A 57671-nucleotide genomic window follows, 5' to 3' on the forward strand; every position below is an offset into this window, starting at 1 on the left:
ATCCTGATCTATGGCCTGGTCAAGCCCGCAGCCGCACCGGTGCCGGTGGATGCCAAGCCGGTGACCTGGGGCATCGTCTTCAACGTGCTGCGGGCGGTGCTGCCGACCCTGCTGCTGATCTTCGTTGTGCTGGGCTCGATCTTTGGCGGCATTGCCACCCCGACCGAAGCCTCAGGCGTCGGCGCCCTGGGGGCCACGCTGCTGGCGATCTACAACCGCAAATTCAGCCTCGGCGTGCTCAAGGATGTGGTCAAGGGCACCACCAATACCACGGCCTACATCTTTGCCATCTTTATTGGCGCCACCTGCTTTGCGCTGGTGCTGCGCGAACTCGGCGGCGACGAGCTGATCGAATCCTTCCTGACCGGCTTGCCCTTTGGCCCCTACGGCATCATCTTCTTTATTCTCGGCGTGATCTTCCTGCTGGGGTTCTTCCTCGACTGGATCGAAATCACCCTCATCGTGCTGCCGCTGCTGGCGCCGGTGATCTCGGCACTGGGGATCGAGATCGACGGCTACGGCGTGGTGGATAACCCGGAACTGGTGTGGTTCGTGATGCTGGTCGCCATGACGCTGCAGACCTCCTTCCTGACCCCGCCGGTGGGCTTCGCGCTGTTTTACCTCAAGGGTGTCTGTCCGCCGGAAGTCCGCCTCAGTGATATCTACCGCGGCGTGATTCCGTTCATCATCCTGCAGCTTATTGCCCTGCTGATCCTGGTGTTCTGGCCCCAGCTGGTGCTCTGGCTGCCGGCTAATGCCTATGGCTGACAGCCCGGGCTGCTCACGCAGCCCTGTTAATCCTTTTGACCGATGAGCGGTGCGTCACTGCCGCTCAGATGAGGCTATCGACAGATGAAACCGGCTTACTCCCTGTTCCTGCGGGAACTGGCGGCCTTTATCCCCCAGGCCCGCCTGATCACCGATCCGCTGCGCACGCTGGCCTACGGCACGGACGCAAGCTTCTATCGTCTCGTGCCCCAGATTGTGGTGCGGGTTGAGTCCGAGCAGGAAATCACCCAGCTAATACGCCTGGCCGGCGAGCAGCATATCCCCCTCACATTCAGGGCGGCCGGCACCAGCCTGTCCGGACAGGCGGTAACGGACTCGGTGCTGGTGCAGCTCGGCGATGGCTGGAAGGGACACCGCCTGCACGACGGCGCCCAGGCGATCAGCCTGCAACCCGGCGTCATTGGCGGCCATGCCAACCGCTACCTGGCGCCCTTTCACAAGAAAATAGGCCCCGACCCGGCCTCTATCAACAGCGCCATGATTGGCGGCATTGCCGCCAACAACGCCAGCGGCATGTGTTGCGGCACGGCGCAGAACAGTTTTAACACCCTGGCCAGCATGCGTCTGATACTGGCCGATGGCACCCTGCTGGATACGGCCAACCCGGATTCCGTTACGGCGTTTCGCAACAGCCATCAAGTGCTGCTGGAGTCGCTCGACAGCCTGGCCCGCCAGACCCGGGAAAACGAAGACCTTAGCCGGCGCATCGCGCACAAATACCGCCTCAAGAACACCACCGGCTACGCACTCAATGCCCTCACCGAGCACGAAGACCCGATCGAGATCCTGCAACATCTGATGATCGGCTCCGAAGGCACGCTGGGCTTCATGGCCGAAATCACCTACAACACGGTTGATGATCATCCGCACAAGGCGTCTGCGCTGATTTTCTTCGAACAGCTACAGACCTGCTGCGAGGCGGTCGCGCTGCTCAAGCCGACGCCGGTTGCTGCCGTGGAGCTGATTGATCGGGCCGGACTGAGCTCCGTTGAAAACAAGCCCGGCATGCCGGACTTTATACGGCACCTGCCTGGCGGCGCCACCGCCCTGCTGGTCGAAACCCGTGCCGCCAGCACCGACGCCCTGGCGCAACAGGTTAATGCCATCAGCGCAGCCATCGCCCATCTGCCGATGCTGCAACCCGCCCGCTTTAGCACCGACGCAGCCGAATGCGCCCAGTACTGGGCCATCCGCAAAGGCCTCTTTCCGGCCGTAGGTGCCGTGCGCGAAACCGGCACGACCGTCATTATCGAGGATGTTGCCTTCCCGGTAGAGCGCCTGGCGAATGCCGTCGCCGACCTGCACCGTATTTTCCAGAAGTGGGACTACCCGGACGCACTGATTTTCGGCCATGCGCTGGAGGGAAACCTGCACTTTGTCTTTACCCAGGCATTCGATACCGCCGATGCCCTCAGGCGCTATGAAGGCCTGATGAATGATGTGGCCGAGATGGTGGTTGGTCGCTACGATGGATCGCTCAAGGCCGAACACGGTACCGGACGCAACATGGCACCTTTCGTCGAACTCGAATGGGGCCAGGATGCCTATCAGCTGATGTGGCAGCTCAAAGAGCTACTCGACCCGCTGAATATCCTCAACCCCGGCGTGTTGCTCAATCGCGATCCCCGTGTGCACCTGGCAAACCTGAAGCCCATGCCCGCGGCCGACACGATTATCGACAAATGCATCGAGTGTGGATTTTGCGAGGCGAGCTGCCCGTCCAGGGACCTGACCCTTACCCCGCGCCAGCGTATTGTCATCTGGCGTGAAATTGCCCGCCTCGAGGCCAGCAATGAAGACCCGGAACGCCTGGCGCTGATGCGCCAGGAATATCGCTATCAGGGCACAGACACCTGTGCCGCCTGCGGCATGTGCTCCACCAGCTGCCCCGTAGGTATCAATACCGGTGACCTGACACGCGCCATTCGCAGCCGTGACAATGAAAACCAGACCCGGCTCGCGCAATGGCTCGCCGGCCATTACGGCGCCCTGAACCGTACCAGCAGGATCGCCTTTCGCCTGGCTGACAGTGCCCACGGCCTGCTTGGCAGCGCCGCCATGCAACGCGTAACCAGCACCATGCGCAAGCTCAGCGGTGGGCGTATCCCGCTCTGGACCGATGCCATGCCAAAGCCCGCAGCCAGAATTCGCACGGTGGAAGCAAGACCTGACAGCGACCGGCCAAAAATCGTCTATCTGCCAAGCTGCGCAAGCCGGACCATGGGACCCGCCAGGGGCAGCGCTGACAGCCGCTCCCTGGCCCAGGTGACCGAAGCCCTGCTGCAAAAAGCCGGATATGATGTGATTTATCCACAGGGACTCGACGACCAGTGCTGCGGCATGCCGTTTCAGTCCAAGGGCATGTTCGAGGCGGCTGACTTCAAGCGCCGCGAAACAGCCGATTTACTGCTCGATGCCACCGACAATGGTGCCTTGCCGGTGTACTCGGACACCAGCCCCTGCAGCCTGCGCCTGAAGGAATCACTGGATGCCCGCATTCGCCTGTACGACAGCGTGGACTTTATTGACCAGTTCCTGCTGCCCCGCCTTGAGATCCAGCCCCTCGATGAACCCGTGGCCCTGCATGTCACCTGCAGTGCCACGCGCATGGGCCAGACCGCAGCCCTCAAGCGCATTGTCAGCCTGTGCACGGAAAAGCTGGTCGTTCCGGAACAGATAGGCTGCTGCGGCTTTGCCGGCGACAAGGGCTTTACAACACCCGAGCTCAATGCATCAGCACTGCGTACCCTGCGCGACGCCGTGCAGGACTGCCAAGAGGGCGTGTCCACCAGCCGTACCTGCGAAATAGGCCTGACCCATCACAGCGGTATTGATTACCACTCGATCGTCTATTTGCTGGATCGGTGTTCGCGGGCCAGGGCGCAATAGCAGCTCATTAGGCGCGAACAAGGGCATGCAGCACGCTTGCTTCATGTAAAACAGGGACAGTAAGATGTCGCACTCAGACTACAGAAAGTAGCCTGGGCGCGGCCGACCCAATGGACGACTCAAGCAAGCACCTGCACACCCCAAGCTGCGACAGCCGCTAACGCAGCCAGTCGAGCACGGCCTTTTACCAAACACGAATATTGCAAAGGGAAGACTTTCAATGGACGACGCAACGCTCCTGCTACTGGAACGCATTTTTCAGGTCGTCTTCCCGTTGCTCGCCATCGTAGTCGTCGGATACCTTTATGCGCGGCGCATCCACACCGACATGTCGGTGGCCAACCGCGTGAATATGGATGTCTTCACGCCGGCCCTGATTCTGTCGGTTATGGCGGACAAGTCGTTTGACCTGGCCCTCTACCAGCACCTGGCCATCGGGGCTCTGTGTATCGTTATCGGCTCTGGCCTTCTGCTGGCACCGCTGTGCAGGGTAATCGGCATTCATCCCAAGACCTTTCTGCCGCCGATGATGTTCAACAACAGCGGCAACCTGGGTATTCCCCTGGCTGTGCTGGCGTTTGGCGAGCATGCACTGCCAGCCGCCGTGGTACTGTTTCTGGTGGAAAACACGCTGCATTTCACCCTTGGCATGTATATGCTCAACCCCCGCATTCATCCGCTGTCACTGCTGCGCATTCCCATGATACTGGCCGCCATTGCAGGCCTGGTGATCAGCGGTGCAGGCTGGGTACTGCCCGTCTATGTGAAGACCTTTGTAGACATGCTGGGCCAAATCGCAATCCCGCTGATGCTGTTTTCCCTTGGCGTACGCATGCTGAGCATCGACCTGTCGAACTGGCGCAGCGGCGTTATCGGCGCCGTACTGTGCCCGCTCAGCGGCGTACTGATGGCACTGGCAGTACAACAGGTTCTGCAACTGGAGGAGACCCAGTTCCACTATCTGCTTCTATTCGGCGCCCTGCCGCCGGCATTGCTGAACTACCTGGTTGCCGAGCGCTACAACCAGGAACCACAGCAAGTTGCATCGATCGTGCTGTTGGGCAATATCGCCAGCCTGGTCATCATCCCGCTGACCCTGGCCTTTATTCTGTAACAGCCTTGGCTGCGCTACTGCGAACTCCATAAAAAAACGGCGCCTTGTAAGGCGCCGTTTTTTTACAGCTTCCGGCTACTCCTTCGCGGGTGCCGGACTCACTCCGATAAAGTCACGGTTTTTATCCACCGTTGCTGCACCAATGCCTTTTACTGCACTGAGCTCATCAACACTGCCAAAAGGCCCATTGCTTTTACGGTAGTCTACGATGGCTTTTGCCTTGGCAGGACCGATGCCGACCATCACGCTGGACAGCTGATCGGCGCTCGCGGTATTGATATCCAGAGTCTCGGCCTGAACGGCGAAAACGGGCAAAAATGCAAGACAGAACGTCAGCAACAGTGCCCGCAACATGCGAGTGCTCATATGCACCTCCTTGTTGATTAGCAGCCAAACTTCCTGTTCGACTGTTAAGTAGGGATAGCATAGCACTCACAGTTGTGCCACTTATCGGGCTTGATCAAGCTCCCGCTGAATACGCTCAAGCACGGCCAGCGGATCTGCCGCCTGTGTAATCGGCCGTCCAATGACGAGATAGTCACTGCCCGCCCGTACCGCCTCACCCGGCGTCATGATACGACGCTGATCACCCGCGTCGCTATCGGCAGGGCGAATGCCCGGCGTCACCAGCTTGAAATCGGCACCAATCAGCGCGCGCAGTGGCTTCACTTCCTGAGCCGAACAGACCACACCGTCCAGACCGCTGCGCTCGGTCAACAGCGCCAGGCGCTTAACATGCTCCAGTGGCTCGATATCGATACCTATTTCACTCAGATCCTGCCGCTCCATGCTGGTCAGCACAGTCACTGCAATCAGCAGGGTGTTGCTGCCAGCAACGCTGTCGATTTCATTACGTGCCGCTTCCATCATTCGGCGCCCGCCCGAGGCATGGACGTTCACCATCCAGACGCCCAGCTCGGCCGCTGCCCGCACCGCCTTGGCTGTTGTATTGGGAATATCGTGAAACTTGAGGTCGAGGAAAACATCAAAACCGCGGTTTTGCAGCGTTTCCACAATGGCAGGCCCGCTGCGGGTAAACAGCTCCTTGCCCACCTTGAGCCGACACCGCGCAGGATCGAGCCGTTGCGCCATTGCGATAGCCTGCGCCTGATCAGGATAATCCAGCGCCACCAATACCTGTTTTGAATCCGTTGCCATGAAACCCTCACGTGTTAGCGTTCACTTTGCCATCAGGCCGGTGTGCAGCAGCGTGCGCCGCGCGGCGCCCATTATACAGTCAAAAAAGCAGGCTGCAGGCGTCAATGTACACAAACCAAGTCGGATTCTCAGTCGAAGTACATATTCGGTGGCTAAGTTGAAAATGGATCAGGGGAGCGTATTGAAGGGCGCCAGGACAGGAGACTACCGGGCGCTCCAATGGTGAGCAGGTACGATTTGAACGGCTATCTCAATGTCTGGAACGCCGGAACAGCGCACCGACTGCCCGGCAGTCGGTGCGACCCCCAAAGGTTCTGGACCTAAACGCTGTCCTTGGTCACCAGCGCGCGCTGCTGCTCCAGGTCATGCTGCGCAATGCTCAGGCGCTTGCGGGCCGAACGCAAACGGGTCTTGAGACCCAGGATCGCAACACTGCTCAGCAGCAGCCCGAGCACACCACCGCATACGAAAGCGGCGATCAGCCAGAGCGACAAACTCGCCTGGGGCAGTGTTACCAGGATCAGGTCGATCGAGACCTTGTCGGTATTATGAATTGTGAAAAGTATCCCAACGAACAGGAAGACGAGGCACAAAATGATAAGTAAAAGTGTTCTCAACCAGCGCACCGGATCAAGCCTCCAACAGGCAGAGTAAATTAACTCTAGAATTCAGACAGACTGTCATTGACCTGCTCCCGCAGCTCCTTGCCAGGTTTAAAATGCGGTACATGTTTAGCTGTCAATGGCACCGATTCGCCGGTCTTGGGATTACGTCCCACCCGAGGTGCTCGGTAGTGTAACGAAAAACTGCCAAAGCCACGAATCTCGATCCTGTCGCCATGCGCCAATGCCTCGGTCATGTGATCCAGCATGGCTTTGACTGCAAGTTCGACATCCTTTACAGACAGCTGATTATGACGATCTATCAGTCGTTCAATCAACTCTGACTTGGTCATGACAACTCTCCCTAAAGATTCAGGCTATTTGGCAAACCTTCATACCACTGACACTGTGCAGCCAACGCAATCTGATACAAACAGGGAGAGTCTAGCTCTCCCTGTTGATCAATCGTTCGACTTGTTCATCTGTGCCTTGATCAGGTCACCGATGGTTGTCGGGCCGGCGGATACCACCGGCTGCTCCTGTATCGATTTGAGCGCCTGCTGGTCGACCTTCGCATCCCGCTGTTTCTGCGACAGCTGAATCGTGCGGTTGCGACGATCAACATTGATGACAGACGCTTCTACCTCATCACCCGGTTTGAAGTGTGTCGCCAATTGAGCACCGCGATCGCCCGACACATCAGCCGCGCGCAGCACGCCGGTAATGCCCTCGGCAAGCTGTAGCGTCACCTGCCGAGCGTCAACCTCGCTAACCGTACCAGTCACCAGGGCGCCCTTGCCAAACTCCGCTGCAAACTCACCAAAGTGATCACCTGCCAGCTGCTTGACGCCCAGCGCAATACGCTCACGCTCGGTATCGACAGACAGCAGGACAGCAGTCAGATCGTCACCCTTGTTAAGGGTTTTGGCGACCTGTTCGCCTGGCAGATCCCAGGACAGGTCTGACAGGTGCACCAGGCCATCAATACCGCCATCAAGGCCGATAAAGACGCCAAAATCGGTAATGGAGCGAATCTTGCCGGTCAGCGTGTCGCCCTTGCTGTAGCGGCTGGCGAAGGCCTGCCACGGATTGTCACGGCATTGCTTCATGCCCAGGGAAATCCGGCGCCGCTGGGTGTCGATATCGAGCACCATAACCTCGATTTCATCACCAACCTGCACAACCTTGGAAGGGTGCACGTTCTTGTTGGTCCAGTCCATTTCGGACACATGAACCAACCCTTCAACACCAGGTTCAATCTCGGCAAAGCAGCCATAATCGGCCACATTGGTTACCCGCGCCGTCGACTTTGTGCCCACCGCATGACCATCCATCAGTGTCAGCCAGGGATCCTGACTGAGCTGCTTCAAACCGAGGGAAACACGGTTACGCTCAGTGTCGAACCTCAACACCTTAACGTCGATCTCATCACCAACCTGCAGAACTTCACTTGGGTGTTTGACCCTTTTCCAGGCAATGTCGGTGATATGCAGCAGGCCATCCAGGCCACCCAGGTCGATAAAGGCACCATAATCGGTCAGGTTCTTGACGACCCCCTTGACCACGATGCCTTCCTTGAGCTGTGCCAGCAGTTTGTCACGCTCCTCATTGTAGGAGGCCTGCAATACGGCACGGCGGGAAACAACAATGTTGTTGCGCTTGGCATCGAGCTTCACCAGCTTGAACTCGAGCTCAACACCCTCGAGATGCGCGGTATCGCGGATGGGTCGAATATCCACCAGCGACCCCGGAAGAAAGGCTTGTACAGCATCCAGATCGACAGTAAAACCACCACGCACCTTGCCAACGATCATGCCTTTGACAACTTCGTCCTTCTCGAACGCCTGTTCCAGCAGATTCCAGCTTTCGGCACGCTTGGCTTTTTCCCGTGACAGCATGGTGGCACCAAAGCCGTCTTCAACCGCTTCGAGCGCCACCTGTACGGTATCGCCAACACTGATACCAAGTTCGCCATGCTCGTTCAGAAACTGCTCGCGGGGAATAAAGCCTTCTGACTTCAGGCCCGTATGAACCATGACAAAGTCATTTTCGATGGCTACGACTGTTCCGGTGACGATGGAGCCCGGCGCCATCTTCAGGTCTTTGAGGCTTTCCTCAAAGAGTTCGGCAAAACTTTCGCTCATTACCGCCCCATCCTCACAAAACAGAAGCAACTCAGGTCAGACCTTTGTGTCTGGCCTGATCCAGAACCACGCTCAGAACCTCATCAATGCTCATCTGGGTCGAGTCCAGAATCACCGCATCGGCCGCGGGTTTCAGCGGCGCTACTGCGCGGTTCATATCACGGTCGTCACGTGCTTGAATATCAACCAATATCGTTTCAAGGCTAGCACCGAGCCCCTTATTTATCAACTGGTTATAACGACGCCGCGCACGTTCTTGTGCGCTCGCATCCAGATAAATTTTCAACTCGGCAGCGGGAAACACCACAGTACCCATATCACGTCCGTCTGCGATCAGGCCGGGTGCATCGCGAAATGCCCGCTGGCGCTCCAGCAACGCCTCACGCACGGGCCCGATCGCGGCTACCCGCGACGCATCTTCACCTGCCTCTTCGGTACGAATGAGTTGCGTTACCTCTTCGCCTTCAAGCAGGACCTGCACCTCATTATCTTCGCCATGCGGCACAAACTTCACATCCAGATGCGCCGCCAGTACCACCAGCGCTTCCTCGTCATCCAGCGCAACACCATGGTGCCGTGCAGCCAGCGCCGTCAGCCGGTACAGTGCACCACTATCCAGCAAATGCCAGCCCAGCTGGCGCGCCAGCAAGCGACAGATAGTCCCCTTGCCTGAACCGCTTGGACCGTCGATGCTGATTACCGGCACACTCATTTGCTTCGAGACCATCAGTCCCTCTCCTTACCTATTCTGAACCCCGCTCGACAAGCGAGGGCAACAAATTCGGGAAACGCAGCCTCAAGACAGGCACATTCCGCTATATAAATATCACCATCTGCACGCAACGATGCGACCGCAAAGGCCATGGCAACACGGTAGTCACCGCCGGCATTCAGCGCCCCCCCACCCATGGAGCCACCTCGAATACAGACACTGCCGGGCCCCATCAGGGCTTCTACACCCAGCTCACTAAGCCCCGTCACCACCGCCTGCAGCAATGTATCCAGCCCGTGGCGCAACTCACCCACACCTCGAATCCAGGTGGTGCCCTCAGCACAGGCCGCGGCAACCATCAACAGCGGCAACTCGTCGCTGGCGCGTGCCAGCAGTGCGTTCGGTACTTCTATCGCCTGCAAAGGCCGATAGCGCACACGTATATCCGCCACCGGCTCCCCCCCCACCTGAGTGGCATTTTCGAACTCGATATCCGCGCCCATCAGTCGCAATATGTCGATCAGCCCGGTACGGGTCGGGTTAATGCCAACATACTCAAGCAGCAACTCGGAACCCGGTGCAATTGCCGCCCCGACAATAAAGCAGGCCGCCAGGGAGATATCCCCCGGTATATCTATGCGCGCCGCCTGCAACTGGCCGCCGGCCTGCACTGCAACCCGTCCATCGGAATGATCCAGTGCCCAGCCAAGCCCCTGCAGCATTCGTTCGGTATGGTCTCGTGACGGTGTTGGCTCGCTCACCGTTGTGGTGCCGCTGGCGTAAAGGCCTGCCAGCAACAGCGCCGACTTTACCTGGGCGCTCGGAACCGGCAGCCGATGCCCAACACCGTGCAGCGGGTTACCGCCGCGGATGCGCAGCGGCGGCAAACCGCCTTCTGCCGTTTCTATTCGGGCCCCCATCTGCCGCAATGGCCGTACAACCTGCTCCATCGACCAGCTGGACAGTGAAACATCCCCCATCAAACAGGTGTCGAATGCCTGTGCCGCCAGCAAACCGGACAACAGCCGCATCGACATGGCCGAGCGCCCCAGATAGAGCGGCCCAGGCGGCGACTGCAGGCCGTGCAGGCCCACACCGTAGATCTTCACGGCCCCCTGATGCGGCCCTTCTATCACCACCCCCATATCGCGAAACGCCTGCAGCGTCGCTAGGCTGTCTTCGCTTTCAAGAAAGCCCTCTATCCGCGTAATACCCTCGGCCAAGGACCCCAGCATGATGGCACGGTGCGAAATAGACTTGTCACCCGGCAAGCGCACTGACCCGGTCAACGCTGCGCCCTGATACGCGAGGTAATTTACCGGTTGGCTGTGTTGATTCTGTGAATATGCAGAACTCGACAGTATGCGACTGAAGTGATCCCGCGATGCCTTGGCACGGGTGAAGATGCCCAGCATGGCCTGGCTGTCAGCCGTGCTGATAGCATGGCGCAGCTTCTCGACGCCTGCACTGAAACGGTCAAGCTGCGCAAGTATCGCATCGCTATTGCTGAGGCAAATGTCGTGCCACATGGTTGGATCGGAAGCTGCAATACGGGTGAAGTCGCGAAAGCCGCCCGCGGCGTAACGGAAAATATCGGTATTGGCGGCTTCCGCAGCCAGGGTATCCACCAGTGAAAATGCCAGCAGATGCGGCAAATGACTCGTCGCCGCCAGCACCTCATCGTGACGTGCCACATCCATTTGCAGCACCTGCGCCCCTACGGCCTGCCACATTCTGGCAATCACCAGCGTGGCCTGGCGGGATGAGGCGGGCGTGGGGGTCAGTATGACCTTGTGACGCTCAAACAGGTGCTCATCGGCCGCCGCCACGCCACTCTTTTCGGAGCCGGCGATCGGGTGGCCCGGAACGAAGGTGGCAGGCAAGGTGCCAAACACGGCCTGAGCGGCCTCGACAACATTGCCCTTGGTGCTGCCCACATCGGTCAGCAGCGTCTGCGGGCGCAGTGCCGTGCAGATGTCGGCCAGCACGGCGTCGGTGGCCTTGACCGGCACGGCCAGCACCACCAGGTCGGCGCTCGCGACGGCCTGGCGCAGATCCCGGGCAGCCTCGTCGATGACACCGAGCGCAAGGCCCGCCTCCAGCTCCGCCGGGTTGCGGTCATACCCGACCACTCGCTGGCAATAGCGCCGGTGTTTCAGGGCCTTGGCCAGGGAACCGCCGATCAGGCCGAGGCCAACCACCAGCACGTTATTGATGGAGAACTTCACGCAGACAAAACCTCTTCCAGCGCCTGCAGGCAGCGCCGATTCTGTGCCTCCAGGCCAATGCTGATACGCACATGATCAGGCATCTGATAGTTGGCCACCGGGCGTACGATCACGCCACGGCGCAACAGCTGCTGATAGACTGGCCCCGCCGGGCGCCCCAGCCCGACACAGACAAAGTTGCCCGCCGACGGAATCACCGAGAGCCCAAGCTGCTCAAGCCCGGCGACCAGCTGACGCATGCCCGCCCGGTTAGTCTCCAGCGTCCGCGCCAGGTACGCCCGATCCTGCAGCACAGCCTCAGCCGCGGCCAAAGCCGGCCCCGAGACATTAAAGGGCTGGCGCACCCGGTTCAGCAGATCCGTAATGACCGTATTGGCGGCGGCAAAACCCACGCGCAAGCCCGCAAGCCCCCAGGCCTTGGAGAAGGTGCGGGTGACGATCAGGTTCTCATAGCGCGACAGTAAATCCAGGCCATCGGGAAACTCGGGGTCGTCGCTGTACTCGGTATAGGCCTCATCGAGTACCAGGATCACGGACGGCGGCAGCGCATCCATGAAGGCGCACAGCTGCGCACGATTCAGCCAGGTACCGGTGGGGTTATTGGGGTTGGCGATAAAGATCAGTCGAGTGCGCTCGGTCACAGCGCGCAGCATGGCATCCAGATCATGGCCCCAGTCCAGCGCCTTGGTAACAACCGCCGTGGCGCAGCTGGCCTGGGTAATAATCGGGTACACCAGAAACGCGTACTGGGAATAGATAACTTCATCGCCGGGACGCAGGAAAGCACGGGCGACCAGTTCGAGCACATCGTTGGAACCGTTACCCAGGGTGATGCAATCGGGCGCCAGGCCATAGTGGCGCTGCAGCGCCTGTTTCAGATGATAGCCACTGGCATCGGGGTAAAGCTGTAATTCGCCCAGCGCCTGCTGCGCGGCTGCCAGCGCCACCGGACTTGGACCCAGCGGGTTTTCATTGCTGGCCAGCTTGACGATATCGGTCAGACCCAGCTCGCGCTCGAGCTCTTGCGCCGGCTTGCCGGGGACATACGGCTGCAGCCCCTGCACACCCGGGGTGGCCAAGGCGATAAAATCACAACCCATTTTTACGACTCCTGCGATAACGGATACTTACAGCACCGCCTGCGGATAAGATCCAAGGAGCTTGAGTTCAAGCGACTCTGATTCCAGCTCCTTGAACAGCGCCTGGACGGACGCGTCGGATACATGGCCTTCAAAATCAATATAGAACACTGTATTCCAGGGGCCCGACAGCGTACGGGTCTCGATGCGCGTCAAACTGATGCCGCGCTGGCGAAACGGTGCCAGCAAATCATAGAGCGCACCGGGCTTGTCGTGCGCGCAAACCAGAATGGAGGTCTTGTCATGGCCACTGGGCCCGACATCCTGGCGCCCCAGAATCAGGAAGCGACTGCTGCTTTCGGCCTGGTCCTCGATATTGCGCACAGCAACCTGTAGCGGGTAAAGCTCTACGGCCAGCTCGCTGCCAATGGCGGCCGCCAGCCCGGCATCAGCTCCAACCGAGGCCTCGCGGGCGGCATCAGCATTGGTCGCCACGGCAACGCGCTCCACCGAGGGGTAGTGCGCGTCCAGCCAGCGTCGACACTGGGCCAATGCAGACTGAGTGGCATAGATCCGCGTTACAGCATTGCGATCAACGGAAGGGGGCACCAGCAGATGATGGTGAATGTTCAGCTCCACCTCGCCGACAATCGACAGCTGGAAGCGGGAAAACAGGTCCAGGGTATGGTTCACCATGCCTTCGCTGGTGTTTTCGATCGGCACGACACCGTAGTGGGCGGTACCGGCTTCCACCTCGCGAAAGACCTCATCAAGCGAACCCAGCGGTGCCGTAATCGCCGACAGGCCAAAGTGCTTCACCGCCGCCTGCTGGGTAAAAGTACCTTCGGGCCCCAGGAAAGCAATACGCATCGGCTGTTCCAGCGCCAGACAAACCGACATCACCTCGCGGAACAGTCGTGCGACATCCCGCTCGGGTAGCGGTCCGGTATTGCGCTCCATCACCCGGCGCAACACCTGGGCCTCGCGTTCAGGACGATAGAACACGGCATCGCGACTGCCCTGATACTTCTGCTTTACTTCGGCGACCTGCTGAGCACAGGCCGCACGCCGATTAAGCAGCGTCTGAAGCTGCTGATCGATCTGGTCAATCTGGTCACGCAGAACCTGCAGTTCCTTTTCCTGCTCACTCATGGCTATGCCACTCTCATATCTGACTTAGGCGTGCTGCTGCGCAAATGCCTGCATGAAATCGATCAACGCATCCACAGCCGCTTCCGGCACCGCGTTGTAAAGACTCGCCCGCATGCCACCCACCGAGCGGTGGCCCTGCAGGTTAAGAAGACCCGCAGCTTCAGCCTGCTCCAGGAAGAGCCCCTCCAGCCCGGCGTCCGCCAGGGTGAAAGGCACGTTCATCAAGGAACGACACTCCGGCGCTATCGGGTTGGCGTAAAAACCGCTTTCATCTATATAGGCATAGAGTTTGGCTGCCTTGCGACGGTTCAGCTGTTCGATAGCCGCCACGCCACCCTGGCGCTTGAGCCACTGGAACACCAGCCCGGCGAGATACCAGCCGAAGGTCGGCGGCGTGTTGTTCATGGAGTCCGCCGCCGCGTGCACCTGGTAATCGAACATGGCGGGCGTTGATGCCGCCGCCTTGCCGAGCAGATCTTCGCGCACGATCACTACGGTCAGACCCGCAGGACCAATGTTTTTCTGTGCACCGGCGTAGATGAGCCCGAAACGGCTGACATCAATTTCGCGGGACAGAATATTGGAGGACATGTCCGCCACCAGCGGAACCGATCCGGTGTCCGGAATGTAGTTGTACTCGACACCACCGATGGTTTCGTTCGGCGTGTAGTGCACATAGGCGGCGCTGGGATCCAGCTCCAGCTCGGCCTGGGTTGGCACGCGCGTGAACTGCTCGGATTCGGTGCTGCCGGCAATGCTCACATAGCCATAGCGCCGGGCTTCAGCAATGCCTTTCTTCGACCAGATACCGGTATTGATGTAATCGGAACTGGTCTTGTCACCCAGCAGGTTCAGCGGCACCATGGCAAACTGGCTGGTCGCGCCGCCCTGCAGGAACAGCACCTTGTAGTTGTCCGGAATGGCCATCAGGTCGCGCAGGTCCTGTTCGGCCTGCTCGGCAACCGACACAAAGGCCGCACTGCGATGACTCATTTCCATGATCGACAGCCCCTGGCCATGCCAGTCGAGCATTTCGTCACGGGCCTGTTCCAAAACCTCGGTCGGCAACGCCGCGGGACCAGCACTGAAATTGTATTTGCGACTCATGTTCTCGCTCAAACTCGTTCCAGGTTACAGATAAAAGGCAACGGCCCCCGAGGGGGCCGCTAGAGGGCTATCATTCCTCGGCGTCAGCCGCAGGATCCTGCACGGGCGTATCGGCGCCCGGCTCGTTATCCACGGCGGCGGGCTCAGCATCAATCGCGTCGCTGCCTTCAGGCAACTCGACTTCGTCCGGCTCCTCGATCCGCGCCAGCCCGACCAGGGTTTCGTCTTCAGCCACGCGAATCAGCATCACACCCTGGGTGTTGCGGCTCAGTTCCGAGATTTCCTCGGTGCGGGTCCGAACCATGGTGCCGCGGTTACTGATCAGCATCACGTCATCGCCGGCAAACACCTGCACGGCACCGGCCAGCTCGCCGTTGCGCTCAGTGCATTGCATGGCGATCACGCCCTGACCACCACGTCCCTTGCGGGGGAAGTCATCAACGGAAGTGCGCTTGCCAAAGCCGCGGGCCGACGCAGTCAGTACCTTGCCCTCCGGCTGCGGAATGATCAGGGAAATAACCGAAGTTCCCGGCTGCATGCGCACACCGCGCACACCGCGCGCCAAACGACCCATTGCGCGTACGGCATCTTCCTCGAAACGCATCGCCTTGCCGGCGCTGGTCACAAGCAGAATATCGTCTTCGCCTGTGGTGATAGCGGCGCCGATCAGCGTGTCACCTTCGTCCAGTCCCAGCGCAATCAGGCCACTGGTACGCGGGCGGGAGAAGCTGTTTAGGGGTGTTTTCTTCACGGTGCCGTTGGCAGTGGCCATAAAGACAAAGCGATCTTCGCGGTATTCGTTCACCGGCAGAATCGTGGTGATGCGCTCACCCTCTTCCAGCGGCAGAATATTCACGATCGGGCGTCCACGGGCAGCACGGCTGGCCTGGGGAATTTCAAACACCCGCAACCAGTACACCTTGCCGCGGCTGGTGAAACACAAAATGGTATCGTGGGTGCTGGCGATCAGCAGATGCTCGATGAAATCTTCATCTTTCATTGTCGTCGCCGACTTGCCTCGACCGCCACGGCGCTGCGCCTGGTAATCCGCCAGCGGCTGGGTCTTGGCATAGCCGCCATGGGAGATGGTCACGACCATGTCTTCTTCGGTAATCAGGTCCGCCACCGTCAGGTCACGGCGCGATGCCGTAATCTCGGTGCGACGCTCATCACCGTACTCTTCCAGCACGGCTTCCAGCTCTTCGCGGATCACTTCCATCAAACGGGTATGGGAACCGAGAATTTCCAGCAGTTCGGCGATACGCTCCAGCAGTTCGCGGTACTCAGCGATCAGCTTTTCATGCTCCAGCCCGGTAAGGCGGTGCAGACGCAGATCCAGGATTGCCTGAGCCTGTACCGGCGACAGGTGGTAGCGCCCTTCACGCAGGCCAAACTGCGGCTCCAGATCTTCCGGACGGCAAGCGTCTTCACCGGCGCGTTCCAGCATTTCAAGCACATTGCCCGGTTCCCAGGCCATGGCGATAAGGCCTTCTTTCGCCTCGGCCGGCGTCGGTGAACGCTTGATCAGCTCGATAACCGGGTCGATATTCGCCAGCGCAACCGCCAGGCCTTCAAGAATATGACCACGCTCACGCGCCTTGCGCAGCAGGTAAACCGTACGACGGGTCACCACTTCGCGGCGATGGCGAATGAAGTTTTCAATCAGCGATTTGAGATCAAGAATCTTCGGCTGGTTGTCCACCAGGGCGACAACGTTAATGCCAAAGACGCTTTCCATCTGGGTCTGGGAAAACAGGTTGTTGACCACTACATCCGGCACTTCACCGCGACGCAGTTCGATCACGATACGCATGCCGTCCTTGTCGGACTCGTCCCGCAGCTCGGAAATGCCCTCGAGGCGTTTTTCCTTCACCAGATCGGCAATCTTTTCGATCAGCCGAGCCTTGTTAAGCTGGTACGGAATTTCAGTGACGATGATCGCGGCGCGGTTCGTTTTCGGGTCTTCTTCCACATGGTGCTTGGCACGCACATAAATGCGTCCACGCCCCGTGCGATAGGCTTCCAGAATGCCGGCACGGCCATTGATGATGCCGCCGGTCGGGAAGTCAGGCCCGGGAATGTATTCCATCAGGTCGTCGACGGACAGGCTGCTATCATCGATCAGCGCGATACAGCCGCGCACAACTTCAGACAGGTTATGCGGCGGAATATTGGTCGCCATGCCCACCGCGATACCGGAGGATCCGTTTATCAGCAGGTTGGGCACCCGGGTTGGCAGCACGTCGGGAATTTGCTCGGTGCCATCATAGTTGGGTACGTAGTCGACAGTTTCCTTGTCCAGGTCAGCCAGCAGATCATGGGAGATCTTGGCCATGCGGATTTCGGTGTAACGCATGGCTGCCGCGGAGTCGCCATCGACAGAACCAAAGTTGCCCTGGCCGTCCACCAGCGGATAACGCATGGAAAAGTCCTGCGCCATTCGCACAATAGTGTCGTACACGGCACTGTCGCCGTGGGGATGGTATTTACCGATCACGTCACCAACGACACGAGCGGACTTCTTGTATGGTTTGTTCCAGTCGTTATTCAGTTCGCTCATCGCGAACAGCACTCTGCGATGCACAGGCTTGAGGCCGTCGCGGACGTCTGGCAATGCCCGACCGACAATCACACTCATGGCATAATCAAGGTACGACTGTTTCAGCTCGTCCTCGATATTGACTGGCAGAATCTCTTTGGCTAGATCACCCATTCGTCTCAGCTTTCCTTAGATCCGGTCTGCTCGATAGGGCCGGTATTCCGGCGCTTTTAACCGGGCGAGTATACCACAAAGCGATCCAAAGATTCCCTTAAAAAGAAGGCGTTGCGCTAACCTGTATTCGCTTTCGGGCCGGTGCTAGAATGGCCGCCATCCTTTTACTGCCAGCGAAAACAGCCACCATGACCGATTCGCACAACCTCAACATCGATCCGGACGAGATTGCCAAATTCGAAGAACTGGCGAGTCGCTGGTGGGACCGCAACAGCGAATTCAAACCACTGCACGATATAAACCCCCTGCGCGTGGGCTATATCGACCGTATCGCATCCCTGGCCGGCAAGCGTATTCTGGATGTCGGCTGCGGCGGCGGCATCCTGTCGGAATCGATGGCACAGCGCGGCGCCGAGGTTTCGGGCATCGACATGGGCGAGGCCCCGCTCAAAGTTGCCAAGCTCCACGGCCTGGAAAGCGGCATTCTGATCAACTACCGCCAGGTCACCGTGGAACAGCTGGCCGACGAAGCCCCCGAAAGCTTCGATGTCGTCACCTGCATGGAAATGCTCGAACATGTACCCGACCCTGCGTCCATCATCGACGCCTGTGCGCGACTGACCCGCCCGGGTGGCAAACTGTTTTTCTCGACCCTGAACAAAAATCCGAAAAGCTACCTGTTCGCCATTCTTGGCGCCGAACACCTGCTCAAGCTGGTTCCCAAGGGGACCCACGACTTCAACAAATTCATCCGCCCGTCACAGCTCGGCCGCTGGATACGGGACGCCGGACTGCGTCTGGACGATATCACCGGCATGACTTACAACCCGCTGACCAAGGTCTACCGCCTGGACCCCAAGGATGTGGATGTAAACTACATGATGGCCGTGAGCAAACCGGAATAAGATGCCCCTGCCCGATACACAACTGCAGGCAGTCCTGTTCGACCTGGATGGCACCCTGCTCGACACCGCGCCCGATTTCATCTGGGTTATCAACCGCCTGCTGGCCGAAGAGAACCAGCGCGCACTGGATTACGACGCTCTGCGTCAGCAGGTGTCCAACGGCGCCACCGCCATGGTCTGCACCGCATTCAACCTGCCCGAGCAACACCCGCAGGTCGAATCGCTACGCCAGCGTTTTCTGGATATCTACCTTGAACACCTGGCCATCAAAACCCGGCCATTCGATGGCATTATGCCACTGCTTGACTGGCTCGAACGCAGCGCGATCGCCTGGGGGATCGTCACCAACAAGCCCGAACTCTACACCCACAAGCTGCTGCAGCGACTTGAACTGGACCACCGTGCCGGCACTGTCATCTGCCCCGAACAGGTACGCGAACGCAAACCCCACCCCGAATCCATCTGGCTTGCGTGCCAGGAACTTGGCTGCAAACCGCAAAACAGCGTCTATGTCGGTGACCACATACGCGATATCGAAGCCGGCCGACGCGCAGGCCTGGCCACCATTGCGGCTCTGTATGGCTACATAGCGCCCGGCGAAGACCCGCGTGACTGGCGCAGCGATCACAATGTCGACACCGCCGATGCCATCAAACCCCTGCTACAATCCCTTTATCGCCTGAGTTGAACCCGGCCATCGGCCCGCGAAGGAAGTTTCATGTTCGAATACAAAGCTCCGGAAAACCTGCTGCAAGACCGCATCATCCTCGTCACCGGAGCCGGTGCCGGCATCGGCCGTGCCGCCGCGCACGCCTATGCGGCCCAGGGCGCTACCGTGATTCTGGTGGGGCGTACGCTGGAAAAACTTGAGCAGGTATACGACGAAATTGAAGCCGCCGGCCACCCGCAGCCCGCCATAGTGCCACTGAACCTGGAAAGTGCCAGCGAGCACGAATACGTAGAGCTGGCCAACACTCTAGAGCAGGAGTTCGGCCGCCTGGACGGTCTGCTGCACAACGCCAGCCTGCTCGGGTTACGCACCCCCATAGAGTCTTACGACCCGGTCGTGTGGAACCAGGTAATGCAGGTCAATGTCACTGCGGGCTTTATGCTGACACAGGCACTGATTCCGCTGCTCAGCCAAAGTGAGGATGCCTCGATAATATTCACCACGTCGAGCGTCGGCCGCACCGGCAAGGCATTCTGGGGTGCCTACGGGGTATCAAAGTTTGCCACCGAAGGGCTGTCACAGATCCTTGCGCAAGAACTGGAAAATACCACCCACATACGCGTCAACTGCATCAACCCCGGCGCAACCCGAACCCAGATGCGCGCCAGCGCCTATCCGGCCGAAAACCCCGAGACAAACCCTACGCCGGAACAGATCATGCCGCTGTATCTTTATCTGATGGGGCCAGACAGCAAAACGGTGAATGGCCAGTCACTGGATGCGCAATAAGCCGCAGTCACTGATTTAGCGCTCCGGCAGCTCGATGGCGGGAAATGAGATAGGAAGGCAGGAAAATAAGGGTGCGACCCATAATGGATCGCACCTGACACTCAATCGCCCGAGGGTTTGCGGCGACCACCCACCTCACGGCGGCTGCGCTGGCGCTTGTAGCGGCGTTCCAGCGTTTCTTTTTCCTTGGTGTCGAGCTTAACCGGCCTTTTCTCTTTCAGGCTCAGCATCTTGCCAAGATTGGTGATTTCCTTGGGCGTCAGCTCTTTCCAGGTACCCACTGGAACATCACTGGGCAGAAAAAGCGGCCCGTAACGTACGCGCTTCAAGCGGCTGACCTGGATACCCTGAGACTCCCAAAGACGGCGCACCTCACGGTTGCGGCCTTCCATAACCACACAGTGATACCACTTGTTGGCACCTTCACCATCAAAGAACTGCACGTCCGTGAAACGGGCCATGCCATCTTCTAGCAGTACACCTTCCTTGAGGCGAGCCAGCATGGCCTCATCGACATGACCGAGCACACGCACGGCATATTCACGGTCGATCTGGGCCGACGGATGCATCATTGCATTGGCCAGTTCGCCATCAGTGGTAAACAGCAGCAGGCCGCTGGTATTGATATCCAGACGCCCGATGGCGATCCAGCGCCCCTGATTCAGCGGCGGCAGATGACTAAATACGGTTTTTCGACCTTCAGGGTCGTGCCGTGTCGAGATCTCACCGAGCGGCTTGTTGTAAATAAGCACACGGCGCTGACTGTCCTTTTCGAACACCAGCTTGACCTCACGACCATTCATTAAAACCTGGGCCTTACGCCCAATACGATCTCCAAGGGTCGCCGTCACACCATCAATGGTGAACCGCCCCTCTTCAATCCAACGCTCCATCTCACGACGTGAGCCCAATCCGGAGCGCGCCAGTACTTTTTGCAGCTTTTCATCTGACATTTGACGCTTCCTTTAAAACGAAAAAAGCTCCCCAAGATTGCCGTGGAGAGCTTCGACGAATCATAGCACGTAATCTATTTGATGCGTGTATCTTCCTTGGTGACACCATGCTTTTCAAAGTACTCATTGAACGCAACCGGTGTACGACCGCGACCGGACCACTCATGGACAGTGCCAGCGGCATCCTTGATGCGGTATTTTGCCTCGACCTTGCGCTTGGGACCGGCTGAATCCTTGATGGCCTTCAGGTCATCGAGCCCTATGCCCGCTTCTTCCATGCGCTTGCGAATTTCGGCAATTTTTTTCATTCTCTTCTGCTCAACAAGCCGCGCCTCGGCTTCCTCAGCATGACGTTCCTGAAGAATTTCATTCAGATCTGCCAGCACCTTTTCAACATCGGAAACCGACAGGTCCTGACACTGCTTGCGCAACGAATTTTTGCGGGTAAGAACTTTCACAAAATCAGACATGGGCCGAATGCTCGCAAATTAGAGAGAATAGATAAAACAATTATCGTTCTTAAACTATCAAATTCAAGCAAGCTGCCCTTTTTAAAGCACGAGCCAGTTTTTTGCACCAGAAACGCGCCTTTCCATAAAGCCACACACCTAACACAGAGGACCGAAAGACAGCCTCAGCCAAGAGTATCTACAGGACCAGCCCCCTGACGAATGATCTCTGGAACACCGTCCACAAGATTAATAACGGTCGTCGCTTCCATACCGCAATAACCACCGTCAATAACCAGGTCGACACTGTGCTGCAACAGGTCACGAATATCATAGGGATCAGCCAGCGGCTGGTCATCGCCAGGCAATATCAGGGAGGTGCTCATAATGGGTTCCCCCAGCGTTTCCATCAATGCCAGTGCAATAGGGTTGTTGGGAATACGAATACCGATAGTGCGACGCTTGGGGTGCATCAACCTGCGCGGAACTTCACTGGTTGCATTCAGGATAAAGGTATAAGCCCCCGGCGTATGCGCCTTTATAAGGCGATAGCATTGGTTATCCATCTTGGCATAGGTACTTATTTCGCTCAGATCCTGACATACCAAAGTAAAATTGTGCTTGTCATCAAGTTTGCGAATACGCTGAATGCGTTCCATCGCCGACTTGTCACCCAGATGACAACCCAGGGCGTAGGCACAATCAGTGGGATATACCACAACCCCACCCTGCCTGATTATCTCAGCAGCCTGCTGTATTAAACGCTTCTGCGGGGTTTCCTGATGTATCTGAAAAAACTGACTCACGATTACCTGCCTGTCCTGATTCCCTTTCAAGACGCAGTGTAGCCCAGCAAAGAAGACTAAAGAAGCGAAGTCAACACATGCCGACACTCGGTATCCAGCGGAAGAAAACGCCCAAGCTCCACCCAGGGCCTGCCGGGCTGATGAAAATCACTGCCGGCCGATACCATGAGATCCATTTTGCGAGCGATCTTTTGCAACTCCCGCTGATGCTCTGGCTTTATACCTGCATAGCTAACCTCAACCCCATCCCCACCGGCATTTACAAAATCCGTTAGCAGGGAGCGAAGCCGGCTAAAGGTCAGCCGGTACTTGGTCGGATGCGCCAATATTCCCAGACCACCAATACCGTGCAGCAATGCCAGCGCCTCGGACATGGCCGGCCAGTCCATTTTTACATCGCCCACCTTGCCTGTGCCCAGATAGTTCTTGAACGCCTGCTGCTCAGTTTCGCACACACCCGCCGCCACCAGCGCCATCGCAAAATGCGGACGTCCAACCTGACCATCCCCCGCCAGCTCAAGCACCGCCGGCAGCAGATCTGGCAACCTTCGTCCCATCAACTTCTTGGCTATTCGTTGTGCCCTGTCCAGCCGCAAGACAGTCAACTCGTCAAGATATCGCTGCAACGACGGTGCCGCCGGATCAAAACCGAGCCCAACGAGATGCACTACGCGCGAGCCCCAGCATGCAGTCAGCTCCACACCCGGCAATAGCCGAATATTGGCCGCCTGTGCCGGCGCCTGCGCCTGCGCGATGGCTCCAATGCTGTCATGGTCAGTAATAGCCAACACCTCAACACCCTGTTCTGCCGCCCGGGCCACCAGCTCGACAGGACTCAGCACACCGTCGGAAGCGGTCGAGTGACAGTGCAGATCATATTTCGGTAGTACCATTACAGCGTCCGGTTTATAAGTCATGAGCGGGCCTTTATACTGGGGCTCCACTCAGTAGACTTCAAGCCCATGAAACTGTTACTCGATTTTTTGCCCATCATCATCTTCTTCATCGTATACAAGGCCAGCGGTGACATCATCCTGGCAACCGCAGTGCTAATCCCGGCCACCCTATTGCAGATGCTGTACACCTGGATACGCACACACCGCATCGAAAAGATGCAACTGGTTACGCTGGTACTGGTGGTGCTTTTGGGCGGGGCAACCATCATCTTCCAGGACAAGACATTTATTCAGTGGAAGCCCACTGTCGTGAACTGGCTCTTTGGCGCCGTCTTTCTGGGTAGCCACTTTATCGGCCAAAAAACGGTTGTACAGCGTCTCATGGATGCCAACATAGCGCTGCCACCCCAGGCATGGCGCAACCTCAACATTGCCTGGATTTTGTTCTTCATCAGCATGGGCATTGTTAATTTGGTCGTTGCCTACACAATGAGCGAAGAAGCCTGGGTTAGTTTCAAACTATTCGGCATGCTGGGACTGACATTTGTATTTATCCTTGCTCAGGGTTTGTACATGTCCAAACATATCCAGAACGACACTCAAAAATAACACTGACAAAAAAAGGAGCACGGTAACATGTTTTACGCAATCATGGCCGAAGACAAACCCGACAGCCTGGAGCGAAGATTACAAGCACGCCCCGAACACCTCGCCCGCCTCGAGCAGCTTAAAAATGAAGGACGTCTGCTCGTTGCAGGCCCTCACCCCGCCATTGACAGCGAAGATCCGGGTCCGGCCGGGTTCAGCGGAAGCCTTGTTATTGCCCAATTCCGCTCACTGGAAGCTGCCCAAGCCTGGGCCGATGAAGACCCCTATATAAAGGCAGGCGTATACGCCCGAGTTACAGTAAAACCTTACAAAAAAGTTTTACCATAAATACACAATCTGTATGCTAGTATGGTGCCGATTAGCTATACCGTAACCGGTAGCTGTCTACAGCTGTGAAAAGTACCCCTGGCCACCACGGACGTTGACGGTTAGATTCAACCATCATTAAGGAACCGTGGGAGAGAATTTGGGCTATTTTTATAGACTGACCACCCACAACAGGCACAAGGAAATCTTACTATGAAAAAGTTTGCCCTCTCCGCCGGTGTCGCGCTGGCTATGACATTGTCTGCCGCTGCCCAGGCACACCCGACCAACCAAGGCTACGTGGAAGACTCTTCCGCCACTATCTGGCGTAACAGCTTCGGCGAATGCTGGCACACCGGCTTCTTCACTGAAGCAGATGCCACAGTTGAAGGCTGCGACGGCTACCAGGCAATGGCGAAAGCCGAAGAGCCTGCTCCGGCTCCTGCGCCAGCCGAGCCGATGATGGTTAGCGCTGACAAGAAATTCAGCCTCTTCTTTGACTTCGACAGCGCCAAGGTTGAAGAAGACATCAGCGCCATCGTCAACTACATCGGCTCCATGTCCCAGCTGGATAATGTAGACCTGGTAGGTAACGCTGACTTCATCGGCGACGCCGACTACAACCAGCGTCTGGGCCAGCGTCGCGCTGAAGCCGTGGCTTCCGAGCTGCGCTCTGCCGGCGTCGACGGCAGCAAGATCAGCGTCAGCTCCATGGGTGAATCTGCACCGGTCGCAAGCTGCTCCGGCCGCGGCGCTGCTCTGATTGCCTGCCTGCGTGCAGACCGTCGCGTAGACGTACAGATCTCCGGCGACAAGAAAGACATGTAATCTATCTCAAGCTGTAAAAAAGCCGGCTGATGCCGGCTTTTTTGTGCCTGTCATTCGTACCCGCTCAAGCACCCGCAGGATGACCGCCAGGGATGGCGGAAGTGGCATTTTTGCAGAAGCAAAAAATACCAAAATACATCCCTGCACAAACCCTGCTCCTGCGCATCCATGCGCCCGCAGGATGACCGCCAAGGATGGCGGAAATGGCATTTTGGCAGGAGCCAAAAAATACCAAAATACGTCCCTGTACAAGCCCTGCTCTTGCACATCCATGCGCCCGCAGGATGACCGCCAGGGATGGCGGAAATGGCATTTTTGCAGGAGCAAAAAATACCAAAATACGTCCCTGCACAAACCCTGCTCCTGCGCATCCATGCGCCCGCAGGATACGTACGTCCCTGTATAAAAAACGGCAGCCCTTGGGCTGCCGTTTTATTTACAGATGACTACCGACGAAATCAGCCAACCCAGACCCGCGCATTACGGAACATGCGCATCCAGGCACCGTCTTCTTCCCAGGCCTCTGGCGCCCAGGAATTCTGCACCGCCCGGAACACCCGCTCCGGATGCGGCATCATGATGGTCACACGGCCATCGGCCGTGGTAACACCGCCGATACCGGCCGGCGAACCGTTAGGGTTGGCCGGATACTGCTCAGTCACGCGACCATAGTTATCCACATAACGCAGCGCGATATCACCTGCGCCCTGCAGGCCGATGAGATGCGCCTCGTCACGGAACTCCGCACGCCCTTCGCCGTGCGCAATCGCGATCGGCATGCGCGACCCCTGCATGCCCTGCAGAAAAATGGAGGCACTCTGCTGCACTTCCACCATGGCTACGCGAGCCTCAAACTGCTCGGACATGTTACGCACAAAGTGCGGCCAGAGTTCCGCACCCGGAATCAGTTCGTGCAGGTTGGACAGCATCTGGCAACCGTTACAGATTCCCAGCGCAAAGGTATCGGTACGATTAAAGTAAGCTGCAAACTGCTCCCGTGCGACGCCGTTAAACAGGATCGACTTGGCCCAGCCCTCACCGGCCCCCAGTACGTCACCGTAGGAGAAGCCACCACAGGCTACCAGCCCCTTGAACTCTTCCAGCGTGCGACGTCCGGAAATAATGTCGCTCATGTGCACATCGACTGCCGCGAAACCCGCCCGGTCGAAGGCCGCCGCCATTTCCACCTGGCCATTGACGCCCTGCTCGCGCAGCACCGCGATACGCGGACGCACGCCGGTATTGATAAACGGCGCCGCCACATCATCATTCTGATCAAAGGTCAGCTCGGCATGCAGGCCCGGATCGGCCGCATCCAGCAGGCCGTCGAATTCCTGCTGCGCGCACTCGGAGTTGTCCCGCAGCGCCTGAATGCGATAAGAGGTTTCCGCCCAGATCCGCTGCAGCTCGATGCGCGAAGCACTGTAGACCTCTTCGTCATCGAAGTGGATACACAGCTGATCATCCAGGTTAAGGGAGCCGATGACCTTGACGATATCACCCAGGCCTGCGGCATTAAGTTCGGTCAGAACGGTTTCAGTATTCTCCCTCGAAATCTGAATCACGGCACCGAGCTCTTCGGCGAAGAGCGCAGCGGCAATTTCGGATTCATCGGCAGCCAGCAGATCGAGATGCAGATCAACACCGGTGTGACCCGCAAAGGCCATTTCCGCCACCGTCGCCAGCAAACCACCATCGCCACGGTCATGATAAGCCAGCAGCAGACCCTGCTCGTTCAGCTCCTGAATGGCCGCAAAGAACGCCGCCAACTGATCGGCGTCATCCACATCCGGCACTGACTGACCGACCTGGTTATACACCTGCGCCAGCGCGGACAGCCCGAGTCGATTCTGCCCATTACCCAGATCCAGCAGAATCAGGTCGGTCTCACCCTTGTCGGTGCGCAGCTGCGGCGTCAGTGTCTTGCGCGCATCCAGCACCGGCGCAAAGCCGGAGATAATCAACGACAAGGGTGCCGTGACACTCTTCTGCTCGCCGTTCTCATCCCATACGGTGCGCATGGACATGGAGTCCTTGCCCACCGGCACGGTAATACCAAGCTGCGGACACAGCTCCATACCAACGGCACGGACGGTATCATAAAGTTTTTCGTCTTCACCCGGATGTCCGGCGGCGCACATCCAGTTGGCCGACAGGCGCACTTCGCCGATCTCGCCAATACGTGCAGCCGCCAGGTTGGTCAGCGTCTCGCCGATCGCCATGCGACCGGACGCAGGCCCATCCACCAGGGCCAGCGGACTACGCTCACCCAGCGCCATGGCTTCGCCGGCGTAGGTGTCATAAGCCGCGGTGGTTACAGCACAGTCAGCCACCGGCACCTGCCAGGGGCCGACCATCTGGTCACGGGCAACCTGACCGGTAATGGAGCGATCACCAATGGTGATCAGGAAAGACTTGGAACCGACTGCAGGCAGATGCAGCACACGCTCAATAGCCTCATCCAGCTGCAGTTCACCGGTGGAAAATTCCGCCACTTCATAGCTGCTGCGCTGCACCCTACGGTGCATTTTCGGCGGCTTGCCGAACAGCACGCTCATCGGCAGATCCACAGGCTTGTTGTCGAAGTGCGTGTCACCCAGGGTCAGGTGATGCTCTTCGGTCGCCTCGCCCACAATGGCATAAGGGCAGCGCTCGCGCGCGCAGATGGCCTCAAAGCGCGCCATGTCTTCGGGCTGCACCGCCAGCACGTAACGCTCCTGCGCTTCGTTGCACCAGATGGCCAGCGGCGTCATGCCGGGCTCGTCACTGTTGATGTTGCGCAAGCCGAAATCGCCACCGCGACCGCCATCCTTCACCAGCTCAGGGAAGGCATTGGACAGACCGCCGGCACCGACATCATGAATAAAGGCAATGGGGTTGATCTCACCCAGCTGCCAGCACTGATCGATCACTTCCTGACAGCGACGCTCCAGCTCGGGGTTACCACGCTGCACCGATGCAAAATCAAGATCTTCCGACGAGGTGCCGGAGGACATCGACGAGGCCGCGCCGCCACCCAGGCCAATCTGCATGGCCGGACCACCCAGACACACCAGCTTGGCACCCGTCTGGATCTCGCCTTTTTCAACATGATCCGCACGGATATTGCCCAGACCACCGGCCAGCATGATCGGCTTGTGATAACCGCGCACTTCTTCGCCGCCAGCGCCATTGACGCGCTGCTCAAAGGTACGGAAATAGCCGGTCAGCGCCGGGCGCCCGAATTCGTTATTGAACGCCGCGCCGCCAATGGGGCCTTCCAGCATGATATCCAGCGCCGACACGATACGATCCGGCTTGCCGTACTGTGACTCCCAGGGCTGTACAAAGCCCGGAATATTCAGATCCGAGACGCTAAAGCCCGTCAGACCGGCCTTGGGCTTGCCACCACGTCCGGTAGCACCCTCGTCGCGAATCTCGCCACCGGAGCCCGTTGCCGCACCCGGGTGCGGCGCGATCGCAGTGGGATGGTTATGCGTTTCGACCTTGATCAGGATGTGGATATCTTCCTGATTCGCACGGTACTCACGGCTTTCGGGATCAGGGTAAAAACGCCCGGCCCGGCTACCCACCACAACAGCAGCATTGTCCTTGTAGGCCGAGAGCACATTTTCGCCACCCAGCTCATGGGTGTTGCGGATCATCGCGAACAGGGACCGATCCTGCTCAACGCCATCAATATCCCAGGAGGCATTGAAGATCTTGTGACGGCAGTGCTCAGAGTTTGCCTGGGCAAACATCATCAGTTCGACATCGGTCGGGTTACGGTCCAACCCCTTGAAGCTCTCGACCAGGTAGTCGATTTCATCATCGGCCAGCGCCAGACCCAAAGTGCTGTTGGCCTGAACCAGGGCGTCGCGGCCGCCACCCAGTATGTCCACCCGGCTCAGCGGCTGCGGCACATCCTCAACAAACAGCTGCCCCGCATCATCCAGCGAACCCAGCACCGCTTCGACCATGCGGTCATGCAGTTCTGCGTGAATCAGCGCACGATCAGCTTGATCCAGCGCCTTTGATGACTGAATATAGTACGCCACTCCGCGCTCCAGCCGCTTAACATCGGACAGACCGCAATTGCGAGCGATGTCGGTCGCCTTGGAAGACCAGGGCGAAATCGTGCCGGGACGGGGGACCACCAGAACCAGTTCGCCCGCAGGCTCGCCGGCTTCGGCCTTGGGACCGTACCGCAGAATGCGGTCCAGCACATCACGCTGGGTGTCCGCCAGGTCCTGTTTGAGGTCGGCAAAGTGGATGAACTCGCCGTAGAGCCCTGTGATAGCCGCAACTTTGGATTGCAGGGCTGACAGCAGCTTTTCGTGACGGAATGCAGAAAGAGCGGGCGCTCCACGCAGTACGAGCATGTCGTTTTCGAGCCTCTTTGAAGTGTGCCTGGACGGACAGGGATTACAGAAAAAACAGGCCCTGAATTTTACCGAAACAGCCATACGGATACCAGAAAAGCCCGAACTATGTTGCTAAACCTTCATCGTCGCAAAGATACCCTCATCATTCTCAGCCTGCTGGTGCTGCTGAGCTTCCCGGCTCTGGTGAGCTACAACAGCATGACGCGGCTGGAAGTCATTCAGGAACGCGGGGTTCTGCGCCTGGCCACACGCAACACGCCCAGCGACTATTTTCTCGACAAGGGCGAGCCGTCAGGCTTTGAATACGAGCTCGCCAGGGCCTTCGCCGACGAAATTGGCGTGCGGCTTGAGTTACAGATTCCGGACAATTTTTCCGACCTGATGCGCCAGGTGCGTGAACGTAGCGCCCATTTCGCTGCCGCGGGCCTGACTATTACCCCGCAGCGCCTGAAGGATTTCAGTTTCGCACCGCCCTACATGGAAAGCGCAGCCAATCTGATTTACCGCGTCACCCAGGGCAAACCCGCCCCAACCTCCATAAAGGACCTGATCGGCAAGAAAATCCGCGTGCTCGCAAACTCCAGTCATAGTGAGTTACTGCGCCAGTACCAGCAGGATTTTCCGGAGCTGCAGTGGGAAGAAACAGAGGAGTTCAGCGTCAACGATCTGCTGGAACAGGTTCACAATGAGCAAATCGACTATACCGTCGCCGACAGCATTCGGTTCGACGGCCAGTACTCGTTCTTCCCGGGCCTCAAAAAAGCCTTCGCGCTGGAGCAACCACAACCCGTCGCCTGGATGCTGCCCAAGCTGCAGGACGGATCCATGCTTGAGGCTCTGAACAACTTTTTCGCCAAGCCGGAAACCGGCGAACTTGTTCGACACCTGCAGGAAAAATACTTTGAGCGCAGCAATGCGCTGAACTACTTCGATACCGTGACGTTCAAGAAGGACCTGCGCGAACGCCTGCCGGAGTACGAGCAGTACTTTTATATCGCCGAACAGGAAACCGATATCGACTGGAGCCTGCTGGCATCCGTGGCTTACCAGGAGTCCCACTGGAACCCGGACGCGGTTTCACCCACCGGCGTCAAGGGCATCATGATGCTCACCAATGCCGCCGCATCGGAAGTGGGCGTCGAAGACCGCACCGACCCGATCCAGAGCATCATTGGCGGCGCCCACTACCTGATCAGCGTCAAGAACCAGATTCCCGACCGCATCCCCGAACCCGACCACACCTGGATGGCACTGGCCGGCTACAATGTCGGCTTCGGCCACCTTGAAGACGCCCGCATACTGACCCAGCGCGCCGGCAAGAACCCTGATAGCTGGAACGATGTAGCGGAGCACCTGCCCCTGCTGACCAAAGAAAAATATTACAGCACCGTGCGCCAGGGCTATGCCCGCGGCTACGAGCCGGTTCTTTATGTCAGCAACATCCAGAAATATATCGACCTGTTGCGCTGGGAAAAACAGCTTGACCGAATACGCCAGAATCGAGATAACACCTCGCCAGACGCCAGCCCGGGCGAGGCCCTGCTGGAAACCCTGCCGCCGACGCTATAAGGCTTTGTGCTCAGTCCGGCGCACGATCCGGTGACGCCTGCAGCGCCAGCTTCAGCGCACGCTTGTGCGCCCGGCGGCGGCGGAAAAAGTCACTGATGCGCTCACTGCACGCCTGCGCCCTGACCCCACCCGCCACCGCGACACCATGATTCAGCCAGGACTGCTGCAACAGCTGACCATTGCTGACCACCGCGCCCGCCTTGGGCTCGGTCGCACCGAACACCAGCCGGCGAATACGCGCATGCACAATGGCACCGGCACACATGGTGCAGGGCTCAATGGTGACATACAGGTCCGCCCCCACCAGGCGGTAATTGCCGATCGCCGCCGCCGCCTCCCGCAGCGCCATGATTTCGGCGTGGGCGGTTGGATCATGTCCGCTGATAGGCCTGTTCCAGCCACGCCCGACGATCTCGCCGTCCAGCACCACCACGGCACCGACCGGCACCTCATTCAGCGCATCGGCCTGCATCGCCATCAGCAGCGCCTCATCCATCCAGCGCTCGTCAACCTGTTGTTGCTGCTCGTCAACCATACCCTCTCCTGCCGCCGCTCCTGCGCATCCCTGCGCTCGCGGCATACCGTACATCCTGTCCATAAGCCCTGCTTTTGTGCATCCATGCACACGCAGGATAAATACATCCATGTATAAAAAAGCCCGCAGCTGCGGGCTTTTGACTCAGTCAGTTAGCGATCATTCCCACTCGATGGTCGCAGGCGGCTTGCTGGATACATCGTAGGTCACGCGGGAGACCTGCGGGATCTCGTTGATCACGCGGCTTGATACGGTTTCCAGCAGCTCGTAGGGCAGATGCGCCCAGCGCGCGGTCATGAAATCGATGGTTTCCACGGCACGCAGTGCAATAACGTACTCATAGCGGCGACCGTCGCCCACCACACCCACCGACTTCACCGGCAGGAAAACGGCAAAGGCCTGGCTGGTCTTGTGATACCAGCCTGCATTGTGTAGCTCTTCAATGAAGATGGCATCGGCTTCACGCAGGATGTCGGCGTATTCCTTTTTAACTTCACCCAGAATACGCACGCCCAGACCCGGCCCCGGGAAGGGGTGGCGGTAAACCATATCGTAAGGCAGACCCAGTTCCAGACCAATCTTGCGCACTTCGTCCTTGAACAGCTCGCGCAGCGGCTCGACCAGCTCGAACTGCATGTCGTCCGGCAGGCCACCCACGTTGTGGTGTGACTTGATCACGTGCGCCTTGCCTGTCTTTGAGGCAGCAGACTCGATCACGTCCGGATAAATGGTGCCCTGAGCCAGGAAATTGACATCCCTCAGCGTGGTGGCTTCTTCATCGAATACTTCGATAAAGGTGTTGCCGATCAGCTTGCGTTTCTTTTCCGGGTCATTTTCGCCCAGCAGGCGGGACAGGAATTTTTCCTCGGCGTCGGCACGGATAACCCGCACACCCATGTTCTGGGCAAACATGTCCATCACATGATCGCCTTCATTTTTACGCAGCAGACCGTTATCAACAAACACACAGGTCAGCTGATCACCAATCGCCTGATGCAACAGAGCCGCCACCACCGACGAGTCCACGCCGCCCGACAAGCCCAGCAGGACTTTCTGATTTCCAACCTGGGCACGCACCTTTTCAGTCAGGTCAGTGACAATATTGGCCGCCGTCCAAAGACCGTCCGTCTGGCAGATCTCACGCACGAAGCGCTCGAGGATTCGCCCACCCTGCTTGGTGTGTGTCACCTCGGGGTGGAACTGTACGCCGTAGAGATTGCGCTTGGGGTCGCACATGGCGGCCACCGGCGCCGAATCGGTTGATGCGATGATCGCAAAACCTTCCGGCATCTCGGTAACCTTGTCACCGTGGCTCATCCAGACATCCAGAATCAGCGCACCGTTGTTGGCCAGGTGATCCTCAATGCCTTCGAGCAAGCGACTCGGGCTGCTGGCTAAACGGACCTTGGCATAGCCGAATTCGCGTTTGTCAGAGGTTTCAACCTTGCCACCGAGCTGCTCGGCCATGGTCTGCATGCCATAGCAAATACCCAGCACCGGAATCCCCAGATCAAACACGGCCTGGGGGGCACGGGGCGAATCATACTCGGTCACCGATTCCGGACCGCCAGCAAGAATAATACCCTTGGGCGCGAACTCGCGGATGGCCGCTTCGTCCATATCCCAGGGATGGATTTCGCTGTACACACCGATTTCGCGCACCCTGCGCGCTATCAGCTGGGTGTACTGGGAACCGAAATCCAGAATCAGGATGCGTTGTGCGTGAATATCTTGTGTCATTCGACAGTGTCTCCACCGGTTGCCGGGCAACTCATGCGCTAGCAAAAAAAAAATGGAGCGGTCAGTTGCCACCCCATTTATCGGAGATGTTACAAGGCTTAGCCGACGCGGTAGTTCGGCGCTTCCTTGGTAATACTTACATCATGTACATGACTTTCGTTCATGCCGGCACTGGTGATGCGCACAAATTGCGGCACCGTGCGCATGACATCGATACTGGCGCTGCCGGTATAGCCCATGGATGAACGCAAGCCGCCCATCAGCTGATGAACCACACCCGCGACCGGACCCTTGCAGGGGACGCGGCCTTCAATGCCTTCCGGCACGAGTTTCTCGACACCTTCGGAGGCATCCTGGAAGTAGCGATCCGAGGAACCCGAAGTCTGCGCCATGGCACCGAGGGATCCCATGCCACGGTAGGACTTGAATGCCCGCCCCTGGAACAGTTCCACTTCACCCGGCGCTTCATCGGTACCGGCCAGCATGGACCCCACCATGATGCATGACGCACCGGCAGCCACAGCCTTGGCAAGATCGCCGGAGAAGCGCACGCCACCGTCGGCAATAACAGGAATGCCACGCTCGTTCATCACCGCAGCCACATTGGCCACCGCGGTGATCTGCGGCACACCGATGCCCGAAACAATGCGGGTGGTACAAATGGAGCCGGGACCAATGCCTACCTTGACGCCATCGGCACCGGCATCCGCCAGCGCAATGGCCGCCGCCGCCGTGGCAATGTTGCCACCGATGACCTGCACCTGCGGGAAGGTTTTCTTGACCCAGGCAACACGCTCGATCACGCCGCGGGAGTGCCCATGGGCGGTATCGACGATAATCACGTCCACCCCGGCCTCAACCAGCGCAGCAACACGATCAGGCGTATCGACACCGGTACCTACCGCCGCGCCCACAATCAGGCGACCCTGAGAGTCTTTGGCGGCATTGGGGTACGCCTTGGCCTTGTACATGTCCTTGACGGTCATCATGCCGGCCAGCTTGCCGTTATCGTCGACCACCAGAATGCGTTCAATGCGGTGCTTGCGCAGCAGGTTGCGAACCTTGTCCGGATCAGCCCCTTCCTTCACGGTCACCAGACGCTCTTTGGGCGTCATGATGGTGGAGACCTTGGCATCCAGGTACTGTTCGAAGCGCACGTCGCGGCTGGTCACGATTCCCACCAGTTCGCCATCATCCACCACCGGGAAACCGGAGTAGGTCAGACGCTCTGACAGCTCGCGCAGCTCGCCCACGGTCATGTCGGAGTGACAGGTGACCGGGTTATTGACGATGCCGGCTTCGAATTTCTTCACCCGGCGCACTTCGTCAGCCTGCTGCTCAACGGTCAGGTTCTTGTGAATGATGCCGATGCCGCCTTCCTGGGCCATGGTAATCGCCAGACGCGCTTCGGTCACGGTATCCATTGCCGCAGACGCCAACGGAATATTCAGCACGATTTCCCGGGTCAGGCGCGTCTTGAGAGACACGTCCTTTGGCAACACCTCGGAGTAACCGGGCATCAACAGAACGTCATCAAACGTGAGCGCTTCTTCAACGATTCGTAACATTATCAGCAGCCCATAAGTAGCGTGAAAGGAGCATAAAAAATGAAACGCGCAATTATACAGATATTGCCAGCAAAAGTACAAAAACGATTAACCACTGACCAGGTCGAGACCCCGCAGGCGACGGTATCACCGTCACGTTGCCGCCAAAGCACCCGCCATCCCCTGCGACGCCCTATTGCGACTTGTTCTGCGCCTCCTTAAGATGCAGCCATGACGCTTAAAACCCAGACCCACGCCCTCTCTGTTTCCGACCTTAACCGGCAGGTACGATCCCTGCTGGAAAGCTCGTTCATGATGATCCAGGTGCAGGGGGAAATTTCAAATTTCGTGCGCCCCAGTTCAGGCCACTGGTACTTCACCCTCAAGGATGAACGTGCCCAGGTCCGCTGTGCGCTTTTTCGCAACCGCAGCCAGTTCCTGAAATACCGCCCGAAAGACGGCGACCAGGTCATGGTTCGGGCCAAGGTTTCGCTGTATGAAGGCCGGGGCGAATTCCAGCTTATCTGCGACTACATGGAAGAAAGCGGTGTCGGCCAGCTGCAGCAGGCCTTTGAAGACCTCAAGCTGCGCCTCGGCGCCGAGGGATTGTTTGACCCGGCCGGCAAGCTTCCATTGCCGCCCCACCCGCGCCATCTGGGTGTGATCACCTCCCCGACAGGCGCCGCCATCCACGATATTCTCAGCGTATTGAAGCGCCGTTTCCCGGGCCTGCCCGTCACACTATACCCCAGCGCCGTACAGGGGGCAGAAGCGGCCCCATCCATAGTACGGGCGCTGCAGCTGGCCCAGCGTCATGCACAGTGCGATGTGATTATTCTGGGACGCGGCGGCGGCTCCCTTGAGGATCTTTGGCCCTTCAACGAAGAAAGCGTGGCCCGCGCCATCCACGACTGCCGAATACCCATCGTCAGTGCCGTGGGCCATGAGACCGATGTATCGATCAGCGATTTTGTCGCCGACCTGCGTGCGCCCACCCCTTCTGCCGCCGCCGAACTGCTGACGCCTGATCAACGGGAGCTGCAGCTGCGGCTCAACCAGGCCAAAAGGCGCCTGCTCGACCGCATCAGACAGCAGCTTGGCCAGCAGCGGGAACGCCTCGTCGCGTTACAACGCCGGCTGCGCCATCCCGGTGAGCGCCTGCGTGAACGGGCCCAGCGCCTTGATGAACTGGAAATGCGCCTACGCAAAGCCGTGCTGCGCCTGCTACACGAACGACGCAATCGACTGGAACGCCAGCAAGCCCGGCTGGTACAAATACGTCCGCAACGCCAGATCACCCAGTCGCGTCAGCAATTGCTTTCGCTGCGCCAGCAACTCGAACGCCAGATGACTCACCTGCTGCACGACAAACGCCTGCGTAGCGCCGCATTGGCAGGGCAACTCAATGCCGTGAGCCCGCTGGCAACCCTGGAGCGCGGCTATGCCATCGTGCAGGACAGCCAGGGCCGGGTTATCGACGACGCAGCCTTGCTTGAGATCGACGACATGATCGAAACCCGCCTGGCCAGGGGCCGCGTGCAGAGCCGGGTTACCGCCACCATGCTGCCCACACCGCAGCCCAGCGAAGAGATCACCTGATGCCCACGCTGCTGACGGCCCCGCTTTTGCCGGGCTCGGTGCCAGTTACCCTGCGCCTGGCGGCAGCGCACACGCAGCAAGCGCCCGACGAACGCCAGCCAATTGCCCAGGGAATCCTGCGTACCGTCTGACGTAGCATTGGAGCCTCAGCCAAAACAATGCGCGGTCGACCCACTGCTGTTTGTCGACGAGCAATAAAAGCCGGTCTGTGGTAGCCTGCGCGTTTTCAAAATCACAGAACCGACAGGGTCATGCATGTCTGAACTGAAACTGGAAACACTGGAACAACACGCAAGCTACGGCATTGGTCGCCAGATGGGCGATCAGCTCGCTCAGGGCGGCTTTGATGGCCTGGATCTGGATGCAGTCACCAGCGGTATCACGGATGCCTACAACAACCTGGAACTGAGAGTACAGGTTGAAGATATTCAGGCTGCCTTTACCGAGATCAACCGCCGCATTCGCGAGCAGAAAGAAGCCGAAGCCAAGCAGTTCTCCGCAGAAGGCGAAGCTTTCCTGGCCGAAAATGCCAAGCGTGAAGGCGTTACCGTGCTGGAATCCGGCCTGCAGTATGAAGTCATTACCGAAGGCGACGGCGGTGCCAAACCGACCCGTGATTCCAAGGTCCGCACGCACTACCACGGCACCTTTATTGACGGTAATGTCTTTGACAGCTCCTACGAGCGCGGTCAGCCGGCCGAATTCCCGGTCGGCGGCGTTATTGCTGGCTGGACCGAAGCCCTGCAGCTGATGTCCAAAGGCGCCAAGTGGAAACTCTATGTACCGTACAAGCTCGCATACGGCTCCCAGGGTTCACAGGGCAGCATTCCGCCCTACGCGACGCTGGTCTTTGACGTCGAACTGCTGGAAATCCTCTGATCCGGCCAGCCGGCTGATCGAGTTGCGTTACCGCGCTCCCGCCTGGCGGGAGCCATTACCCGCACAACCCGCTCTGGTGCCGAGCCAGAGGCACGGAGCCATCCATGCAACTACATCATCAGATCCAAGGCACGGGCGAACCCCTGCTCATCCTGCACGGCCTGTTCGGCAGCCTCGACAACTGGGGTAGCCAGGCTAAAGCGCTGTCACATGACTACCAGGTTATCAGCGTGGACCTGCGCAACCACGGCCGCTCACCCCACGACAGCGAGATGAACTACGCCATCATGGCGCAGGATCTGATCGAGCTGATGGACTCCCTGGACCTTCCACGGGCCCGCGTTCTGGGACACTCCATGGGCGGCAAGGCAGCCATGCAGCTGGCACTGAACTTTCCGGCACGGGTTGAGCAGCTGATCGTCATCGACATCGCACCGGTGCAGTACCCGCACCACCATGACGATGTTTTCAGGGGACTCTTCGCGGTAGAGCTAAACACCCTGAAATCACGCAGCGACGCCGAGAAGCAGCTGGCACCCTTCGTCAAAGACCCGATGGTACGCGCCTTCCTGCTGCGCAATCTGTACCGCACCGATGCCGGCAGTTTCGCCTGGCGCGTCAATCTCGACACCCTGCATCGCGAGTACGCCAATATCGCCGCGGCACCCACCGGCACTCCGTACATGGGCCCCACGCTCTTTATCAAGGGCGGCAACTCCGACTATATTCAGCCGGAATACCGCGATGCCCTGTTAGCCCTGTTCCCGCACGCGGGGTACAAGGTGATCGACGGCGCCGGCCACTGGCCGCAGGCAGAGAAACCGGCATTAACGACCCGGCTACTCCAGAACTTCCTGCAGAGCTGAACCCTCAGGCCACTGGCACCACTGAGGAACCGAAAAAACCGCACTTGTAACCAGGCTGATCCAAAACTTTCTGCAGGGCTGAATCCTCAGGCCACTGGCACCACTGAGGAACCGAAGAACCGGCGCTTGTAACCAGGCCGGCTCAGAACGTCCTGCGGGGCTAAGCAAACCGGCCACAGGCACCCTCTCAGGGCAGAAAATTCTGTTCTGGCCACATGGCTGATCCGCAGCGTCCCTTGATGCACACGGCTTGATTTAGCCGTCATTACCGAATGCGCAACAGCGCAACACGCGAAACACGGAAAGCCGCCGATACAACCTCATCAGCGTGCTGGATTGGATTTCAATAAAAGCGGGTGTAGATGGGATAGCGGCCTCTGGCCGCGCGTCAGGCGTGGGTATCAATAATAGCGCCAAGAACGTTTTCAACATCGCTCGAGGCGTTCACGTCCGGCACCACCTGGGTACTGGCCGCTTCATGCTGCGCCGACGCCGAGGCCTCAACCACTTCATCGGGCGTGCGGCCGCTGGCCAGTTCAGCCTTGTCCGACCGGCCTGACCCGGTGAGATCGCCGGCCACTTTCTGCACATTGTCGATGCCGCGGTTCAGGCCGAGCAAACCGGACTGTGGCGCTGATGTAACGTTCATGCGTGTGTCTCCCTGGCTGCCTGCGCCGATTCGACCCGGCGCAGGTTACCGCGTCAGTATAGTCCGCTCCCACTTGGCGGGCCAGCCGGGCGCGAACACTCAGGCCGGGCCTGCAGCCAGCAACGATGACACATCGAGACAATCGGCCACTGCCGCAGCGCTCGGCTTCGCCAGGTGCGGCACCTCGCCCAGCAACGGGACCGGGAACAGGCCCTTCAGGGTCGCCAGGTTTTCGTCATAACAGGCCATGCCGGGATCGACACGATTGGCCACCCAGCCCGCAATTCGCAGACCGTCGCGCACAATGGCTTCAGCGCTCAGCAGCGCATGATTGATGCAGCCAAGTTTCATACCGATGACCAGGATCACCGGCGTTTCAAGCAGCTGCGGCACCCTGGACAGCATTTCACGCCCGTTCAGCGGCACCCGCCAGCCACCCGCGCCCTCGATCAGCAACAAATCGGCAGAATGCATCATGCTGCCACGGCACAGCGCCGCAATGCGATCGGCCGACAGCGTGCGTCCGGCCTGGGTCGCCGCGATATGGGGCGCAACCGGCGCCGCCAGTGCAACGGGGTTTACCGAGTCGTAGCCCAGCTTGACCGAGGCGGCCTGCTGCAGCTTCAGCGCGTCGTCGTTGCGCAATCCATCGGCTGTTGCCTCGCACCCGGCGGCAACCGGCTTGAGGCCAATGGTCTTCAGCCCGAGCCGGTTGGCGGCTTCCAGAATGCCGGTTGTCACCAGGGTCTTGCCGGCATCGGTATCGGTGCCGGCGACAAAGTAATTATGCTTGGCCATGGGTTGATAAGTCGCAAGTTGTGAATGGTAAGTCGCGGGTTAGGTGGCGACCCGGTGGGTCATGATCCGGCACCGGCTGGACCGATACTACATTTTTTCGACGTTGAGGTAATAAACCTGATAGGTCGCCGGCAGCAGCCCCTCGGGGTCGCGATGCCGCTCATAGGCTGCCTTGAACGCCTGCACTCGAGCCTTGCCGGTGAGCCCTGCGGGCTGGCCGTGGTTCATATTGTGCGCGCCAATGCCCTTGAGCTCCGATGTCAGCTGGCGCAACTGCGTGTACCGCAACACGCGGTTTTCGGTCGTAAAGGCCCGCAGCCGTAGCGTGGCTGGCAGGTCTGCCAGCAAGTGTTCGCGGCCCACAAAGCGATTGACGTGCATGTCGCCATCCACCTGCGCCCAGGCATCGCGCAACTCATGCAGGGTGTCGGGCCCGAGGGTTGCCCCCACGAAGCGCCCACCGGGACGCAGCACCCGTGCGATCTCGGCAAACAGCCGCTCGGGGCGTTCGCACCACTGTATCGCCAGACTGGAAAAGATCAGGTCCAGACTGTCACTCGCCAACGGCAGTGATTCAGCGTCACCGCACAGCCAGGCGGCATTGGGATCCGGTCGGTGCTCCCGCGCATAGGCCAGCATACCCTGGGCCAAATCCAGGCTCAGCAGTTGACTGGCGGCGAAACGCTGACGTAACAGCGGTGTAAAATAGCCCGTCCCCGACCCCAGATCCAGCACCCGCTCCGGTATGCAATCCGGCGCTGCGACGGCCAGAGATGCCAGCAGCTGATGGCCGATCTGGCGCTGCAATTCGGCCGCGGCGTCGTACGTCTGGGCCGCACGACTGAAAGAGTCAGCGATCCTGTGCTTGTTAAGCAACGCCGCGGCGTTCACAGCCCGGCCCCGACAAACGCAACCAGCTCGTCAACGAACCGGTCCTGATGAGAATAGAACGGCAGATGTCCGGCGCCCTCATAAAGGCGTACCCGGGCCTGGGGTTGCAGCGCCTGCATTCGCTCCAGGATGGTTGCCGGCACCAGATGATCCGACTCGCCAAAGATATGCAGCGCAGGCAGCGCGAGCCCAGCCAGCGTTTCGCGATGATCCTCGGCCAGTAGCATCAGATTGTCGGCCAGACCCGCAGGCTCATGTTCAGCCAGCACTGCTTTCAGCGCCCGCAGAATGTCCCGCGCCCCCTCGCCGCGGCTTTGCAGCAGTGCAAAGCTCGCCAGGGTGCGGGCCGAATCCGTCGCCTGCGCGCTGACAAAGCCATCGAAAATGTCCGCAGCCATGCCGCAGGGCCAGTCTTCCCGTGCAACAAAACAGGGATTGGAGGCCACCGTGACCAGCGCACTCACGCGCTCCGGCGCCTGGCGGGCCGCTTGCGCTGCGACCAGCCCACCGAGCGACCAGCCCAGCCAGATCGCGCTTTCATCCACCTGCTGCAACACTTCGGCAGCAACCGCCTGTACGGTAACGGGCCCCGTCAGCGCGGACGAACGTCCCAGCCCCGGCAGATCGATCAGCAGCGGATCAAAATGCGCCCGCAGGGCCGGCAGCAACGGCTGCCAGACATCGCTGTGCAGGCCCCAGCCATGCAACAGCACCAGCAGCGGACGTCCGGTTCGAGGTCGGCGCTCGACATACAGGCTCATGCATGCGCTCCATGGAGCCCTGATCCGATCACCTGCCCCAGCGCGTCGAGCAGCTCATCCACCTGCGCCTCGCTGTGGCTGGCACTGAGGGTGACCCGCAGACGGGCGCTGCCGGCCGGTACCGTGGGTGGGCGTATGGCACCCACAAAGATACCCCGTGCTTCGAGCCCCGCACTTATGGCCATGGCCGCATCAGCCTCGCCGATCAGAATCGGCTGAATTGGCGTGGGCGAATCCATCAGAGCAAGCCCCAGCTGCTGGCAACCGGCGCGAAAACGCCCAATCAGCGCATTCAAGTGTTCGCGGCGCCAATCGTCACGCTCCAGCAGACGCAAGCTGGCCAGCGAGGCGCAGGCCACCGCAGGCGGCATACTGGTGGTGTAAATATAGGTGCGGGCAAACTGGATCAGGGTTTCAATCAGGGCGCTGGAACCGGCCACGAAAGCACCGGAAGTACCGAACGCCTTGCCCAGGGTGCCGACCAGTACCGGAACCTCGTCCGTCCCCAGGTTAAAGTGATCGACAATACCGCGCCCGCCCCGGCCGATACAGCCAAAGCCGTGGGCATCATCAACCATCAGCCAGCCGCCCTGCGCCCGGGTTGCAGCCGATAGCGCCGGCAACGGTGCCAGATCGCCATCCATGCTGAAGACGCCATCGGTCACCACCAGCTTGCGCCGCCCCTCAGTCCTGGCCAGGCGCTGCTCCAGACTGGCGACATCGTTGTGCAGATAACGCTGAAAGCGCGCACCGCTCAGTAGACCGGCATCAAGCAGGGAGGCATGATTGAGACGGTCCTGGAAAATCGCATCCGCTTTACCCAGCAGACCGTTGATGGCGCCCAGGTTGGCCATATACCCGGTGGAGAACAGCAGCACCCGCTCGCGACCGGTGAACTCGGCCAGGGCCTCCTCCAGCTCATGGTGAGCACGACCATGGCCATTCACCAGATGGGAGGCGCCGCCGCCAACCCCATAGCGCTCGGCACCCTCTCGCAGGGCACGAATCACCTCAGGATGATTGGCAAGGCCCAGATAGTCATTGGAACAGAACGCCAGATAGCGTTTGCCATCGACCTGAACCTCAGGGCCCTGGGGGCTGTCCAGTACGCGGCGTCGACGGTACAGGGCGTCACGTTCGCGCTGATCCAGCGCAGCCTGCAACTGATCGAAGGACATGGAAGACTCCAGCTTGTGCCCGGGTTGCGCGCCTGTATTACCAGGGCGGCATCCCGGACCAGGGGCACAAAAAAATCAGGCGGGGTAGAAGCGTGCGCTGTCCTGGGCGGACTGCACCTGCTGCATCAGCTGTTCCTGCTGCGTTTCATCGGAATCGGAAATGCGCTGCTCCGGGTTGATACCCAGGCGCTTGAACAACTGCAGGTCACTGTTGGTGTCCGGGTTGGGCGTCGTCAGCAGGCATTCACCGTAGAAGATGGAATTGGCACCGGCAAAGAAGGTCATGGCCTGCATTTCGTCGCTCATGCTTTCACGCCCGGCGGACAGGCGCACATGGGATTCGGGCATCATGATACGCGCCACCGCGATGGTGCGGATAAAGTCCAGATGATCCAGATCTTCGGCGTTCTCCAGCGGCGTACCCTTGACCTTGACCAGCATGTTGATGGGCACAGATTCAGGATGGCGTGGCAGGTTGGCCAGCTGGCTCAGCAGCCCGATACGGTCGGTGGCGGTTTCACCCAGCCCCAGAATGCCGCCGCTGCACACCTTCATGCCGGATTCGCGCACATGATGCAGCGTATCCAGACGGTCCTGATAGGTGCGGGTGGTGATGATCTTGTCGTAGTACTCGGGCGAGGTATCGAGATTGTGGTTGTAGTAATCCAGTCCCGCCTCTGCCAGGCGCTCGGCTTTGCTTTCATCCAGCATGCCAAGGGTCATGCAGGTTTCCAGCCCCAGCTTTTTGACCTCGCGCACCATCTCCGTCACATAGGGCATGTCCTTTTCGGCCGGGTGCTTCCAGGCGGCCCCCATGCAGAAACGGGTTGAGCCGGCGGCTTTGGCGGCGCGGGCCTTTTCCAGCACTTTGTCGACCTGCATCAGGCGTTCTTTCTCAAGCCCGGTATTGTAGTGCCCACTCTGGGGGCAGTACTTGCAGTCTTCCGGGCAGGCACCCGTCTTGATCGACAACAGGGTGCTAACCTGTACTTCATTGGGATTAAAGTGCTGACGATGTACAGTCTGAGCCTGAAACAGCAGGTCATTGAAGGGCAGTTCGAACAGTGCGCGAACTTCCTGCGGGGTCCAGTCGTGACGAACGGCGGCCTTGGCTTGCATCTTGGAGAATCCCTATCAAAAATTCAGTCAGGCGCAACCGGGCGCCACCAGAAGAATAGGCAGCCATAATAAACCGACAGAAGGATCTGTCAACCAATGCATTATTCGAAGGTGGACTTCGGGTTACTTTTTAACCAATCCTGTGGGCTGTGCCGGATTCATCCGCAGACCCGTGGCGGCCTCTGCCAGGCCTGTCTCGATGACATGCCCCGCATTGCCCCGGCGTGTCGCAGCTGCGCACTGCCAACCGAGGGTACTGAAGGCCTGATCTGCGGCCGCTGCCAGAAGCGCCCGCCTGCCTTTGACCGTACCTACGCGGCCTTCGCCTACCGGTTTCCCCTCAACCGGCTGATCCCACTGATCAAATACCATGGCCAGACCGGCCAACTGGGCTGGCTCGCGAACAGCTTTGCCGACCATCTGCAACACCACTGTGATGCCCTGCCCCAGGTACTGATCCCGGTGCCACTGGCCGCCTCCAGACTGCGCCGGCGCGGCTATAACCAGGCTGCTCTGCTGGCCGCACGCCTGGGAGCACGCCTGACAATAGCAACAGATCTGCGCAGCCTGACCAAACCCCGTGAGACAACTCACCAGATGGAGCTGCGCGGCAAGGCGAGGCGACGCAACCTCAAGGGCGCCTTCAGCTGGAACGGGCCGGCCTATGATCATGTCGCCCTGATCGACGATGTCATGACGACCGGCACGACCGTCAACGAAATCAGCCGGCAGCTGAAAAAAGCGGGCGTCAGGCGGGTGGATATCTGGGTGCTGGCCCGTACACCGGCGCCCGGTGAGCAATGAAGTTTCAACAAACCGATTGAATCAACAACCAAAGCACGCCTAAGCTTTAACGTACCTCGGGCGCCTGATTGGAAGACACCGAGCCTCAGTCAGTAAGGAGGCTATATATGCAGTTCACCCTGTTTGGAGACCTTGTCGGCGGTATCGGTTTGTTTCTGCTGGGCATGCACCTGATGACCCAGGGCCTGCGCAAGGCGGCAGGGCCGTCACTGAAACAGATTCTGCGCACCGCCACCCTGTCACGCCTGCGCGGGCTGATCTCCGGCACCCTGATCACCGCTCTCGTGCAGTCCTCCAGCGCCGTCACCATCGCCACCATCGGCTTCGTCAACGCGGGGCTCCTCACCCTGGCCCAGTCGGTTTCGGTCATCTACGGCTGTAACATCGGCACCACCATGGTCGGCTGGCTGATTGCCCTGATCGGCTTCAAGATTCATATCAGCGCGCTGGCTCTGCCACTGATCGGTGGCGGCATGCTGGTGCAACTGGCCGGGCGCGGCGGTCGAGTGGCCCACATCGGCTTTGCCCTGGCGGGCTTTGGGGTGTTCTTTATCGGCCTGGATTTTCTCAAGAGTGCCTTTGCCGGCTTTGAGCAGCACCTGGATCTGTCGACCCTGGGCAGCAACGGCCTGAGTTTGCTGCTGTTTGTCCTGGCCGGTTTCGTACTGACCCTGCTGATGCAATCCTCCGCCGCAGCGCTGGCCATTACCCTGTCCCTGACCGCGTCCGGCGCCATCCCGCTGGCCGCCGCCGCCGCCATGGTGATCGGTGCCAATGTCGGCACCACCTCCACCGCCATCCTTGCGGTCATCGGCGCGACCTCCAATGCCAAGCGCATCGCCGCTGCCCACGTACTGTTCAACCTGCTGACGGGCCTCATCGGGCTCGGATTGCTGCTGCTGCTGGCCCCCTGGCTTAACCGCATAGATGCAACACGCTATGACCTTGTGCTGTTACTGGCGCTGTTCCACTCCATGTTCAACCTGGCCGGCGTCGCCCTGCTCTGGCCCCTCACCGACCGCCTGGTGGTCATTCTCAAGCGGCGCTTCTGCAGCCAGGAGGAAGACGAGGGTCGCACCCGCTACCTGGATGACACCCTGGTGCAGATGCCCTCCCTGGCGATCGAGGCCATGGCCAAGGAATTGACGCGAGTGGACCAGATCTGTTCACGTATGGCCCGCGAAGCCATCAGTTCCAACGACGGCAACAACAACCGCCTGCGCGCCCAGCAGCAGAGTGTGGACAGGCTGGTCAGCAAGATCGGCGTCTTCTGTCAGCGCATTGCCGAGAACGATATCAGCAGCGAAGTCAGCGGCATTTTGCCCACGGCGTTGCGCATCACACGCTACCTGAACGAAGTCAGCCGCCTGTCGTGCCTGCTGCCGGGCTACTATGACCGCTTTGACGTCATCGCCGATGAAGCCACCCGGCGCGCCGTGCACGACTACCAAAGGGCCAGTATCGAACTGATCGATGCCTGCGAAATCGACGACAGCGTCGACCAGGGTGCCGACAGTGCCCACCTGCTGCTGCGACAGCTGGAACGCCAGTATCAGAACCTCAAGTCCTCGATCCTGCAGGCGGCGACTGAACGACGCCTGTCCCCCGAGGATACGGTACAGTTGCTGGATGCCCTGAGTCATATTCATCGCCTGGCCGAGCAGGCCGAGAAAGTATCGCGCTACTGGAGCGGTATCACCCCGCTGCAGCATCGAGATCCGGCGCACACAACGGCGGCTACGCCAACGGCCTGAAACTACAGCCAAGCTTTTGCCCGCGCCTTTACAAGCGCGCGGGCCTGACCTTAGGATAATCGCCCCTACTGCCCTTTGAACGGACTCGCCTGACCATGATCCAGGATCCATTTTTCTACCTGGTTGCGATACCTGCGGTATTAATCGTCGGTATATCAAAAGGCGGCCTGGGCGGGGGCCTGGGTCTGATCGCCGTTCCTCTGCTCGCGCTGGCCGTGCCGCCCACCACCGCCGCCGCCATCATGCTGCCGATTCTCTGCCTGATGGACCTGGTGGGATTGTGGAAATTCCGTGGCAAGGGCGATGCCCGATGTCTCAAGGTGCTGCTGCCCGCAGCCGTGGTGGGCATCGTGCTCGGCGCTCTCAGCTTTCGTTACCTGACCGATGATCATATCCGCCTGATCGTCGGTACCATCGCCATCACCTTTACGCTGAACTATTACCTGCGCAAGAAGGCCCAGCATCCGCGTAAACAAAACCTTGCCCACGGCAGCTTCTGGGGCGCCCTGTCCGGCTTCACCAGTTTCAGCGTGCACGCTGGCGGCGCGCCCCTGAATATCTACTTGCTGCCATTGCGGCTCGAAAAGCAGGCCTATATCGGCACCACCATCGTCTTTTTCGCTGCCGTTAACTACATCAAGCTGATTCCCTATGGCATGCTCGGTCAGTTCAGTACCGATATGCTCACCACCTCTGCCGTACTCGCTGTGCTGGCGCCGGTCGGCGTACTGACCGGGGCCTGGCTGCAACACCGCATCAACGAGCGCATTTTTTATCACCTCTGTTACGGCTTTCTGATGCTGGCCGGCATCAAGCTGTTTTACGATGTATTCAGCCACTGATCACACTCACTCTGCCTGCTATACTCCCGGGCTTTAATTCCCCAGATGACGACTGATGCAGCCTATTGAATTTCAGCCCATCGGACTTATCCACAGCGGCTACAAGGAAAAGTTCGGCATTCCGCGCCAGCCAGGCCTGGTGCACTCGGTCGGCGCCACCCTTGAACTGTTGCCCCCGTACGGCAACCGGGAGTCGGTCCGCGGGCTCGAAATGGCCAGCCACATCTGGCTGCTGTTTCTGTTCAGTGAATGTGTCGGCAAGGGCTGGAGCCCAACGGTGCGCCCGCCACGCCTGGGCGGAAACCAGCGCATCGGCGTCTTCGCCACCCGCTCACCGTTTCGACCCAACCCCGTCGGACTTTCGCCGGTGCGCCTGGACGGCATCCGCTTCGAAGGCGATCGCGTGCTGCTCGATATCAGCGGCGCCGACCTGCTGGACCAGACCCCGGTGTTCGACATCAAGCCGTACCTGCCCTACTCGGATCGCATCGACAGCGCCACCTTTGAGCTGGCAGAGCGCATCGAGCTGCTCGACCTCCCGGTCATCTTCAGCCCTCAGGCGCAGCACTGCTGCGACGACTACGAACGCCAGCACAAAGAGCCGCTGCGCCGCCAGATCGAGGACCTGCTACGCTGCGACCCACGCCCGGCCTATCAGAAGAAGCAGACAGAGCGCATCTACGGCATTCGCCTGCATGACCTGAATATCCGCTGGAGCATCGATCAGGACCAGATCCGCGTACTGGAAATCCTGCCGCTCACCGACTGACCCTGATCAGCACCCCCTCGCCGGTTCAGCGCTTGCACCGCAGGGGCTTGCTCGCTCTAATAGAGATCACTTTTTACTCACAGGGAGTATTCATGCCCGCGCAACGGATTACATCTGAACAAATAGCATTCGACCAGCAGCATATCTGGCATCCCTATTCGTCCATGATCAACCCGCCACCCGCCTATCCCGTGGTGGCGGCCAAGGGCGTACGGCTGGAGCTGGCCGACGGCCGCGAACTGATCGACGGCATGGCCTCCTGGTGGTCTGTCATTCATGGCTATGGCCACCCGCAACTCAATGCTGCGGCCCACGCCCAGATTGATCGCATGAGCCATGTGATGTTCGGCGGCATCACCCATGAACCCGCCATCGAGCTGGCGCAACGCCTGGTGGACATGACCCCGCAAGGCCTCGACAAGGTGTTTATTGCCGATTCGGGCTCGGTGGCCGTGGAAGTGGCGATCAAGATGGCCATTCAGTACTGGCATGCCAAAGGCCTTCCCGCCAAGCACCGGCTGCTGACCATTCGCAGCGGCTATCACGGCGACACCTTTGGCGCCATGTCGGTCTGCGATCCGGTCGGCGGCATGCACGAAATCTTTACCGGCGTGCTGCCACAGCAGTTTTTCGCCCCGCGCCCCGAGATTCCGTTCCACGGCGACTGGGATGACAGCGATATTAGCGAGCTGGAAAACCTGCTGGCCCAGCAGCACGCGCAGATCGCGGCACTGATTCTGGAGCCCATTGTGCAGGGTGCCGGCGGCATGCGTTTCTATCATCCTGAATACCTCAAACGCGCCCGCGCACTGTGCGACGCGTACGACGTATTGCTGATTGCCGACGAAGTGGCCACCGGCTTTGGCCGCACCGGCAAGCTGTTCGCCTGCGAACACGCAGGGATTACCCCCGACATTCTGTGTGTCGGCAAGGCCCTGACCGGCGGTTACATGACCCTGGCCGCGACCCTGACACGCACGGATATCGGCGAAACAATCTCCGCCGGCGGCGCCGGCTGCTTTATGCACGGCCCGACATTCATGGCCAACCCGCTGGCCTGTGCTGTCGCGGCTACAAGCCTGAAGCTGCTGCACGAGGGCGACTGGGCCGGCAATGTTGCCCGTATCGAGCGGGGCCTGAAGTCCGGCCTCGCGCCCGCTGCGGCGCTTGAGAGCGTCGCCGAGGTACGTTGCCTCGGCGCTATCGGCGTGGTGGAAATGAAGGCGCCGGTCAATACCGTGGAAATACAGAAGGCGTTTGTCGCCCAGGGCATCTGGATCCGCCCCTTCGGCAAGCTGGTCTATGTCATGCCACCCTATGTTATGTCGAATGAGGATCTTGCCACCCTGACCCATGCGATGGTGAAAGTACTGGCGGAATACCGGAGTTAATCCAGCGGTAGTCTGCCGGGAATCAGCTCGGCTTGCCGCTTTTCGGTTCGGATACTGGCCCGCGCCAAACCCGGCCGTTCAACTCAGGTACAGGCACATTGGACTATGCTGTGCAGCCTAAGATACTCAGACCGCTAAGGCAGTCAGTCAAACGCTGGCCCTGGAGACATAAAGATGAACAAATCAATGCTCGTAGGTACTGTACTGGGCGCCGTCCTTGTCACTGCAGGTGGCGGCTTCGCCGGATACCAGATGATGAACTCCGCTCCCGCCGCAGCCGAGGTGCTCAAGGTCTCTGAAGCCTACAAGACCATCAAGGTACCGCGCGAAGTCTGCGAAGACCGCGTGGTGACCCACCAGGCACCGGTCAAGGATGAAAACCGCATTGCCGGCTCCGTCGTCGGTGCCGTCGTCGGCGGTCTGCTGGGCAAGCAGGTCGGTGGTGGTAACGGCAAGAAGCTGGCGACAGTTGCAGGCGCCGCCGCCGGTGGCTACGCCGGCAACCAGGTGCAGAAAAACCTGCAGGAAAAAGATACCTATACCACCACCGAACGCGTCTGCAATACCGTCACGGACACGAAAAAGGATCTGATCGGTTACGACGTGGAATATCGCCTGGGCGAGCAGGTAGCCACCGTGCGCATGGATCACAACCCTGGCAGCAGCATTCCGGTCAAGGATGGCAAACTGGTCCTCAATGCCCAGTAACAAAACGCCTTGTCGCACACGACACAGGGGCCTGAACAGGCCCCTTTTTCATGCCTGCTCACAGGGCCCAGCCAAGATGCTCGACCCTGGCTCCCGCTTTCTTTATGCTTTGGCGAAATGGATCTGTAGTGGGAGCAGTAATGCCACGTATCAAGATAGAGATGCCGCAACACTTTACCTTCACCACTGAATTGCCGGTGCGCATCAGCGACATCAACTACGGCGGCCACCTGAGCAACGACTCCATCGTGTCGTTGATTCATGAAGCCCGGGTGCGCTTTCTGGCGCAGTACAACTACGGTGAGTTAAACGTCGAGGGCGTGGGCATGATCATGACCGACTCGGCGGTCATCTATAAGGCGGAAGGGTTTCATGGAGATGTTCTGCAGATTGACGTCTGCATCGACGACTTCAACAAGTACGGCTGCGATTTCTACTATCTGCTCAGCAACAAGAAAACCGCTGTCGAGGTCGCACATGCCAAGACCGGCATGGTGTTCTTCGATTATGAGCAGCGCAAAGTCACCACGGTGCCACAGAAATTTCGTGACCGCATGATGAAAAACACCTGATACAGGCCCCATGCATTTCCCTGCAACAGCCTCATATCACCGACAGGTACACAGCCGGGTGAAGCGAGGCTGCTGAACACAGCGTATCAGCCGCCGTCAAAGCCGCCGTACTCTTCATAGTGCTGCGCGGCCAGGTTCTCGAAACGGGTATATTTGCCGATAAAGGCCAGCCGGGCGGTCCCTATGGGGCCGTTTCGCTGCTTGCCGATAATGATTTCAGCGATACCCTTGTGCTCACTGTCTTCGTTATAAACCTCGTCACGATAGATAAACATGATGACATCGGCATCCTGCTCGATGGCACCGGACTCACGCAAATCCGAGTTCACCGGCCGCTTGTTGGGGCGCTGCTCCAGACTTCGGTTGAGCTGCGACAGCGCCACCACGGGGCACTCCATTTCCTTGGCCAGCGCCTTGAGGGAGCGCGAGATCTCGGAAATCTCGTGGGTGCGGCTCTCCATCTTGGTGCCCTTGATCTGCATCAGCTGCAGGTAGTCGATCATGATCAGCGCCAGGTCGCCGTGCTCGCGCTTGATACGCCGCGCCCGGGAACGCATTTCATTGGGGCTGATACCGGCCGTATCGTCGATATAAAGCGGCTTGTCCCGCAGCATGTTCACGGCCGTAGTGAGGCGCGGCCAGTCCTCCTCTTCCAGCTGGCCGGTACGCACCTTGGTCTGGTTGATACGCCCAAGCGATGACAGCATACGCGTGACCAGCTGGTCGGCGGGCATTTCGAGGCTGAATACCAGCACCGGACGGCCACTGAGCATCAGCGCGTTTTCCACCAGGTTCATGGCAAAGGTGGTTTTACCCATGGACGGCCTTGCCGCCACAATGATCAGATCCGATGGCTGCAGGCCGGTGGTACTCTCGTCCAGATCATCAAAACCGGTGGATACCCCGGTCATGGCTTCGGCGTTGTTGAACAGCGTATCGATGCGTTCAACGGCCTTTTTCAGCAGCGGATTAACCGGCTCCGGACCGCCCTGGTTCGGCCGGCTTTCGGCAATCTGAAAGATCTTGCGCTCGGCGTCGTTCAGCAGATCCTCCGGCGCCATCCCCTCTGGGTTGAAGGCACTGTCGGAAATGTCCTGGGCTACCGTAATCATCTGGCGCAGCAGCGCGCGGTCGCGCACGATCTCGGAATAGGCACGAATATTCGAGGCGCTGGGAGTATTGCGCGCCAGCGTCACCAGGTAATCCAGCCCACCCGCGGCTTCCAGATCGCCAATGCGATCCAGCTCTTCGGACACCGTGACCACATCCACCGGCTGGCTGTTGTTGATCAGCTTTTCCATGGTGCGGAAAATCAGTCGATGGTCACGGCGGTAGAACAGATCTTCCGTCAGCACCTCGGAAACGGTATCCCAGGTGCTGTTGTCCAGCATCAACCCACCCAGTACAGACTGCTCCGCTTCTATGGAGTGCGGCGGCAGCTTGATATTGGCCAGATCATCGTCATGCAGTTCAGAAAAGTCCATCGTATAACCCAAAAGCCAAAAACAGGGATGTATCTATCGGTAGTCTGTGCCCCTGGACGCGTTCGCGGCACAAACGCATGCGCAACAGAAACGCCAGAAACGAAAAAGGCACTGCGCAGTATTCTACGCAGTGCCTTTTCAGCAGACAAATTGTCAGGCGGGATTATTCGCCGACAACGTTCAGCTTGATTGTTGCATTCACTTCAGGGTGCAGCTGCAAGTTGATTTCGAACTCGCCAGTGGTACGGATAGCACCTTCCGGCAGACGAACTTCGCTTTTAGCGACAACAACACCGGAGCCGGAGATCGCATCAGCGATATCGCGTGTACCGATGGAACCGAACAGCTTGCCTTCGTCGCCAGCTTTGGCAACAACGGACAGTTCCAGTTCGTTCAGCTGTTCGGCACGCGCCTGAGCATCGCTCAGTTTGCCTGCAGCAGAAGCTTCCAGTTCCGCACGACGTTCTTCGAACTTCGCTACGTTGTTTTCAGTGGCGGCAACAGCCTTGCCCTGAGGAACCAGGTAGTTACGACCGAAACCGGCTTTAACGTTAACCTTGTCACCCAGGTTACCCAGCTTGCTTACTTTTTCGAGCAGAATAACTTCCATCTCGTAAACCTCTTTCGTTCTGCAAATGTAATTGCAGTACTAAGTCTTGGCCGGTATGCGTCGACGGATATCGACAAGGCTGTCAATCACAGCCAGCAACACCAGCATCGTAATCAGGTAGGGGCCCAGCACCACGACTGCCATGTAAAACATGATCAGCCAGGTCACCCCCACTTTCCGTTTGGCCACACTGCCGTGAACCAGAGCCAGACCGGCAAATACCAGCGGCAAAACCAGTAACGGTAACCAATGCACCATTACGAGACCGAACTGCGGACCCACTACCAGCACCGCCATGATAGACAACGCCAGTGCCGGGCTCAGTCGCAACCGGTGGAACTCCTCGCGGAAACCACCGGGGTTGTACAGTACCGACTGCCACCATCGAGCCAGCACCAGGCAGGCCAACATCATGGCCGCGTGGGTGGCGCTCAGGCCGCCGGCGAACAACTGATACCACCAGTCGGCGCCAAGCTGTGCACCCGGTACTGTCTCCTGCGACTGCAGCAGCTCTTGTACAACCTCAACCAATTGCCCCAGAACCTCATGCAGCATCTGCTCGAGAGCGATACCGCTGAGCACACCGACCGGTATCAGAACCGCGAGGGTGTAGCCCCAGGACACTGTCCGCCTGAGTATCACTGCGAGTACATAGGTACCCAGGATAACCAGAGCGGGGGTTGGATCTCCGACCAGCCCCCAGGCTCCGGCCGGGAGCAAGCTCCAGGCCAGGAGTCCGGTACCATCGCCAGGTCCTCGTCGTAGAGTAACCAGACCGACGGCCGCTGCACTGATCCAGTACATCATCGGCAGCATGGTGGCGACAATCACCACCAGTATCGCCTGCGAGCGGCCGCGCATTATCAGCTCAGCCAGCTTGCGCATGACGATTATCCCGGCTTACAGGTGGCTGTCGGTGTACGGCAGCAGTGCGACAAAGCGCGCACGCTTGATCGCGGTCGCCAGCTGACGCTGGTAACGCGCCTTGGTGCCGGTGATGCGGCTGGGTACGATCTTGCCTGTTTCGGTGATGTAACCTTTCAGGACTTCCAGATCTTTGTAATCGATCTCTTTAACACCTTCTGCCGTGAAACGGCAGAACTTGCGGCGACGGAAAAAACGAGCCATGGGATTTCTCCTCAATCAAATAAAGGTGGGGGTTACTCGGCAGCAGCTTCTTCAGTCGCTGCAGCCGGTTTCTCTTCCTGCCTTTCCGGCCGGGAATCTTCACGACGCGGCTTGCGCTCTTCGCGGGACTCAGCGGCTTTGATCGGAGAAACTTCAGTGATCGCCTCTTTACGACGGATGAACATGTTACGCAGAACGGCATCGTTGTAGCGGAACATGTTTTCCAGCTCGTCCAGAGCTTCCTGGCTGCATTCTACGTTCATCAGAATGTAGTGGGCTTTGTGAGCATTGTTGATCGGGTAAGCCAGCTGGCGGCGGCCCCAGTCTTCCAGGCGGTGGATCTTGCCGTCAGCACCTTCGATAACGCCGGTGTAACGCTCAACCATCGCAGGAACCTGCTCGCTCTGGTTCGGGTGAACCAGAAATACGATTTCATAGTGACGCATTGGAACTCCTTTCGGTTTTGCAGCCTTCGACGAGCCCATACAGGAAAACCTGTGTCTGCACGCGAAAGCAAGGAGGTTAATGAAGTACAAATGGACGCGAAATTATACGCAGACAGGAGAGCCTGTGCAATCCATAAACAAAAAAACCGAAGACACAGCCTTCGGTTTCTGTCGAGCGATCAGGCGCACCGCGCCCATGCGCGGTGTCAGCGGCCGCTATTCAGACGTCGAGCTCGACAATCTCATGGCTGTGGCTCATTTTGACACCGCCCTTTTCCAGCATCAGTGACACCGAGCAATACTGCTCGGCGGACAGCTGCACTGCACGCTTGACGTGGGCTTCCTTGAGCTTGCGCCCGGTCACCACGAACTTGAGGTGGATGGCCGTGAACACGGCCGGAACCGCATCGGCACGCTCGGCCTCGATTTCCACCACGCATTCGGTCACATCCTGGCGACTCTTGCGCAGAATCGCCATGACGTCCACGCTGCTGCAGCTGCCAAGACTGGCCAGCAGCAGCTCCATGGGGCGCGGACCGTCCTTCAGATCACGGTCTACCATCACATCAAAACCGGAACCCGTGGTCGCCTTGAAACGGTCATCCCCGGCCCACTGAACCTTGGCACTCATTGTCATTGTTACAAATCCTTAATCAATCAAACAGTTCGGCCAGTTTCAGACCCGGGTCTTCGGCGCGCATAAAGGTTTCGCCCACCAGAAAGCCGTGCACACCGTGCTGGCGCATCAGCGCCACGTCTGCGGGCCCCGTAATGGCGCTTTCGGTTACGACGATGCGATCATCAGGCACCAGGTCCAGCAGCGCAAGGGTATTGTCCAGCGACACTTCAAAGGTGTGCAGGTTACGATTATTGATACCCACCAGCCGGTTGCCGAGACCCAGGGAGCGCTCGAGCTCCGCCCGGTCATGTACCTCCACCAGCACATCCATGCCCAGCTCTATGGCCAGGGCATTGAGTTCAGCCATCTGCTGATCCTGCAGTGCGGCTACAATCAGCAGAATGCAGTCTGCGCCAATGGCACGGGCTTCATACACCTGATAGGGATCGACGATAAAATCCTTGCGGATCACCGGCAGACTGCAGGCGGCACGCGCTTCCTGCAGGTAGGCTTCAGAGCCCTGGAAGTAATCCCGATCAGTGAGTACCGACAGGCAGCTGGCGCCACCACGCTCATAGGAACGGGCGATATCAGCCGGAATAAAGGGATCACGCAGCAACCCCTTGGACGGGCTGGCCTTTTTCACCTCGGCAATCACCGCCGAGCGGCCGGCGGCAATACTGCGCGCCATGCTATCGACAAAACCCCGCGGGTCGGTCTCGGATCCAGCCTGATCGGCAATGCGCTGCTGCAGGTCGGCAATCGATACCCGGGCCGAACGCTCGCTGACTTCCTCGGCCTTGCGGGCCAGGATCTTCTTCAAAACCGTGGGTGTATCAGTGTTCATGCCTGCTCCTGCGCCAGCTGCTGGCTAAAGCTCGCCAGTTGCTCCATTTTCTCCAGCGCCGCACCGCTTTCCAGCTGCTGACGCGCCATGGCCACACCGTCTGCCAGCGTTGCCGCCACGCCAGACAGGTAAATAGCAGCGCCGGCGTTGAGGGCGATGATATTGCTGGCCTTGCGTGCCGGCGTGCTGTTGACGCCCTTGAAGGCATCCATGATCAGGCTCAGCGAGTCTGCGGAGCTGCTGACCTCAAGCCCGATCAGGCTCTGGCTTTCGATGCCGACCTCTTCGGGCGTCAGACTGTACTCCGTAACCACACCGTCTCTCAGTTCAGCCACATGGGTATGGGTTGCCAGGCTTATTTCATCCAGCCCGTCGTGGGCATGCACCACCATCACATGCTCGCCACCCAGTTCACGCATGACTTCGGCCATGGGGCGGCACAGTGCATCACTGAATACGCCGATCAGCAGACGCTTGACGCCCGCAGGGTTGGTCATGGGCCCCAGAATATTGAACAGGGTACGGATACCCAGCTGACGACGCGGCCCGATGGCGTATTTCATGGCGTTGTGGTGGCTCGGTGCAAACATGAAGCCCACGCCGACATTTTCCACACAACGCGCCACACCGTCGGCGTTCAGGGTCAAATCGACCCCGCAGGCCTCCAGCAGATCGGCACTGCCGCTGGACGACGACACCGCGCGGTTGCCATGTTTGGCAACGTAAGCGCCAGCGGCCGCCGTGACAAAGGCACTGGCGCTGGAGATGTTGAACAGGTTGGCGCCATCGCCCCCGGTGCCGACGATATCCACCAGCGGCGCGGCATTGATTTTCACCGGCGTTGCCAGGTCACGCATGACCTGTGCCGCACCGGTAATCTCATCAATGGATTCGCTTTTCATGCGCAGCGCTACCAGAAAGCCTGCGATCTGGGCGTCGGTGCACTGCCCTGTCATGACCTGCTGCATGACTTCGGTCATTTCGCCACGTGTCAGATCCAGGTGGTCGACCACTTTGGCGATTGCTTGCTGAATATTCATTGTCTCTCCTTAGCAGGCTGCTGAAAAAACTGCCTGCATGGCCAATCCTGCGTTAAAACTCCGCGCCTGCGCGAGCCCGGTCTACATTCTCATTTACACCGCGTAAATTGCGGCTTTTCGCGGATGCTTGCCTTACCTTGACTGCTTCGCCAACGTATTTCAACGCTCTGCTAGGAGGCTGCCCGAGAATGCCCGCGTTTGAGAAAGTTGGCCAGCAGGTCGTGGCCCTGCTGCGTCAAAATCGATTCGGGGTGAAACTGCACACCTTCGATATCCAGGCTGCGGTGACGCACGCCCATGATTTCATCGATGCTGCCATCCTCGTTCTGGGTCCAGGCCGTTACCTCCAGGCACTCGGGCAAGGATGCCTGCTCGATCACCAGCGAATGGTATCGGGTCACCTCCACCGGATTGGCGAGGCCTGCGAAAACACCGCTGTTGTTGTGGTACACCATCGAGGTTTTGCCGTGCATCACCTGCCTGGCACGTACGATGCGCCCGCCAAACGCCTGGCCGATGCTCTGGTGCCCAAGGCAGATACCGAAAATGGGTAACTTGCCGGCAAAATGCTCGATGGCCGGTACCGAAACCCCTGCCTCGTTCGGCGTACAGGGGCCTGGGGATATCACCAGCTGTTCAGGTTTCAGGGCTTCGATCTGCTCGAGCGTTACCTCATCATTGCGAAACACTCGAACATCGGCGCCCAGCTCACCCAGATACTGCACGACGTTGTAGGTAAAGCTGTCGTAGTTGTCGATCATCAGCAGCATATTTCAAACCCAACCCGTTGATACCACTCTTGATAACCCATATTCGCCGGATATGCTGCAAGCGCGCCTGCCAAGCAGGGCTGCTCAGCGGCTCAAAAAACGACCCAGCGCTGTCGGTGCCGAACACGACGGGAAATAATACACGACTTCGCGGCCAAATCCTCTTGTCAACACAGGGAAAGCGACTGTCGTAACAGTTACACTGTGATCCCACCAGGAGGCTTTAATGAAACTCTTCACATGCGAGCACTGCGGCCAAACCCTCTATTTTGATAACTTCAACTGCATTCGTTGCCAGCATGAACTCGGTTTCCTGCCGGATAGAATGGTACTGTCGGCGCTGCATCTGCGCGGTAAAAACTGGCGACCGGTTGATGCGCAGGCCAACAGCATCGAGTATCGCAAATGTGCCAATTACAGCGAGCACAATCTTTGTAACTGGATGATTCCCAGTTCCGATCCCGACACCTACTGCGTGGCCTGCCGCCTGAACC

57 protein-coding genes (1 of these 57 running past the window's edge) are annotated in these 57671 nt (G+C 59.0%); 22 read left to right on the top strand and 35 right to left on the bottom strand.

The genetic code is table 11. From position 1 onward, the window contains the following. From F451_RS0112065 to F451_RS0112075, 3 genes are all read left to right on the top strand, one after another. The coding region (locus F451_RS0112065) for a TRAP transporter large permease subunit (protein WP_020681626.1) at positions 1–768 on the top strand (768 nt) is incomplete at its 5' end. A gap of 84 nt (positions 769–852) precedes the next feature. Further along, positions 853–3678, top strand: a complete 2826-nt coding sequence (locus F451_RS0112070; protein ID WP_020681627.1) for an FAD-binding and (Fe-S)-binding domain-containing protein — start codon at positions 853–855, stop codon at positions 3676–3678. Between the two features lie 220 nt (positions 3679–3898). Continuing rightward, positions 3899–4792 (top strand): AEC family transporter, encoded by an 894-nt coding sequence (locus tag F451_RS0112075; protein WP_020681628.1) that lies wholly within the window; start codon positions 3899–3901, stop codon positions 4790–4792. A gap of 75 nt (positions 4793–4867) precedes the next feature. Here the strand turns inward: F451_RS0112075 and F451_RS0112080 are convergent, their stop codons facing one another. The 11 genes from F451_RS0112080 to gyrA form a co-directional block, all read right to left on the bottom strand. Continuing rightward, complete coding sequence (locus tag F451_RS0112080; protein ID WP_020681629.1) at positions 4868–5158, bottom strand: ComEA family DNA-binding protein; 291 nt, start codon at positions 5156–5158, stop codon at positions 4868–4870. A gap of 81 nt (positions 5159–5239) precedes the next feature. After that, on the bottom strand, positions 5240–5950 hold the full coding sequence (pyrF, locus tag F451_RS0112085; RefSeq protein WP_020681630.1) for an orotidine-5'-phosphate decarboxylase: 711 nt from the start codon (positions 5948–5950) through the stop codon (positions 5240–5242). Positions 5951–6270: 320 nt separating this feature from the next. Then, a complete protein-coding gene (locus F451_RS0112090; protein ID WP_040879772.1) occupies positions 6271–6576 on the bottom strand; it encodes a lipopolysaccharide assembly protein LapA domain-containing protein in 306 nt (101 codons plus the stop codon). A 35-nt stretch (positions 6577–6611) separates the two neighbouring features. Next, positions 6612–6905: an integration host factor subunit beta gene (locus F451_RS0112095; RefSeq protein WP_020681632.1), complete on the bottom strand. Its 294-nt coding sequence runs from the start codon at positions 6903–6905 to the stop codon at positions 6612–6614. Between the two features lie 108 nt (positions 6906–7013). Further along, positions 7014–8696: a 30S ribosomal protein S1 gene (gene rpsA, locus F451_RS0112100; RefSeq protein WP_020681633.1), complete on the bottom strand. Its 1683-nt coding sequence runs from the start codon at positions 8694–8696 to the stop codon at positions 7014–7016. 31 nt (positions 8697–8727) lie between these two features. After that, positions 8728–9423: a (d)CMP kinase gene (cmk, locus tag F451_RS0112105; protein WP_020681634.1), complete on the bottom strand. Its 696-nt coding sequence runs from the start codon at positions 9421–9423 to the stop codon at positions 8728–8730. Continuing rightward, positions 9423–11636 (bottom strand): bifunctional prephenate dehydrogenase/3-phosphoshikimate 1-carboxyvinyltransferase, encoded by a 2214-nt coding sequence (locus tag F451_RS0112110; RefSeq protein WP_020681635.1) that lies wholly within the window; start codon positions 11634–11636, stop codon positions 9423–9425. The genes cmk and F451_RS0112110 overlap by 1 nt, the downstream gene beginning before the upstream one ends. Further along, entirely contained in the window at positions 11633–12736 is a 1104-nt protein-coding gene (gene hisC, locus F451_RS0112115; RefSeq protein ID WP_020681636.1) for a histidinol-phosphate transaminase, read from the bottom strand. The genes F451_RS0112110 and hisC overlap by 4 nt, the downstream gene beginning before the upstream one ends. Before the next feature lie 27 nt (positions 12737–12763). After that, positions 12764–13867, bottom strand: a complete 1104-nt coding sequence (pheA, locus tag F451_RS0112120; RefSeq protein ID WP_020681637.1) for a prephenate dehydratase — start codon at positions 13865–13867, stop codon at positions 12764–12766. Between the two features lie 24 nt (positions 13868–13891). Next, complete coding sequence (gene serC, locus F451_RS0112125; protein ID WP_020681638.1) at positions 13892–14974, bottom strand: 3-phosphoserine/phosphohydroxythreonine transaminase; 1083 nt, start codon at positions 14972–14974, stop codon at positions 13892–13894. A 70-nt stretch (positions 14975–15044) separates the two neighbouring features. Further along, positions 15045–17687 (bottom strand): DNA gyrase subunit A, encoded by a 2643-nt coding sequence (gyrA, locus tag F451_RS0112130; protein ID WP_020681639.1) that lies wholly within the window; start codon positions 17685–17687, stop codon positions 15045–15047. A 188-nt stretch (positions 17688–17875) separates the two neighbouring features. On the opposite strand from gyrA, the gene ubiG reads away from it, so the two are divergent. From ubiG to F451_RS0112145, 3 genes are read left to right on the top strand one after another with little or no spacing between them, the layout of a single operon-like run. Beyond that, positions 17876–18592 carry a bifunctional 2-polyprenyl-6-hydroxyphenol methylase/3-demethylubiquinol 3-O-methyltransferase UbiG gene (gene ubiG / locus F451_RS0112135; RefSeq protein ID WP_026291725.1) on the top strand — a complete coding sequence of 239 codons (717 nt, stop codon included), beginning with the start codon at positions 17876–17878 and terminating at the stop codon, positions 18590–18592. A gap of 1 nt (position 18593) precedes the next feature. Next, positions 18594–19280 carry an HAD family hydrolase gene (locus tag F451_RS0112140; protein ID WP_020681641.1) on the top strand — a complete coding sequence of 229 codons (687 nt, stop codon included), beginning with the start codon at positions 18594–18596 and terminating at the stop codon, positions 19278–19280. A 30-nt stretch (positions 19281–19310) separates the two neighbouring features. Then, a complete protein-coding gene (locus F451_RS0112145) occupies positions 19311–20051 on the top strand; it encodes a YciK family oxidoreductase (protein WP_020681642.1) in 741 nt (246 codons plus the stop codon). Between the two features lie 101 nt (positions 20052–20152). Here the strand turns inward: F451_RS0112145 and rluB are convergent, their stop codons facing one another. From rluB to F451_RS0112165, 4 genes are all read right to left on the bottom strand, one after another. After that, positions 20153–21004 carry a 23S rRNA pseudouridine(2605) synthase RluB gene (gene rluB, locus F451_RS0112150; RefSeq protein ID WP_020681643.1) on the bottom strand — a complete coding sequence of 284 codons (852 nt, stop codon included), beginning with the start codon at positions 21002–21004 and terminating at the stop codon, positions 20153–20155. 74 nt (positions 21005–21078) lie between these two features. After that, complete coding sequence (locus F451_RS0112155) at positions 21079–21474, bottom strand: H-NS histone family protein (RefSeq protein ID WP_020681644.1); 396 nt, start codon at positions 21472–21474, stop codon at positions 21079–21081. A 164-nt stretch (positions 21475–21638) separates the two neighbouring features. Then, positions 21639–22259: an L-threonylcarbamoyladenylate synthase gene (locus F451_RS0112160; RefSeq protein WP_020681645.1), complete on the bottom strand. Its 621-nt coding sequence runs from the start codon at positions 22257–22259 to the stop codon at positions 21639–21641. A 56-nt stretch (positions 22260–22315) separates the two neighbouring features. Further along, positions 22316–23152, bottom strand: a complete 837-nt coding sequence (locus tag F451_RS0112165; RefSeq protein ID WP_020681646.1) for a PHP domain-containing protein — start codon at positions 23150–23152, stop codon at positions 22316–22318. A 69-nt stretch (positions 23153–23221) separates the two neighbouring features. Here F451_RS0112165 and F451_RS0112170 point away from each other — a divergent pair, with 69 nt between their 5' ends. The 3 genes from F451_RS0112170 (at position 23222) to F451_RS0112180 (ending at position 24898) form a co-directional block, all read left to right on the top strand. Then, positions 23222–23764: a septation protein A gene (locus F451_RS0112170; RefSeq protein WP_020681647.1), complete on the top strand. Its 543-nt coding sequence runs from the start codon at positions 23222–23224 to the stop codon at positions 23762–23764. Positions 23765–23791: 27 nt separating this feature from the next. Beyond that, complete coding sequence (locus tag F451_RS0112175; RefSeq protein ID WP_020681648.1) at positions 23792–24091, top strand: YciI family protein; 300 nt, start codon at positions 23792–23794, stop codon at positions 24089–24091. Positions 24092–24283: 192 nt separating this feature from the next. Further along, positions 24284–24898, top strand: coding sequence for an OmpA family protein (locus tag F451_RS0112180; RefSeq protein ID WP_020681649.1), 615 nt, complete (start codon positions 24284–24286; stop codon positions 24896–24898). 64 nt (positions 24899–24962) lie between these two features. Here F451_RS0112180 and F451_RS27775 read toward each other — a convergent pair whose 3' ends face one another. Together F451_RS27775 and purL are read right to left on the bottom strand one after the other, a co-directional pair. Continuing rightward, on the bottom strand, positions 24963–25250 hold the full coding sequence (locus tag F451_RS27775; RefSeq protein WP_156826466.1) for a hypothetical protein: 288 nt from the start codon (positions 25248–25250) through the stop codon (positions 24963–24965). 106 nt (positions 25251–25356) lie between these two features. Further along, positions 25357–29259 (bottom strand): phosphoribosylformylglycinamidine synthase, encoded by a 3903-nt coding sequence (gene purL, locus F451_RS0112185; RefSeq protein WP_020681650.1) that lies wholly within the window; start codon positions 29257–29259, stop codon positions 25357–25359. Between the two features lie 108 nt (positions 29260–29367). On the opposite strand from purL, the gene mltF reads away from it, so the two are divergent. Then, positions 29368–30831: a membrane-bound lytic murein transglycosylase MltF gene (gene mltF, locus F451_RS0112190; RefSeq protein ID WP_020681651.1), complete on the top strand. Its 1464-nt coding sequence runs from the start codon at positions 29368–29370 to the stop codon at positions 30829–30831. Between the two features lie 10 nt (positions 30832–30841). Here mltF and tadA read toward each other — a convergent pair whose 3' ends face one another. The 3 genes from tadA to guaB form a co-directional block, all read right to left on the bottom strand. Further along, positions 30842–31366, bottom strand: a complete 525-nt coding sequence (gene tadA / locus F451_RS0112195; protein WP_020681652.1) for a tRNA adenosine(34) deaminase TadA — start codon at positions 31364–31366, stop codon at positions 30842–30844. Between the two features lie 159 nt (positions 31367–31525). Further along, complete coding sequence (gene guaA / locus F451_RS0112200) at positions 31526–33106, bottom strand: glutamine-hydrolyzing GMP synthase (RefSeq protein ID WP_020681653.1); 1581 nt, start codon at positions 33104–33106, stop codon at positions 31526–31528. A 98-nt stretch (positions 33107–33204) separates the two neighbouring features. Beyond that, positions 33205–34674: an IMP dehydrogenase gene (gene guaB, locus F451_RS0112205; protein ID WP_020681654.1), complete on the bottom strand. Its 1470-nt coding sequence runs from the start codon at positions 34672–34674 to the stop codon at positions 33205–33207. Positions 34675–34884: 210 nt separating this feature from the next. On the opposite strand from guaB, the gene xseA reads away from it, so the two are divergent. From xseA to F451_RS0112225, 4 genes are all read left to right on the top strand, one after another. Next, positions 34885–36252, top strand: coding sequence for an exodeoxyribonuclease VII large subunit (gene xseA / locus F451_RS0112210; protein ID WP_020681655.1), 1368 nt, complete (start codon positions 34885–34887; stop codon positions 36250–36252). Next, positions 36252–36383: a hypothetical protein gene (locus F451_RS28610; protein WP_020681656.1), complete on the top strand. Its 132-nt coding sequence runs from the start codon at positions 36252–36254 to the stop codon at positions 36381–36383. Before xseA ends, F451_RS28610 begins: the two co-directional genes overlap by 1 nt. A 124-nt stretch (positions 36384–36507) precedes the next feature. Beyond that, complete coding sequence (locus F451_RS0112220; protein ID WP_020681657.1) at positions 36508–37131, top strand: BamJ family beta-barrel-assembly machinery protein; 624 nt, start codon at positions 36508–36510, stop codon at positions 37129–37131. A 104-nt stretch (positions 37132–37235) separates the two neighbouring features. Then, positions 37236–37997, top strand: coding sequence for an alpha/beta fold hydrolase (locus F451_RS0112225; protein WP_020681658.1), 762 nt, complete (start codon positions 37236–37238; stop codon positions 37995–37997). Positions 37998–38385: 388 nt separating this feature from the next. Here the strand turns inward: F451_RS0112225 and F451_RS0112230 are convergent, their stop codons facing one another. The 6 genes from F451_RS0112230 to bioB all read right to left on the bottom strand — a co-directional run bounded on the left by F451_RS0112230 (position 38386) and on the right by bioB (position 43393). After that, positions 38386–38646 carry a hypothetical protein gene (locus F451_RS0112230; protein WP_020681659.1) on the bottom strand — a complete coding sequence of 87 codons (261 nt, stop codon included), beginning with the start codon at positions 38644–38646 and terminating at the stop codon, positions 38386–38388. 99 nt (positions 38647–38745) lie between these two features. Further along, entirely contained in the window at positions 38746–39444 is a 699-nt protein-coding gene (gene bioD, locus F451_RS0112235; RefSeq protein ID WP_020681660.1) for a dethiobiotin synthase, read from the bottom strand. An 87-nt stretch (positions 39445–39531) separates the two neighbouring features. After that, a complete protein-coding gene (gene bioC, locus F451_RS0112240; protein ID WP_020681661.1) occupies positions 39532–40335 on the bottom strand; it encodes a malonyl-ACP O-methyltransferase BioC in 804 nt (267 codons plus the stop codon). Continuing rightward, positions 40332–41096 (bottom strand): pimeloyl-ACP methyl ester esterase BioH, encoded by a 765-nt coding sequence (gene bioH, locus F451_RS0112245; protein WP_020681662.1) that lies wholly within the window; start codon positions 41094–41096, stop codon positions 40332–40334. The genes bioC and bioH overlap by 4 nt, the downstream gene beginning before the upstream one ends. Then, positions 41093–42274, bottom strand: a complete 1182-nt coding sequence (bioF, locus tag F451_RS0112250) for an 8-amino-7-oxononanoate synthase (protein WP_020681663.1) — start codon at positions 42272–42274, stop codon at positions 41093–41095. Before bioF ends, bioH begins: the two co-directional genes overlap by 4 nt. Before the next feature lie 75 nt (positions 42275–42349). Continuing rightward, complete coding sequence (gene bioB / locus F451_RS0112255; RefSeq protein ID WP_020681664.1) at positions 42350–43393, bottom strand: biotin synthase BioB; 1044 nt, start codon at positions 43391–43393, stop codon at positions 42350–42352. A gap of 96 nt (positions 43394–43489) precedes the next feature. Here bioB and F451_RS0112260 point away from each other — a divergent pair, with 96 nt between their 5' ends. From F451_RS0112260 to F451_RS0112290, 7 genes are all read left to right on the top strand, one after another. After that, positions 43490–44197: a ComF family protein gene (locus F451_RS0112260; RefSeq protein ID WP_020681665.1), complete on the top strand. Its 708-nt coding sequence runs from the start codon at positions 43490–43492 to the stop codon at positions 44195–44197. Between the two features lie 107 nt (positions 44198–44304). After that, on the top strand, positions 44305–45951 hold the full coding sequence (locus F451_RS25460; protein WP_020681666.1) for a Na/Pi cotransporter family protein: 1647 nt from the start codon (positions 44305–44307) through the stop codon (positions 45949–45951). Positions 45952–46046: 95 nt separating this feature from the next. Beyond that, positions 46047–46793: a sulfite exporter TauE/SafE family protein gene (locus tag F451_RS0112270; protein ID WP_020681667.1), complete on the top strand. Its 747-nt coding sequence runs from the start codon at positions 46047–46049 to the stop codon at positions 46791–46793. A gap of 55 nt (positions 46794–46848) precedes the next feature. Next, positions 46849–47562 carry a tRNA (N6-threonylcarbamoyladenosine(37)-N6)-methyltransferase TrmO gene (gene tsaA, locus F451_RS0112275; protein WP_020681668.1) on the top strand — a complete coding sequence of 238 codons (714 nt, stop codon included), beginning with the start codon at positions 46849–46851 and terminating at the stop codon, positions 47560–47562. 92 nt (positions 47563–47654) lie between these two features. Continuing rightward, positions 47655–48953, top strand: a complete 1299-nt coding sequence (gene bioA / locus F451_RS0112280; protein WP_020681669.1) for an adenosylmethionine--8-amino-7-oxononanoate transaminase — start codon at positions 47655–47657, stop codon at positions 48951–48953. Between the two features lie 174 nt (positions 48954–49127). Beyond that, positions 49128–49661, top strand: a complete 534-nt coding sequence (locus F451_RS0112285; RefSeq protein ID WP_020681670.1) for a glycine zipper 2TM domain-containing protein — start codon at positions 49128–49130, stop codon at positions 49659–49661. A 140-nt stretch (positions 49662–49801) separates the two neighbouring features. Continuing rightward, positions 49802–50233: an acyl-CoA thioesterase gene (locus tag F451_RS0112290; RefSeq protein ID WP_020681671.1), complete on the top strand. Its 432-nt coding sequence runs from the start codon at positions 49802–49804 to the stop codon at positions 50231–50233. A gap of 86 nt (positions 50234–50319) precedes the next feature. Here F451_RS0112290 and dnaB read toward each other — a convergent pair whose 3' ends face one another. The 9 genes from dnaB to F451_RS0112335 form a co-directional block, all read right to left on the bottom strand. Beyond that, the gene (gene dnaB / locus F451_RS0112295; RefSeq protein WP_020681672.1) at positions 50320–51717 is read right to left on the bottom strand and encodes a replicative DNA helicase; all 1398 of its coding nucleotides are present in this window, start codon (positions 51715–51717) and stop codon (positions 50320–50322) included. A gap of 163 nt (positions 51718–51880) precedes the next feature. Further along, entirely contained in the window at positions 51881–52327 is a 447-nt protein-coding gene (gene rplI / locus F451_RS0112300; RefSeq protein WP_020681673.1) for a 50S ribosomal protein L9, read from the bottom strand. A 39-nt stretch (positions 52328–52366) separates the two neighbouring features. Further along, entirely contained in the window at positions 52367–53212 is an 846-nt protein-coding gene (locus F451_RS0112305; RefSeq protein ID WP_020681674.1) for a hypothetical protein, read from the bottom strand. A 15-nt stretch (positions 53213–53227) separates the two neighbouring features. Next, on the bottom strand, positions 53228–53455 hold the full coding sequence (gene rpsR / locus F451_RS0112310) for a 30S ribosomal protein S18 (RefSeq protein WP_020681675.1): 228 nt from the start codon (positions 53453–53455) through the stop codon (positions 53228–53230). 32 nt (positions 53456–53487) lie between these two features. Continuing rightward, positions 53488–53901: a 30S ribosomal protein S6 gene (gene rpsF, locus F451_RS0112315; protein WP_020681676.1), complete on the bottom strand. Its 414-nt coding sequence runs from the start codon at positions 53899–53901 to the stop codon at positions 53488–53490. A gap of 220 nt (positions 53902–54121) precedes the next feature. Beyond that, positions 54122–54538 (bottom strand): OsmC family protein, encoded by a 417-nt coding sequence (locus F451_RS0112320; RefSeq protein WP_020681677.1) that lies wholly within the window; start codon positions 54536–54538, stop codon positions 54122–54124. A 16-nt stretch (positions 54539–54554) separates the two neighbouring features. Then, positions 54555–55367, bottom strand: a complete 813-nt coding sequence (gene trpC, locus F451_RS0112325; RefSeq protein WP_020681678.1) for an indole-3-glycerol phosphate synthase TrpC — start codon at positions 55365–55367, stop codon at positions 54555–54557. After that, positions 55364–56407, bottom strand: coding sequence for an anthranilate phosphoribosyltransferase (trpD, locus tag F451_RS0112330; RefSeq protein ID WP_020681679.1), 1044 nt, complete (start codon positions 56405–56407; stop codon positions 55364–55366). Before trpD ends, trpC begins: the two co-directional genes overlap by 4 nt. 170 nt (positions 56408–56577) lie before the next feature. After that, the gene (locus tag F451_RS0112335) at positions 56578–57177 is read right to left on the bottom strand and encodes an aminodeoxychorismate/anthranilate synthase component II (RefSeq protein WP_020681680.1); all 600 of its coding nucleotides are present in this window, start codon (positions 57175–57177) and stop codon (positions 56578–56580) included. A 226-nt stretch (positions 57178–57403) separates the two neighbouring features. Here F451_RS0112335 and F451_RS0112340 point away from each other — a divergent pair, with 226 nt between their 5' ends. Beyond that, positions 57404–57671: the 5' portion of a zinc-binding metallopeptidase family protein gene (locus F451_RS0112340; RefSeq protein ID WP_020681681.1), read on the top strand. It continues 833 nt past the right edge of the window; only the first 268 of its 1101 coding nucleotides appear in the window; its start codon is at positions 57404–57406; the stop codon falls past the right edge of the window.

Origin of the sequence: Marinobacterium rhizophilum DSM 18822 (assembly GCF_000378045.1) — a bacterium.
Classification (GTDB): Bacteria; Pseudomonadota; Gammaproteobacteria; order Pseudomonadales; family Balneatricaceae; genus Marinobacterium_A; species Marinobacterium_A rhizophilum.

What these genes read in the sequence shown, in the direction of transcription:
- pheA (WP_020681637.1), bottom strand. Translation starts at nt 13,867, where the DNA reads ATGAGTGAGCAGGAAAAGGAACTGCAGGTTCTGCGTGACCAGATTGAC.
- guaB (WP_020681654.1), bottom strand. Translation starts at nt 34,674, where the DNA reads ATGTTACGAATCGTTGAAGAAGCGCTCACGTTTGATGACGTTCTGTTG.
- F451_RS0112285 (WP_020681670.1), top strand. Translation starts at nt 49,128, where the DNA reads ATGAACAAATCAATGCTCGTAGGTACTGTACTGGGCGCCGTCCTTGTC.
- F451_RS0112225 (WP_020681658.1), top strand. Translation starts at nt 37,236, where the DNA reads ATGCAACTACATCATCAGATCCAAGGCACGGGCGAACCCCTGCTCATC.
- rplI (WP_020681673.1), bottom strand. Translation starts at nt 52,327, where the DNA reads ATGGAAGTTATTCTGCTCGAAAAAGTAAGCAAGCTGGGTAACCTGGGT.
- gyrA (WP_020681639.1), bottom strand. Translation starts at nt 17,687, where the DNA reads ATGGGTGATCTAGCCAAAGAGATTCTGCCAGTCAATATCGAGGACGAG.
- rpsA (WP_020681633.1), bottom strand. Translation starts at nt 8,696, where the DNA reads ATGAGCGAAAGTTTTGCCGAACTCTTTGAGGAAAGCCTCAAAGACCTG.
- serC (WP_020681638.1), bottom strand. Translation starts at nt 14,974, where the DNA reads ATGAGTCGCAAATACAATTTCAGTGCTGGTCCCGCGGCGTTGCCGACC.
- F451_RS0112080 (WP_020681629.1), bottom strand. Translation starts at nt 5,158, where the DNA reads ATGAGCACTCGCATGTTGCGGGCACTGTTGCTGACGTTCTGTCTTGCA.
- F451_RS0112180 (WP_020681649.1), top strand. Translation starts at nt 24,284, where the DNA reads ATGAAAAAGTTTGCCCTCTCCGCCGGTGTCGCGCTGGCTATGACATTG.
- F451_RS0112335 (WP_020681680.1), bottom strand. Translation starts at nt 57,177, where the DNA reads ATGCTGCTGATGATCGACAACTACGACAGCTTTACCTACAACGTCGTG.
- bioB (WP_020681664.1), bottom strand. Translation starts at nt 43,393, where the DNA reads ATGCAAGCCAAGGCCGCCGTTCGTCACGACTGGACCCCGCAGGAAGTT.
- F451_RS0112230 (WP_020681659.1), bottom strand. Translation starts at nt 38,646, where the DNA reads ATGAACGTTACATCAGCGCCACAGTCCGGTTTGCTCGGCCTGAACCGC.
- F451_RS0112305 (WP_020681674.1), bottom strand. Translation starts at nt 53,212, where the DNA reads ATGCGCAAGCTGGCTGAGCTGATAATGCGCGGCCGCTCGCAGGCGATA.
- xseA (WP_020681655.1), top strand. Translation starts at nt 34,885, where the DNA reads ATGACGCTTAAAACCCAGACCCACGCCCTCTCTGTTTCCGACCTTAAC.
- bioA (WP_020681669.1), top strand. Translation starts at nt 47,655, where the DNA reads ATGCCCGCGCAACGGATTACATCTGAACAAATAGCATTCGACCAGCAG.
- F451_RS0112140 (WP_020681641.1), top strand. Translation starts at nt 18,594, where the DNA reads ATGCCCCTGCCCGATACACAACTGCAGGCAGTCCTGTTCGACCTGGAT.
- F451_RS0112170 (WP_020681647.1), top strand. Translation starts at nt 23,222, where the DNA reads ATGAAACTGTTACTCGATTTTTTGCCCATCATCATCTTCTTCATCGTA.
- bioH (WP_020681662.1), bottom strand. Translation starts at nt 41,096, where the DNA reads ATGAGCCTGTATGTCGAGCGCCGACCTCGAACCGGACGTCCGCTGCTG.
- F451_RS0112260 (WP_020681665.1), top strand. Translation starts at nt 43,490, where the DNA reads ATGCATTATTCGAAGGTGGACTTCGGGTTACTTTTTAACCAATCCTGT.
- trpC (WP_020681678.1), bottom strand. Translation starts at nt 55,367, where the DNA reads ATGAACACTGATACACCCACGGTTTTGAAGAAGATCCTGGCCCGCAAG.
- ubiG (WP_026291725.1), top strand. Translation starts at nt 17,876, where the DNA reads ATGACCGATTCGCACAACCTCAACATCGATCCGGACGAGATTGCCAAA.
- F451_RS0112155 (WP_020681644.1), bottom strand. Translation starts at nt 21,474, where the DNA reads ATGTCTGATTTTGTGAAAGTTCTTACCCGCAAAAATTCGTTGCGCAAG.
- F451_RS28610 (WP_020681656.1), top strand. Translation starts at nt 36,252, where the DNA reads ATGCCCACGCTGCTGACGGCCCCGCTTTTGCCGGGCTCGGTGCCAGTT.
- F451_RS0112095 (WP_020681632.1), bottom strand. Translation starts at nt 6,905, where the DNA reads ATGACCAAGTCAGAGTTGATTGAACGACTGATAGATCGTCATAATCAG.
- F451_RS0112290 (WP_020681671.1), top strand. Translation starts at nt 49,802, where the DNA reads ATGCCACGTATCAAGATAGAGATGCCGCAACACTTTACCTTCACCACT.
- F451_RS0112175 (WP_020681648.1), top strand. Translation starts at nt 23,792, where the DNA reads ATGTTTTACGCAATCATGGCCGAAGACAAACCCGACAGCCTGGAGCGA.
- F451_RS0112075 (WP_020681628.1), top strand. Translation starts at nt 3,899, where the DNA reads ATGGACGACGCAACGCTCCTGCTACTGGAACGCATTTTTCAGGTCGTC.
- F451_RS0112165 (WP_020681646.1), bottom strand. Translation starts at nt 23,152, where the DNA reads ATGGTACTACCGAAATATGATCTGCACTGTCACTCGACCGCTTCCGAC.
- rpsR (WP_020681675.1), bottom strand. Translation starts at nt 53,455, where the DNA reads ATGGCTCGTTTTTTCCGTCGCCGCAAGTTCTGCCGTTTCACGGCAGAA.
- cmk (WP_020681634.1), bottom strand. Translation starts at nt 9,423, where the DNA reads ATGGTCTCGAAGCAAATGAGTGTGCCGGTAATCAGCATCGACGGTCCA.
- mltF (WP_020681651.1), top strand. Translation starts at nt 29,368, where the DNA reads ATGTTGCTAAACCTTCATCGTCGCAAAGATACCCTCATCATTCTCAGC.
- guaA (WP_020681653.1), bottom strand. Translation starts at nt 33,106, where the DNA reads ATGACACAAGATATTCACGCACAACGCATCCTGATTCTGGATTTCGGT.
- bioD (WP_020681660.1), bottom strand. Translation starts at nt 39,444, where the DNA reads ATGGCCAAGCATAATTACTTTGTCGCCGGCACCGATACCGATGCCGGC.
- F451_RS0112270 (WP_020681667.1), top strand. Translation starts at nt 46,047, where the DNA reads ATGATCCAGGATCCATTTTTCTACCTGGTTGCGATACCTGCGGTATTA.
- F451_RS0112145 (WP_020681642.1), top strand. Translation starts at nt 19,311, where the DNA reads ATGTTCGAATACAAAGCTCCGGAAAACCTGCTGCAAGACCGCATCATC.
- F451_RS0112220 (WP_020681657.1), top strand. Translation starts at nt 36,508, where the DNA reads ATGTCTGAACTGAAACTGGAAACACTGGAACAACACGCAAGCTACGGC.
- trpD (WP_020681679.1), bottom strand. Translation starts at nt 56,407, where the DNA reads ATGAATATTCAGCAAGCAATCGCCAAAGTGGTCGACCACCTGGATCTG.
- hisC (WP_020681636.1), bottom strand. Translation starts at nt 12,736, where the DNA reads ATGGGTTGTGATTTTATCGCCTTGGCCACCCCGGGTGTGCAGGGGCTG.
- purL (WP_020681650.1), bottom strand. Translation starts at nt 29,259, where the DNA reads ATGCTCGTACTGCGTGGAGCGCCCGCTCTTTCTGCATTCCGTCACGAA.
- tadA (WP_020681652.1), bottom strand. Translation starts at nt 31,366, where the DNA reads ATGGTTGACGAGCAGCAACAACAGGTTGACGAGCGCTGGATGGATGAG.
- F451_RS0112320 (WP_020681677.1), bottom strand. Translation starts at nt 54,538, where the DNA reads ATGACAATGAGTGCCAAGGTTCAGTGGGCCGGGGATGACCGTTTCAAG.
- bioF (WP_020681663.1), bottom strand. Translation starts at nt 42,274, where the DNA reads ATGTCCTTCGATCAGTTGCAGGCTGCGCTGGATCAGCGCGAACGTGAC.
- F451_RS0112070 (WP_020681627.1), top strand. Translation starts at nt 853, where the DNA reads ATGAAACCGGCTTACTCCCTGTTCCTGCGGGAACTGGCGGCCTTTATC.
- dnaB (WP_020681672.1), bottom strand. Translation starts at nt 51,717, where the DNA reads ATGGACTTTTCTGAACTGCATGACGATGATCTGGCCAATATCAAGCTG.
- tsaA (WP_020681668.1), top strand. Translation starts at nt 46,849, where the DNA reads ATGCAGCCTATTGAATTTCAGCCCATCGGACTTATCCACAGCGGCTAC.
- rluB (WP_020681643.1), bottom strand. Translation starts at nt 21,004, where the DNA reads ATGTCAGATGAAAAGCTGCAAAAAGTACTGGCGCGCTCCGGATTGGGC.
- rpsF (WP_020681676.1), bottom strand. Translation starts at nt 53,901, where the DNA reads ATGCGTCACTATGAAATCGTATTTCTGGTTCACCCGAACCAGAGCGAG.
- pyrF (WP_020681630.1), bottom strand. Translation starts at nt 5,950, where the DNA reads ATGGCAACGGATTCAAAACAGGTATTGGTGGCGCTGGATTATCCTGAT.
- F451_RS25460 (WP_020681666.1), top strand. Translation starts at nt 44,305, where the DNA reads ATGCAGTTCACCCTGTTTGGAGACCTTGTCGGCGGTATCGGTTTGTTT.